We start from the raw sequence: 57,671 nt of genomic DNA on the forward strand, positions 1-57,671 counted from the left end.
AAGTTAACCGCACGTGCGACATGCGTTTGCTGGGCGATGTCAATCCCAACGACGAGATGCTGAGCAGTAATTTTTTCAATGAGTTGATTTTGTCTTGCTTGCGATTTAAACTTCATAGTAGAGCGTCCTCCTGGATGATGGAATTTTTAGGGCTATGACCCGTTGCGTAGTTCCATCGTACCGAGGCGCTCATTTTTTTGCAAAGCTGATAATTAACGCTCTACAGGAATGCTAACGGGCAGGATAACGTAATCGCTCGACGAATATCCTTAGATTCATTGTTAAAAATAAAACAATGTCACAATCAAATCTCAAAGGGGAATTATTATGATCGTTAGGAAATTCATAGAGGCCGATATGGGCCAGATCATCACTTTATTTTACGAAACGGTACATTCCATAAATAAAAAAGATTACACGCAGGAGCAAATTGAATCTTGGGCAAACAAAATATCTCTTGTAAAGATTGACACCGATGCTAACATAACTGCGAGACCGTTATTTGAGAAAAGAGGATTCAAGGTTGTAAAATCACAAATTGTTGAACGTAACGGTACAAAAACCTGGAATTTTAAAATGAAGAAATCTTTAAGCAACGGGGTGAAGATATGACGTACGATCCGTCTATAGAGCAGTTGTGGAAGCGGTTTTCATCTAATTTTAAGGATAAGGATGACTTACCTGTATCCTATCAATTTGTATTTCGCTTTGGGGATACAAAAGAGTTGTGCGAAGAGTTGATGCGCTTAGTATTGGAGAGAAAAAAAACTGCGACAGCGTATTCACCCTGGTTTTTTGAGCATGACAGACTTCCGATACCACAAGCAGGGGATTACAGCATTGTTACAGATTGGGAAGGAACGGCAAGATTTATAATCCGGTCACTTCAGACCCATATTATGCCTTTCGTTGAGGTGAATGAAGAGTTTGTAAGAAAGGAAGGAGAAGGCGACTTAAGTTTGGCTTACTGGAGAAAGGCGCATGAAGCCTACTTTACAAGGGAATGCCTCCGCACCGGACATATATTTTCATATCAAATGCCTGTTTTCTGTGAAGTGTTTCAGGTCGTTTACGAGTAGCGCTGGCTTTATAAGCCGAACGGTCTAAAGGAGATAAAATGAAAATCAAAGTATTTAGGTCAAAAGAAAATTATCCAATGGAATTGTTGTTATCAGCAGACCCTTCTCTAAAACTTGTTGAGGAATATGTAAAACGAGGGGAATGTTTTATAGCTGAAAATGACAATCAAATTGTTGGGACTTATGTACTTTTACGAAACGATTGAATTGGTGAATGTTGCGGTAAAGGAAAAAGTGCAAGGCAGAGGGTTGGTTGGTGTTGCATGCAATGAGAACAGCGGCGTCAAAAGGATATAAAATCATTGAAAATCGGGACAGGAAATTCAAGCATTGGACAGTTAGCCTTATATCGAAAATGTGGTTTTAGAATCGTTGGCGTTGATATAGACTTTTTTGTCAGACATTACTCAGAGGAGATTTTTGAGAACGGCGTACAATGTAGGGATATGATTCGACTATCTCAGGATTTGGACCCCTATGATGGGGACAGCTCATTATCGTTCTAAACCTATAAGCATCGACATTACGTTCCTAACGGGAAACGATAGTTCAATTAAGACACAGCGGCACTGGCCATTTCGATGGCCGCCGCTCGTCGTCGAGCTATTGGGTAGAATAATTCCAAAGTTGGCGTCCCTACTATGCCCTAGAAAAACGGCAGAGCAGTGCTGAAGAAGCGGACGGCTTTTGATTATCCGTATGCGATTCATCCAGGTATCCGCGGATCTTGTGACAAGCCTGCTCCGCGCACGCCCGGTAGCCTCTGATATTGTTAATTAATGATAACAGTGATAAGCTAATAACATCTAATTTTAGGAGAGATGAAATATGGTGTATGGAGCCGATTACTTAGTCGCTAACTAAGTATCCTCCATTTAGGAGAATTCAGTGGAGGATACCTCAACAAAATAAATCTCGGGGGAATCCACGTTGAAAATTAAACTCCAAGCGATTAACATGGTTGAAACATCCGCAGCTCTAGGTCTCGGCGATGACCCGAAATATTCAATGGTTTTACAAAGTCAAATCGAGTATTACAACAAGGTAGGCTTTAATCCGCCATGGATTGGCTACTTGGCCTTATCGCATTCAAACGTTGTCGGCGTATGTTCCTTTAAAGGAAGTCCAACGAAAGATAAAGTTGAAATCGGGTACTTCACCTTCCCTGAACATGAGAGAAATGGTTACGGTACGCTCATGTGCGCCGGTCTAGTGGAAATCGCATTGGCAACTGATCCGAAGGTTATTGTCACCGCCCGTACGCTGCCTCAACATAATCCTTCTACGGCCATCCTGAACAAGAATGGATTTGTACGGCAAGGTACGGTCTTGGATGATGAGGATGGCGAAGTCTGGGAGTGGGTATTTGTAAAGTAATCAACGCATTAGCGAGGGGCGGTTGTTATCGCTCCTCGTTTTTTAGTCAACCAAAACGATAAGCAGGAAAAGCCAAACCATTGGGGAGATAATCCGAGAGACAGCCTTCACCGTTTCACCACGTCCGCCGACCAATAATAACGATCGAGTGTAGTTTCCAAGCTAACGGGGAACGATAGCTCAATAAAAACACGGAAGCAGCTGACTACAATAATCGGCTGCTTCATTACGCTAACTGGCAGTTTAGCGTGGATATAGGGAAGTTTATTTCCTGTATATGGCACAATAAATAAAATCAAGATTTGAAGGAAAGGAATAAATGGGGACGGATATTCACATTTTTTTGAACAAGAAGTGTATCGCAGCGGCATTCATGAAACTAACCGAACTGGAGAATGGATATCAATAGATAAATGGACTAAAAGCGACTGGGCTATTCTCTATCCCGAAAAAAATATCCAATTTGGGATGTAGATCGGAGCGATATGGTTTTTAAGGATAACGATTGCAAATCAGAAATAGTGAATATCATACGACAACGTGGTTTACGGCTGAAGAATTGCTTGCATTTAATTGGAACCAGGTGTTTCATTACGAGGATGAGACCATGAACGGTGAGAAAATCATGGAGTTCGTCGATTATGCAGAGTGTGGTAAAACGTTTATGGAGGTCGTTAATCGTCTATATAGCAGAAAAAATCCATCAGATATAAGACTGATTATCGCCTTCGATAACTAAAGCTGATCTCCTAGTGGCAAAAGTAAGTGAAGGCATGCTAATAGAACTTTTACCGAAGATGGAAGGATATAACCGAGTTCCTTTTATTCGAACCGATCTTTCAAAAGCAAAAACGAATTAGCCTTGGCGATAATTGAAGCCTTCCCGACAGACGAAGCTAATCGCATCTATGTGCTTGCAGACAGCTGGTATACGAGTCGCGATTTACTTAATGCTTGCAACGCTCGAGGTTTCCATGTCATTGCTGCGGTCCAATCGAATCGAACCATCTGCCCTGCAGGCATTCACAAAAGAAAACGCTGTTCGCATATTGCGAGATCTGAAGATGATCTCATAGCGCCCATTCGACTGCTAACACAACCAGTGTGTCTGTTTTCTGGTCTGATTGGCTAGTTTGCAAGAGTCAAGTAAATAAGCTGACGCCGGTAGAGTACCGATGTCAGCTTTCAGTCTAGGGCTTTTTTCAATGTCTACAAAAATGGGGCTTGACCAAAAAAATGGTGGGTTTTTTTTAGCCTGAGCCGTCCGATCAGCGATCGGACGGCTTTTTGCTCGCGGGCTGCTTGCTTTGGCCGAGGTTCAAAGTCTAGCTGTTGATCGTCTGCCCCTATTGGGCCAAGACTTTGTTCACGAAGACGACGCCTTGCCCGGCGAGACGCTCATGGAGCGCCGTGGTGGAAATGTCCGATACGGGTACATTCGACTCGATGGCAATGGCGGCGGCGACGCCCGCCGCCTGGCCGAGAGCGTAGCAAGTCGCCTGCACGCGCATTGAAGACATGGCGACGTGCGTGGCCGAGATGCTGCGACCGGCGACGATCAAGCCTTCTACGTTCTGAGGCAACATGCAGCGGTACGGTATATCGTAGCCGTCCAGCTTCCGCTCGTCGGTGTTCGTTCCTCCGGTCGGATTGTGGATGTCGATCTCGTAGTTGGTCTGAGCGACTACGTCCTCGAAGCGGCGACCGCTCGTCAGATCGTCTTCTGTCAGCGTGTAGCGGCCTTCGATCTGGTTCGTTTCCCTGACGCCGACCTGACCCGGAACATGGGACAGAATATGGTTTGGATGGTTCGTCCGCTGCAAGTAATTGGCGACGGACAGCGCTTGCCGGAGCGATTCCTTTTCCGCGTAGTTAATGTCTTTGATCTTGGCCCCGTTGCCCTTTACGCGCGTCATGTTGACGAGCAGCGTGCCGTCCCCCATGCCTCCCCAGTACAGATGGCGGCCTTGCGGAAGGTCGGGGATGGAGTCGTATTTGTAACAGTCTTCCGGTAGCTTTTGGCGGACCGGCTTGCCAGTGTCCTGCATCATGAACATGAGCGTCATCGGCTGGGTCAGTCCGTCATCGTCGCGTCCGGCCCTGGTAGGCACGCCGGAATCCTGCGCGACCCTGGCATCTCCCGTGCAGTCGATCACGACACGGCCACCGAACGCGCGGAGCCCTTCCCGCGTGTTAGCCACGACGCCGACGACCCGGTTATCCTCCATAATGGAGGAAACGAAGCTGACGTGGTAATAAACTTCGACGCCTTCCTTCTCGAGCTTGCCGTTCAAATAATGGCGAAGCTCGAACGGCGAGTATTGCGGCCAGATCGACTCGTGATGAGAGCTCGGCAGCGCTTCCGGCAGAAATTCCGAGATAAACTCCCGGTAGATGCCCGTCACGTTGCCGACGCCCATGAATACGCTTACGTTGCCTAGCGTTCCCATGCCTCCGAGTTGTCCCGACTGCTCCAGCAAAATCGTTTTCTGCCCGCTGCGCGCGGCGCTAATCGCCGCCGCCGTTCCCGCAGGCCCTCCTCCGACTATAATGACGTCGGCATCGTCGAATACGGGGATGTTGCGCTCCAGCTTTATTTCGCGATTTGACATAATGATCGTCTCCCATCCTCAATTTGTTCTTCTTGGTTTTAATTGTAGGTGAAATAAAACCTGTTTTATAGTTTCATTTTTGTTACAATTAGTACAGGTTAAATGTGCAAGGAGGAGCAATCATGTCTATGAGGAAAAAAGTGACCCTGCAGACGATTGCGGACGAGCTAGGTTTGACGATTCATACCGTATCCAAGGCGCTGCGGGGTTTGCCCGGCATGTCCGAGACGACGCGCAAGGCGGTCGCGGATCTTGCGCGCGAGCTGGGGTACCGGACGAAGGAACAGGAGGCGGGCGTCGCAGCGGAACGTATTCCTTGGGCGGGGGCGAAGCCCAGGAGGTTCGCGATGCTGATCGTCGGCGACTCCGATTTTCACCAGATGCAGCTCGAGGGGGTGCGCGTCCGCCTGAACGAACTGGGGCATTCGCTCTATCCGCTGCTAGTGCCCGCCGAGATCGACGGCGTGGACGAGCTCCGGCATTGGCTGGACAACAACGGACTGTCCTTCGCGGACGGGCTTTTCCTGACGGCGGTCGTCCCGGAGTGGATGGAGGCCGTTCTGCTGGAGCTTCCGATGCCCAAGGTACTCATCAATTACCCGCCGGACGTTACGGCGGTCGACAGCGTCATCTGGGACGTGGAATTCGCCATCCATCTATCCATGGAAGAGCTGTACCGGGCGGGACATCGCGACATTTTGTATATAGGGGAAATCAGTCGGCTAAGAGGGTTCCGCTTGCGTTGGAGCGCGTTTGCGGCGGCAGCGGATCGTCTGGGGCTGCCGAATTTGGCGAATCCCGCCGAGCATGTGACGGGCAGCGCCTCCGATCGCTCGGCATGGATGGAGCAGCTCGGCTCCAAGCTCAGCTCCGGCCGCTATACGGCCGTTATAGCCGCCATTCCCGGCGTGGCCGAATGGGTGTACGTGGCCTCGGGATTCTTGAAACTGAGCATTCCGAAGGATATTTCCTTGGTCGGCATGGAGAACGAAGCACATCCCCGTTACGAAGGCACGTCAAGGCCGCTCCTGCTCGTTCGCGAGGCGGGCGAGCGCGCGGCGGAGCTCATGCTGCGCAGAATCGCGAATCCTCTGCTGCCATATGAGCAAGTGAGGCTGCGGGGAGTGTTTCACCCGGGGGAGACGATCCTCGCCCGGAAGCCATAGGGGGCAAAAAAGTCATGAATCTACTGATTGTGGTCATGACTGTCCTCTATCGGCCAATTAGGTAAGCGTTTACAATCAAAGGTGGACGATCGCTGGCAATGGGGCAGCGGCATCGTTCACCTTTTCTTATATGCATCCGGGTTTGAAAGGAGGGAAGGGAAATGATGGTTGGCGAAAAGCGGAAGTCGGCTGTCGTATTGGCAACGGCCTACTTTCTCGGAGGGTTGCTGATTCTGCTCGCTTGCGTCGCATGGTTCGTCGGACGCACGGACGCAAGGCCGGAGCAAGCCGTCGTTGCCGAGATAGAAGGGGAGCCAGTGACGGAGGAGGAATTCCGATGGGTGCTGGGACGGGAGCGGTCAGGCGTCATCGAGCAGTTCAAGCGCGATCATAAAGCCGTTGTCGACGAAACGTTCTGGCAGCGAGAATACGATGGCATTACGCCGTTGGAGACCGTCAAGCGGAGGGCGCTCGATTCGGTGGCGCGCATGAAGGTACAGCTTCAGCTGGCCGAGCGGCATGGCATCATTGAGGATGCTTCGTACGAGGGGCTTCTGCTGGAGATGGAGCGGGAGAACGCCAGGCGGGCAAAGGCGCTTGCGGCAGGGCTTCCGGTGTACGGTCCGACTCGATTCGATTGGAGCGATTTCGCCGACTTTTATATCGGACGGATGACGATCGAGTTGAAGGGCAAGCTCGCCGAGACGGTGCTGGCGATGACGGAGGATCGTTTGAAACGGCATTACGAGGAAATAAAGGAGGAGCTGTTCCGACTGGAAGGCGAAACGCGGTTCTATGCCATATCCGCCCCGTATCGGATAGACGGCGTAGAGGATGGGGAACGGAAGCGTGAAGCGGCATCCGCGCTCGGCGAAATACGCGCTCGTCTGGCTGCGGGCGAAGCGGCGGGCCCCCTGTTCGACGAGCTGGGCAAAGAAACCGCGAAAGCGGGAGAGACTTCCGTGCTGCATGCGGCAGAAGAGCGCTTTGATGCGGCATCGGCGCGTTATTACTACAAAACGCTTCCGCCATTGTACGAGCTGCTTGCCGATGCGCCGAAGCCCGGCACCGTCGGGTCGATTCTCGACGACGAGGCGAACGGACGATACATGCTGGCCGTCGTCATCGGCAGCGAGGCAGGCGGTTACGCGGGCTTTGAGGAAAGCAAAGACAAGGTGCGGCAGCATGCTCTGGAAACGGCGTACTCCGAATACGTCGACAAGCTGACGAAGGAAGCGCGGATCGTCACGATAGGCAGGCTTTACGAAGGAATCACATTGGAGTAACGGAGAGGATGAGAATAATGGGAATCATGAATAAGCTTCATTCAAGGCTGGCCGTGCTGGCGCTGATATGGACCATGCTGGTTGCGATGATTACGCCAATGGCGGCTTCCGCGGCGGCTGGAGAATCTTCTAACTCGACGGGCATTAGCGGCGAGGCTGTGGCGGCGACGGGAACGGTCTATTACGTCGACGATCTGGAAGGCAGCGACGAGAACGCGGGCACGAGCCCGGAAGAGGCTTGGCAAACGCTCGACAAGGTGAACGCGAATTCGTTCCAGCCTGGCGATGCCATCCTGTTCAAGGCCGGCGGCGCTTGGTCCGGCATGCTGAGCCCACAAGGCTCGGGCAGCGACGGAGAGCCCATCGTCATCGACAAATATGGCGAAGGGGAGAAGCCTCTGATCGCGGGGGACGGCGCCGACGCGGCGATTTACTTCTACAACCAGGAGTATTGGGAAGTCCGAAACCTGGAGATCACGAACTTCGCCGAGCTGCCGGGACAGCGCCGGGGCATCCACGTGTCCGGCGACAGCGGTAACGACTGGAGCAACATGAGGGAGTACAAACACTTCGTGTTCGAATATTTGGAGATCCACAGCGTGAAGGGACAGCAGGGCGGCGGATGGCATAGCGGCGGCATCATCGTCTGGGGACCGGCCTGGAATTACGCCGTATCCGACGTCGTCGTGCGCAACAACAAAATTTATTCGCTGGACAGCGTAGGCGTCTACTTAAACGGGGCGACGCGCAACTTCTCGTCGGGCAACAAGATCGAGAACAACATGATTTACGATATTTCGGCGGACGGAGCGGTATTGCTCAATACGATGGACGGCATCATCCAGAACAACGTCGTGTTTGACACGCACAAGCGGGCCGGCGGGTACCACGTGCCTCTCTGGACTTGGGGCACGCAGGATGCGGTCATTCAATACAACGAGGTATTCAACACGTATCCGGGCGGCGACGCCATGGCGTACGATTCGGATTTCAACAGCATGGGGACGATCATTCAGTACAATTACAGCCATAACAACGCGGGAGGCTTCGTGCTCGCGATCAACGACGGCACGAATAGCGCCAATTTCAACAGGGATACGATCATCCGCTATAACATCAGCCAGAACGACAAGCATACGGTCTTCACGATCGGCGGGCCGGTCGAGAATACGCTCATTCACAACAACACCGTCTACCTGCCCGAACATGCGACGACGCGCGTGGTCGGCAGCGGCGAATGGGGCGGCTATGCAACGGATACTTATTTCTACAACAACGTGCTGGTCAACCTCGGCACGGGCGGATATTCGTTCGGGCAGAGCACGAACAACGTGTTCGACAGCAACTTGTTCTACGGCAACCATCCGGCGAACGTAGTCGCGATGGACGCGAACGCAATTATGGCCGATCCGCTCCTAACGTCTCCGGGCTCGGCGACGATCGGCCGGGACACGGTTGACGGCTACCTGCTGCTGCAAGGCTCCCCTGCCATAGGCGCGGGACGGGTCATCCCGGGCAACGGAGGGCTCGATTATTGGGGTAACGCCGTGTCGGCAACGGCAAGTCCGAACATCGGCGCGTACGAAGGGCCCGGCCTTGATCCGGCCAACCTGCCTCCGCTGCCGCCGTCGCCGGAGGACGCGAACCTGCTAGCGAATGCAGGCTTCGAGAGCGGAGACTTCACGGGCTGGGGCTTCCATTACAACGGCGCGGAAATCGCGAGCTCCGGCATGCGCTCCGGCGCTTACGCGGCCAAGCTCGCGAACGCGGGCTCCGGGATGGAGCAGCAGCTATCAGGACTGGAACCGAACACGATGTACATTTTGTCGGGTTACGGGAAGGGCGTCGGCGGTGGATCCGCCGTGTTGGGCGTCAAAAACTACGGCGAGACGTTCCAGGACGTTCATGTGAATAGCACGGCTTACGGGTATAAGGACATCGTCTTCCGCACGGGGGCGACGAATACGAGCGCCACGATTTATCTGTACAAAAGCGTCGCTGCCGGCGAGGTCTACTTCGACGATCTGTCGCTCATCGAATACGGCGAAGTGCCTGGCTCCGCGCCGGCGATCGTCGTGCCGCCGCCCGTTTTCGTGGAAGGCGACAGCGACAACTTCAATGCCGCCGAGCTTGACGACCAATGGAACTTTATTCGCGAGAATAACGCCAAGTGGTCGCTGGACGATCGCGCAGGCTACATGACGATTGCCGGCGAATCCGGCGATATCGTGGACGGCCAGGCGACCGCCAAAAATATTTTGCTTACCGGCGCGCCGGAAGGCGACTGGACGATCGATACGCGGATGGTCGGCAAGCCGACGTCCCAATGGTCGCAAGGCGGCCTAATCGTCTACGAGAACGACCAATCGTACCTGCGGCTGACGCGGCTGTTCGGCAGCGGCAACCAACTGCAGTTCACGAAGCAGATCGACGCCGTCCGCCAGCATGCGGAGGTAGCCGACACGATCGATTCGGAAGTGGCTTACTTACGTATCGTAAAGCAAGGCAATAGCTATAGCGGCTATTATTCGGCTGACGGCATCTCCTATACGCAAGTATGGACGACGCAGACGGCCGATCTTGCGGAGCCGAAAATCGGATTTATCGTCTGCGCGGGAACGGGACTGACGGCATCGTTCGATTACTTCCATATCACGCCGGCGGACGCGACCAACCCGCCTTCGGTTACCGGCGTCTCTCTGGATGCGTCCGAATTGAGCGTTCATGTCGGCGAAACCGCAGTGCTGTCGGCAACGGTCGAACCGATCGAAGCGGGCAACAAAGCGGTCGCATGGAATTCAAGCAATCCAGCCGTCGCGCAAGTGGACGCGGGCGGCTACGTGACCGCCAACGAAGAAGGCACGGCCGTCATTACCGTGACGACAGAGGATGGCTCGTTGACTGATACGGTCGCCGTGGAAGTGCTGCCGCCGAAGCCGGGCAATGTCGCTCCGCTGGCGACCGCGACTGCGAGCTCCAGCCACGAGAACGGTAGTTTCCCGCCATCGCTCGTCATCGACGGCATCAAGAATCAGGATGCCAGCCGCTGGATCTCGAACACAACGGCAGCCGGTCCCCATTGGGTAGAGGTGGCTTGGGATTCTTATTACGAAATCGACCAAGTCAACGTGTATAGCGGCTTCAGAAGCTTGAACGACCGCCAAATTACCGATTTCGCCATCCAATATTGGGACGGAATGGCTTGGCAGACGGCCGCGACGGTGACGGACAATGCGCAGGACGGCAGATATGATCAATACAACGAGCTGACCTTCCCGGCGATCGTCACGAATAAGCTGCGCATGTGGATTACGACAGGCAGCGGGCACGATAACATCGCAAGGCTGTTCGAGCTCGAGGCGTACGGCGTCGCCACAGAGGTGGATCCGGTTCCGGCCGCCTCCATCGCGGTGGCTGGCGCAAACGGCGCGGCAAGCTTGCCGATTAACGGCACGCTGCAACTAACGGCTTCCGTGTTGCCGGCGAACGCCACGGACAAGACCGTGACATGGACGGTGACCGATGTTAATGGCAGCCCGACTTCGCTCGCTACCATTGATCAGAACGGCTTGCTCGCGACTCAAGCTACAATTGGTAGCGTGAAAGCGACGGCAACGGCGAACGACGGATCCGGCGTATCCGGAGACCTGATCGTCACGATTCTGTCCGCTCCGCCGACTATGAGCAATATCGCTCCGCTTGCCGCGTTGACGGCAAGCTCCACGCACCTGAGCAACGCGAAGGAGTTGGCGACGGACGGCCTCAAGACCAACGCCAGCCGGTGGATTTCGGCATCCGGCCTGACGGCCCCGCAGTGGCTTGAACTGGAGTGGGACGCTCCACAGACCATTAACGCCGTTAAGGTGTGGAGCGGCTTCCTCAGCTATGGAGGGCAGCAGCTCGCGGACTTCCAGATTCAATATTGGGACGGCTCGGCGTGGCAGACCGCGGCTAGCGTCGCCGGCAATACCAGCGATTATTTCAATGGGGGGTATAACAACTTGACGTTCCCCGCCGTGACGACCGACAAGCTGCGGTGGTATATAACCAAAGGCAGCAAGAACGACAACATGGCCCGATTGTTCGAGGTAGAGGTATGGGGGGCGGAGGCGCCTTAGGCGACGGTCTCTTGATTTAATGAAATGTATAAGTTTTCTCATACTGAGCTGTCGATGAAATCATCGACAGCTTTTCCATGCCTATAGGCGGCTTGAAAGTCATGAGATTACCGATAGAAGTAATATAAATCGCCTTATGGATTGTTATGGAATCCATTACAATTTAAAGTGTTTAATTATTTTAAATGTTGTTGATAAAGGTTGATTCTGATGACGACAGCACTAACGCGACCTTCATTTCCAACGTCACCAGTGCAAGTAGCCAAAATGCGATCTTCCTAGTTGGTGTATTCTTTGGTTTTTAAGGAAAATTGTGTCGAATATAACCAGAAATAAAAGGATTGTCTACTGCTAATTCACGTACACCTCTTCTACACTAAAACAAGATATAGAAAAATATTGAGGTGCGTCAGCCGCCCATTCGGAAGAGATAGCGCTTCTCCCGTAGGTGGCGGACGCTGCTGCAAGTCATCCCACTTAATCGTAGGAAGTAGGTCATCGATTGATGCCTGAACGCTTCGGAAATCTATTGAAAAGAATGAAACAAGTTACAATTATTGGATATCATGGTGCGAATAACTTTGGTAATGATATGATGCTGAATCCATTATTATAATTTTAGAAGAAGCTAACGTTAAGATCAATATTGTCGGGTTTGGAGAAATAAACTGGATCGACCCCGAGATAAAGGTGGGCAAGCTGCTTGGCAGAAAGTTCAAGAAAGAAAATTTGAAGTTATTCCACGAATTTTCCCGCGACACAATTTAGTCATATGGGGCGGAGGTACTTGCTTCACGGACGAAGAAGGAGACGGATTTTTTGATTTCATGATCCGTGCCATGCTAAGGGGAAAGAAAATCGGCTACTACAGCGTGGGCATAGGCGCATTAAATCAACTCAGCCGAAAGCTGAAAACGATGGCGTTGATCAATCTATCGTCATACGTTGGATTGCGGGACGATACATCGTTCAAACAGGCAAGTCAATATACCTTCTTCAATAAAAAGAAGGTAGAAAGAATGGAAGAAGCGGCCAACAAAAGCACTATGACATTAGTAGAAAGCCGCCAAAGACAGCGGTTGAATCAAGACAACAAGAAAAGTCTGCTGCTGGCTTGGAGAAATCTGAGAGCGTACAGCAAGGACACGACCTGAGATAACTTCGAAATAATTGCCCGTTATTGCTTGGAGTTTTATCGCGAGCATCAGTTGGAACAGATTACGATTATGGACATGGATTCATGGCAGGACAATAGAGTCGGAATGAAGTTCGTCGAAATACTGAACAGCCTAGAACCTTCAATCCCGGTTAACCATCACACAACCAAGGATTATCTGGAAAAATATCAGCTGATTGCGAAAGCCGACCTCATCCTCACTTCCAGATTGCATGTTGCCGTATGCGCTCATTATTTGAATATCAAATGCCTGACCTATAATTACTCTCCGAAAATTCAATACTTCGTTGATGAATGCGGGAATTCCGATATCGTACTGCTGGAAAAAAATTTAAAAGTGAGATAAACATAGCGAGGAGAAATGAAATGAGTGCGGTTTCGATCATCATGCCAACAGCCGAGGTTGCGGAAGACATTCGGCGCGAGTTGACCGAGAAACACGATTTAAGCGAGCTCCAGAGGATGTGGAGCATTCGGTTGCCGCAGTTGCGGGAGGATTTCCTGCGCGGTTGGGTGACGAACCGGTACGCGGATTGGGAGCTGCGCAGAAACTCGGCGGAATTGCGGATGGAGCTTCCGGAGCATGCGACGTATGCGGTGGCGGTTTGCGTGATCGATCCGCTGTCTGAAGACGAGACGCGTTTCGCGGCCGCGGACTTGCCTTTGCTGCAGTTTTCGCTGGAGAGTATTTCCAATGAAGCATTGCCGCCCGAAGAAGCTACGGTTTTTAACGATGCTAATGGCTCGCTCGTCCTCCTGTTCGTGAACCGAGAAGAGGAAAGCGTCAGCGACCTGACCAATCGAGTCAATGTTAGGCTAACGAGGCTCCTTAACATCGTGAAGGAATGCTTGAAGCTGACGGCGAGCGCCGGATTGGGCAGCGCGGGGGACTTCGCGAGCGTGCCGCGCTCCTATCAACAGGCTTGTCAAGCGCTTCAGGAGCGGGCTGTCTACGGCAACGGCATCGCAATCCCACATTTGGAAACTTCGAGAAACGGAGGGGCGATTCTGCTCGATACAGATTTTGAACGGCAACTGGAAATAGCCGTCCATACTGGCGAGAGGGAGAAAGCGGATGCCTTAATTGACGGCTACGCGGAGAAGGCGTACGCGAGCGCGGATTCCTCCGAGCTCATCTACGAACACCTGCTGTATTTGAGCGGCGTGTTCACCCGCATGATTCAGACGCAGGGATGGTCCGTGCAGCGAGTGCTGAAAAACGACTACAGGCATTTTCTGGCGCTGGATACGCTCGTGTCCAAGGACCAGATCGTGCAATGGGCCAAGCGGGTGAATCTGAATATCGCAGCCTATATGGCGAACGAGAAGAAGCGCTCCAGCCATAAGCTTGTGAAGCTGATTGTTGAGACGGTGGACCGGAATTTGGAAAGCGATTTGACCCTCCATACACTGGCGGAGCGCATGTACGTGAATTCTTCGTATCTGAGCCGCCTGTTCAAGCGGGAGACGGGAGAAGCGTACACGAGTTACGTTCTGGCGAGGCGTATGGAGAAAGCGAAGCAGCTGCTGCTCGCGGACGCCAAGGTGTACGACGCGTCTGCCGCCGTGGGATACCAGGACATTAGCTACTTTGCCAAAGTGTTTCGCAAATTTTGGGGCGTGGCTCCGAGCGAGCTGAAAAAATAAGCCTTAGTCAAGGTTGCAAATAGGAATGGCGGTGCTTAGGAAGGGATCCTTTGCACCGCCATTTTTCAAATCCGTTGTAATATCCTTCGCATGAATAAGATCATTTGCTAGGTTCGTCGATAAATCCGAAACGTTCGGCCATGCGGACCAGCACGGTCGCAGCCTGCGCGCGGCTAACCGCGCCTTGAGGCTCGTAGGCATTTGCCGATACGCCCTTCATGACGCCGAGCTCGTACGCGATCCGCACGTCGTCTGCATAAACGGCGCGAATGCTGGCGAAGTCGGTGAACTTGACTACCATATCCATGGTTTCCGCCGCCGGCACAACTTTCAGAGCGTTTGCCATCGCCGCGATGATGACGGCCATCTCCTCCCGCGTTATTGCTTGATCCGGGAGGAAGCGATTGCTTTCTTCCGCGATAAGCCCGCTTAGCAAGCCCGCCGCGCTCAGCTTCGAGACGGCGTCGTAATAGGCATGTCGCTTCGGCACGTCGATGTAGGAAGGCGCATTCCCATCAGCTGCCGGAAGCTGCAGCAGATTCGCGGCCATCCGCGCGAATTCCGCGCGCGTCACGGAGCGGGAAGGGGCGAAGGCGCCTGCCCCCGTGCCGATCGCGAGCCGCTTCGACGCGGCCAGCTCGATCGCATCCGCATACCACATGCCCGCGGCTACGTCTTTGAACGAAACGGGGTTTGAAGCGACGATGTACGTGCTGTTCGTCATCGAGGAGATGACAACGGAGGCCTTACCGTTCTCCAAGAGGAGTCGGTGCGGCACGAATTGCAGCTTGCCCGACGTTTCCTCCAGCTTCCATGCTCCATACAGCTCCGGCAGCTCCATTGAACCGTTAGCAGAAGTCGGGAGCGCGACCGTGCGGACGATCGGCAACTTAAATTCCGACAGCTCGGCGATACGTTCTCCGTTTACGGCATGAATCACTTCCAGCGTAAACGATACGCCAGCGAGCAGCTTGCCTTGCGTCGTCTGGAATGCGACCGCTTGCCCCGTCGCGGCGTCGCTTGCTGCGTCCGCGAGCGTCAGCCGGAAGGCGGCTTGCGCGGCGATCAGTCCTTTGGCGGCCAGCAGCTCCTCGAAGCCGGGGACGAAGCTAGCCCAATTCGTCGGCAGACGGTAACTGCCGGTTGGCGACTTCACGAGCGCGAAGGAGCCGGGATGCTCCGACGCCATGCGGGCCAGCTCCGTCGCCGAGACGGTCAAGCTCGCCGTCCCGCCGTTCTCCGGCATGACGATTTCGTACGCGTTGCCGTCATTGCGATAGACGGGAACATCAGCAGGCTTGCCGTTCACGAGGATGCCGCTTCCGCCGGCAGATGCCGAGCTCCAATCGCCGTTGCCATTGCCGCCCGTTGCCGGGGGCTCCGGCGCCTCCGCTTTCAGCACGATCTGGCCCCACTTCTCGCGGTTGGAGGAGTTGCCGTCCACGCCGTTCCAGAAGAACTGGCGTTCCCGGCCTTTCGCGCCGCCTTCGTCAAAGCCCATGTCGTACCGGATGACGGTGCCGTCCGCGGCGCTGTCGATGCCGATATCGGCGAACGCGATGCGAGCCTCGATTGTGTATCCCAGCCCGTCCGCGTCAAGCTCTGCCGCCATTTCGACAGGCGGCTGCTCTTGCTCCCTATAGCCGTACCAGTAGGACGCCGTATGCATGACGCCTTGTTCGTCCATCGCGGCGGCCAGCAGCAGCTGGGTATCGCTGAACTGCATCGAGCCGCCGTCGTTCACGTTGTCCGGGCCGAAGAACAGCTCGATCGCATCGCCCGCCCACAGATAAGCTTTGGCCGCGGGGACCGTAAGCGCCTTGACGACGTTCGGACTCGACAGCGGCGTCGGATCGTCGATATGCGCCCGCAGATAGAGGGCTTCGTCATCCCAGGTCAAATTCATCCGCGCGCCGATGCCTTGTTTCATGACGCCGAGCACCAGATCGATGTCGGAGAGATTGGCCGTGACGGCTTGATCCCACGGTTGCTCGAAATCGCCGAGAACGGGAGCCGTCGCGGACTGCGGCACGTCCAGCTTTTTGTCCGAGGTCCGTTCGGTTTGCCCGGGCTTGAAGGTGTGCTGGTAAGGCGCAATGCTGCCCAGCATGAGATCGTAGAGCTTGTCGTTCGTGTCCGATACCGACTGGAGGAACTGTCTGTAGGGCCGACCCGCGACATTAAGAAGGCCAATCGCGCCTGCCTCGCCGTCCAATCCCTGAAACCAGCGACCGGTCGGCGCCTGATCGAGGAACGCGAACCAGTTCGCGCCGACGACGTAGCCGGAAGCGGCCGCCTTCTCCACGTAGTTGCTGTACATCAGCCCTTTCTCCGTCTCGTTCTCGGCCATGCGCGCGCCGAAGGTCAGCCCCGTCGTCGGATCGCCGTAATGGAATTCGGTCATGATGAACGGCGTGCCGCCCGATAGCCCGTACAGATGCTCCAGCATGTCCAGATTGAGGTCGTAGGTGTAATAGTTGTACGTCAGGACATCCATGTATTTGCCCGCGTACTCGGCAAGATAGTCGCGCAGCTTGGAGTCGTTCATGACGTTCGCCAGCCATCGGTCGCCCATGACGAGATGGCCGGGATCGTATTTTTTCGTATAAAAGGCGATTTGTTTATAAAGTTCGTCCAGATACAGCTTCGTAAAAGCGTCCATATCCCGCGTCGCAAGCTCCGTCTTCGCGGCGAAGGATAACCCCTTCAGCGCCTCGAAGCTCGGGGCGTTGAGCGCCCACGCGGCGTTGAAGTCCGCGATGCCGCCGTATTTGCCCTCCAGCATCTCTACGAGTCGGAGCTTGCTGCCCGTGGAGGCGCCGGCCGCCGGCACGGCCGTCTTCAGCTTGTCGTAGCGCAGCTCGTTCGCGAACATGTAGCCGATCAGATTGCTGTCGCCTTCGTTGGCGGCAAGATTTTGGAAGCGCGTATCCATCTGGGAAACCATGTTCGGGTGGAAAATATCGAACAGGCCGCTGTCCCCGATCTTCAAATCCGGCATGGGCAGCCAGTCGACATACGGCATGCCTGCCGCGTTCGACCAAGCTCCAAGCCCCGTGAACCCAAGAGACTTGACGAAGTCGACGCTGTCCGCCGAATATCGCGCCTGATCGAAAGGTACTCCCGTCCGCCGAATTTCGTTCGCGATGTAGAAGGAGAAGTTGCCGCTGCCGTCGTAGGCGGTCGCGAACTCGCCGGACTTGAAAGGCAGCCATTCGTAGACGGACTCGCGTCCACCGACGACCGTGCTCGTCTCATCGACGTAGCCCGTTCCGTTTACGGCGAGATGGAAGTACAGGTTGCCCAGCGGGTTCACCATAACCGACTTCCCGTTCAGCTTCTCGATATGGAAGTAGCCGGTTTCTTCAAAGCCGTACACCCCCTTGCTGCCCGCAAGGCCGCCGTAGGCATCCCTGTCGCCCGGAGCGGTCAGGCTCTCCAGGAAAGCATGGTCGGATTCGGCCGCGGCCGCGAATTCCACGTCGCTATGAATTTTGCCCGGGAACTCGGCGGAGCGGATCTGCCCGTACGAATCGACCAGCAAGTCCTCGGCGTTTACGTACGAGAACGTCCTGACGGGGCTTTTCCGCTTGCCGTCGATCTCCGTCCAGGCCGTAATGGACGTGGTACCGTTCAGCCGGATCGGCGCCTCGTACTTCGATTTGGCTGCGCTGCCCGCGATCGTGTAATAAATGGCGCCGCCGCTCTCCGTCGTCGATAACGCGACCAATTGGCCAGGCACAATGTTGCCCGAATCCGGGTTCGCCGTTACCGGCGCGGCATCCGGCATCTCGATCTCGTCCATATTCAGAATGACGAACGCCCCGTCCGTTTCCCAATGGACGTTGCCCTGCTCGAAGTCGGGATTCGGCAGCAGATTGTTGAAGCCGTCCGTGAAGAGCAGCATATCGTCCAGATAGAGAACGCCCGTATCGTCCGCGCTGACCAAGCTCAGTTCATAGTCGCCCGTCTGCTCCGCGATGAAGGAGAACGAAACTTCGTTCCAATCGCCGGTTCCGTCTTCGAAGCTTTCCTCGGCCGGCACCTGAGACTCTTTGCCGGCTTCGCTAATCCGGACGGAGAAGGCGGCATCGCCTTTGACATAGGCCTTGAACGTATAGGGTTTGCCCGCCGCAAGAAGGAGGGGCGAGGAGAGGACGGCTGCCGTCCCCGCCTCGCCCGCGGCCGCATCCAGCTTCATCGACCAGCTGCCGCTATGGGCGTCCGTGCTGTCGCCTTGCGACGAATAATCGATTGGGGCGAAGTGGCCCGCGGGGTGCCACCACCTCGCGCCTCCGTCCTCGAAGTTCTCGTCGATGACGGGATCGCCGCCAAGCGGGGACAGCCGAACGTCGTCGACGTAGATGCGCCCCGCCGTTCCGCTGTTGTCCCTGTCGCCGACCTTGATGTTGTATTTGCCCGACGCGGCAGGGGTGTACGTCGCCGATACGAATTGCCATTCGTCCGTTGCGGCGAAAGGTTTGGCAAGCACCTCCGCCCAAGACGTCGTATTCTGAATAACGAGCGCCATGCGGCCTGAGCCTTTGATCCAGGCGCCGAACTCGTAGGTTACGCCCGCGGTCAGCGTGGGCTGCGCCGAATAACTCGAGCCGTTCGTATTGCCGGATCCCTTGACGTCCGCCGTCAGCGACCAAACGCCGCTGCGCGTGAAGGAGGTGCGGGAGGGGACGCTTACCGCGTCCGCTCCGTTGCCAATGCCGCCTCCTTCGCCCGGCTCCTCGGGCTGCTCATATTCGCCAGTCGCGCCAAGCAACAGGATATAATCGACCTTGAAGTTGTCCCAGTTGTCCATCACGTCGTCGGGGTTGATCTGCAGCTTTACGGTTGCTCCATCCGGAATCTGCACATCGTCGATGACGACGTAGCCGTAGCTGTCGGACCAGGATCGTCCGTGCTCCTCGAACAGAATATTCGGTTTCACCAGCACGTTGTTGACGTAAAGCGAAGCCTTCTGATCGGATTGCCAGCCTTGATAGACGATCGCGATGCCGTCGTCCGCCTTGTTCGCGTTCGCGAATGTCAGCGAGTTGACCGAGCGGTACATGACGGCGAACTGACCGCCGGATGCCCATGGATCGCCGTGCAGCTTGTTGACGGGACCTGCCAGAACGCCGTCCTCGCCTTCGATCTTCACATAGTCGCCGCCGATGCCGGGTATATCCGAAGGAGCGATGGCGGGCGAAGTGTTCGGCGCGCCGTCCGGATGCCACAACTCGGCGAACTTCGCCGATGATTCCGGGAAGGCGACTGTGTCGTACAGATCGTGATCGCCATCGCTGGCCGACACGTTGAAGTAAACATGCCACGCTACATTATTGTTCTCGATCCATTCATACATTTTCTGGATAAAATACGGATTGTCGCCGCCGCCCATGCCGTCTTCGGCGCGCAGCGCGAGTCCCCATTCGCAGATGCCGAGCGGAACGCCTTGATCCTCGGCGAATCGGGCGATCATGTTCAGCCCCCAGTTGCCGTCGTTTACTTGGGCGTTCCAGGCAAGCTCTTGACGTCGCAGACGTTCGGTCGCGTCGGCGTCGCGATATTCCGGACCGTACAACGGCTTCCCGCCGCTCTGCGCCCAGGTCTGGTCGTAATGGTCGATGCCGATGAAATCAACGTAGTCCCGCCCCGGAAAAGCGGCCTCGAGATCGACGCCCCAGATGGAGGTGGACGGATTCCAGACGAATTTGAAGTTCTGGCCTTCAACGTCGCGTAGCGTCGTTACGAATTGGCGGAACGCTTCCGCGAAGTTTTCGGCTTTCTGCAGATGGTTCGGATCGTTGGCGTTGCCGATCGACCAGATGTACCAGCCGCCGTTGAACTCGTGGCCGAACCGGATCATCGCGTTCTCCATGCCTGCGGCGACGAGATTCTCGCCAAGTTGGCGGTAGTGGTCGTTGTAGTCGCCATTCGCCGAAGCAGCCAGACTGCCGCCCGATTTCGGGAACGGATAGGCGGCCCAGATCATGCGATCCGCGAAAGGCGTGCCTTCCCACGCGGCGAGCCGGTTGCCGCCTTCGAGATCGGACCAGGTGTTCTGCTCGAGGAAATCTTCCGCCAGCGCTGGCATCCGTCCGATCCATTCGCCGAAGTCGGCGACGCCGTCCGGATTGCGGTCCCAGGAGTAGACGCCAAGATTATCGACGCCGTCGTATTGCTGGGCGGGCGGGTTGTCGGAGCGGTCGGGGTAGCGCGTAAAAACGTCACCCTTGTCGCCGCCCCAATATTTGAGCTGCTGCTCGAAGCCCGGATTAAGCAGCAGATTGTCGCTGCCCGCCGCGGCCGCGCCGAAGAAAGCCTCGTCCGCGTACATCGTGCCCGCCGCTTCTGCCTGCGGATAGGCCGCTCCGGCGCTGTCGACGATGGAGAACACGACGGTGCCCGTGTACGTGCCGGAGTTGAAGCTCGCCGAGGCGTATGTCCACGTGTTGGTCGCTTTCGGTCGGATGTAGTGCAGATTCTCGCCATTGCTTTTGGCCACCTTGATTGTGACCGCGCCGCTGCCCCTCAGCCACGCACCGAACTTATAGTCCGTACCTGCGGCGATGCCGCCGATTTGCTGTGTCACCGTCTTCCAGTCGTTTGGCTTGCCTTTGGTTGCGGCCTGCATAGAGCGGCTTCCCGCGTAAATGTTGGCGGGGTCGTCTGGATTGCCGGGCTCTCCCGGATCGACAGGATCAACGGGATCCGTTGGATCTACCGGATCGATGGGGCCGCCCGGCGTTTCATGTTCCGCGGCTCCTCCGGCCACGCTGAACACGAGCGGAGAGCTATTGCTTGCGACGGTCCAATTCGTCAGCGCGTCCGAAGCCTCGAAGCCCGAATTGGCCAGACGGTTGACGCCGGAGCCTTTGACACCGAAAAAAACATCGTCGATGCGCATTATGCCCTGGGCTTCCGCTTGCGTAATGCCGGATCCTGGAACGTAAGCGCTGTCATAAATGGATACATGTAAATCTTCGTTGGTAGCGGCCGTATAATCCGCCGCCCAGTACGTCCAGCTACCCGTCGCTTTCTGACGGACGAAAGCCAGCGCGCCTCCCGAGCTTGAACCTTGAGACAGCTTCAAAGTAGCCGCTCCGGCGCCCTTGACCCACATGCCAAGCTCGTATGTCATGCCCGCCGCGATGCCTGTCACCTTCTGGGTCAGATAAGCCCAGCCGCTCGATTTGGCGGCGAGTTCCGCCTTGAGCGAACGAACGCCTTTGTAGACGGTCGTGTCAACAGGCGGATCTTCCGGATCGCCCGGTTCTTCGGGCACGGAAGCGCCCTCGACGACGCTGAACACGTCTTTTACGAGCTTATTCCACAGATTCATTCCGGCTTCGAAGCCGGCGTTCTGAAGCAGATTGGCGCCTCCGCCGCTCGTTCCCAAATAAACGTCGTCCACGTACATGACGCCGGCCGCGGTGCTTTGCGGATAGGCCGTCGCGGCGCTGTCCACGATCGAGAACGTCATTTTGCCCGAACGCGATCCCGAATTGAAGTTGACGGAATGGTACGTCCATTCCCCCGTCGCGATCGGCCTCGTATACGACACCGTTGCGCCCCCCGCGGATACCTTCAGCGTGGCGATGCCGTCGCCTTTTACCCACATGCCGAACGAATAGTCGGTGTTCGCGGCGATGCCGTCGACCTCCTGCTCCATGTACGCCCAGTTGCCGGCGTCGCCTTTCAAGTCCCCCCTAAGCATCTGGGTTCCCGAGTGCGGAGCCGGAAATTCGGCCGTCTCGGCGGCCGAATTTCCGGCTGGGAATACGGAGAATAACAAGGTCGCCGCGCATAGCAGGGCGATCGCTTTGTTCCAAGCCTTTCTCTTTTTCATCATGACCTTCCTCTCTCGAATTTGCTGTGGTCTGTCGCATGACCGGTGAATCGATTTCATTCTAGGAGAGAAAGAGACTGGATTATAGTTTCATTTTTGTTACAATCAAATTAATCTCGTATGTAGGAGGGAGGGAGAGGCCATGCCAAAAAAGAAAGCGGTTACTCTGCGGACGATCGCCGATGAGCTGGGACTGACGATTCATACGGTGTCGAAGGCACTGCGCGGGCTGCCGGGCATGTCGGAGTCGACGCGCAAGGCGGTTGCCGATCGGGCGAGAAAGCTTGGTTACCTGACCAAGGAGCAGGAGGCGGGGATGTCCGCGGAGCGGATCCCTTGGACGAACGCAAGGCCGCGGCGGTTTGCGATGCTGATTATCGGGGACACGAACTTTCATCGGTTGCAGCTTGGAGGCGTCCAATATCGTTTGAACGAGCTTGGCCATTCCTTGTATCCGCTCGTCATCCCGCCAACCGTTTCCGAGGGAGCCCCCTTCGAGGCATGGCTTGCCGAACACGACCTCTTTTTCTCGGACGGTCTGTTCCTTACTGCGGCGCTGCCGGAGTGGATGGAGACCGCGCTGTTGAAGTTGCCCATGCCCAAAGTACTCATCAACTATCCGCCGGATATGGCGGAGGTGGACAGTGTCATCTGGGATGTTGAATACGCGATGCAGCGTTCGGTGGAGGAGCTATACCGCCGAGGCCATCGCCGCATCCTGTACGTGATCGACATTGAGCCGCTGCGGGGCTTCCATCTTCGCTGGAAGGCGTTCACGGCGGCAGCTGCGCGGCTGGGGCTGGAGAGCCTCGCCGAACCAGCCATTCATGTTGTCAGCCCCGCGTCGGATCGGCTATTCTGGCTGTCGCAGCTTAAAGAGCGACTAAGCACCGGGGCTTTCACGGCCGTTATCAGCGCAGTGCCGGGGATGGCGGCCTGGGTGTACGAAGCGGCCGGCGACCTTGAACTTCGCGTTCCTGAACAGATATCCCTCGTGGCTATGGAGAACGAGGAGAACCCGTCGCTGCCGGGATTGTCGAGGCCGCTGCTGTTGGTCAGGGAAGCGGGAGAGAGAGCCGCGGAGCTCATGCTGCGCCGAATCGCCAACCCGCTGCTTCCCTACGAGCAAGTCAGGCTGCGCGGCGGTTTCCATGCAGGAGCAAGCATGAGGGAACGCTTCTGATTTTATATACCAGCAAACGCAGGGTCGATAGGAGGCTTTGCGTTTTTTTTCGTTCCCTGGTCCGGTAGCAAACTGTGTCGAATAAGACCAGAAATAAAAGGATCGACCGCTACTCCCCATTCGCCGCCTCCCCTACAATGAGAGACAAGACAGAGAAAAGTAGGTGGAGAACGTGAGCAAACGTAACGAAGGAGAAGGCGCTCTCCTCGGAACCGGCGGACGGCGCTGGAAGCTGATTCGAGGCAACCTGGATATGTATTTGCTGCTTATACCGGGCCTTATATTCTTGTTATTGTTCAAATACACGCCGATGTACGGAATCATCATCGCCTTCCAGGACTTTAACATCTTCGGCGGCATATCCGGCAGCGAGTGGGTAGGCACAGCGCAGTTCGAGCGACTATGGCATTCGGACGAATTCCTGCAAGTGCTGATTAATACGCTGCTCATCAGCTTGTACAAAATAACGATTTTATTCCCGATCCCGATCGTCATCGCGCTTATGCTCAACGAAGTGCGGCGCATGTTCTTCAAGCGCACAATCCAGACGATCATCTATTTGCCCCATTTCCTCTCATGGGTCATCATCTCAGGCTTGTTCCTTAACATCCTATCGCCAAGCGGCGGCATCGTGAACGAAATCATTCGTTCGTTCGGCGGAGAGCCGATCTCGTTCTTTACCGACAACGGCTTGTTTCGAAGTTTGGTCGTCTTCACGGCCGGGTGGAAGGAAATCGGTTGGAACGCCATCGTCTTTATCGCTGCGATCGCGGGCATCGAGCAGGAGCAATACGAAGCCGCGGCCATCGACGGGGCGGGGCGGATCAGACAGATGTGGTCCATCTCGCTGCCGGGTATGTTGCCCACCATCGTCCTGATGTTCATCCTGCGGATCGGCAGTCTGCTGGAGGCGGGGACGGAACAAATTCTTACGATGTACAATCCGCTCGTGTACGAAAGCGGGGACGTCATCGGCACCTTCGTGTACCGAATGGGTCTCGGCCAGCAGGATTACAGCTTCAGTACGGCGGTTGGCCTATTTAATTCCGCGGTCGGCTTCCTGCTTATCGTTATTGGCAACATGCTCAGCCGCAAATTCCTGAATCGCAGCATCTGGTAAGGAGGAACGTTCATGTATAGAAGAACTGCCAAAGATTTTGCGCTCGACGGCTTGATTTATGTCGTGCTTGTTATGATGGGACTTATCACGCTGCTCCCGTTCGTCAACGTCTTCTCCAAGTCGATCAGCGAAGAATGGGCGATTCTGGCCGGACAAGTAGGGATATTCCCGGTCGGCTTCCAACTCGACACGATGAAGTTTGTCGTCACGAACAGCCAGTTTCTGAACTCGCTGTGGATATCGGTGCTCATAACGGTCATCGGCACCTTGGCGTCGCTGCTCATTACGGCGCTGACCGCTTACCCGCTGTCGAAGCGCGAGCTTCCGGGCATGGGCATCGTCATCGTGTTGTTCATTTTCACTATGATGTTTAACGGGGGCATCATCCCTAACTATTTATTGATCCGCGAGCTAGGCCTCATCAACAATTTGGGTTCGCTCATTTATCCGGCGCTCATCAGCGTATTCAACTTGCTGGTCATTAAAAGTTATTTCGAAAGCTTGCCGACGAGCCTTGAAGAATCGGCCAAGCTCGAAGGCGCGAACAATTTCACGATTTTGTTCCGCATCATCTTGCCGCTAAGTGGTCCCGTGCTTGCGACGATCGGCCTGTTCTACGCCGTTCAATTCTGGAACGACTACTTCCACCCGATGCTGTACATTAACAGTTCGTCGCTCAAGCCGCTGCAACTGTACCTTCAGGACATCGTCATGAACGCGGATACGTCTTCGGCACTCGACAAGTCTGCCGACGATCTCATGAACGTGCCGGCGGAAGGCGTTCGGTCGGCAACGGTCATCGCATCCACGATTCCGATCTTGCTAGTGTATCCTTTCTTGCAGAAATATTTTATCAAAGGCGTGCTGATCGGCTCCGTCAAAGGTTGATTTGTTGATCGCAGACGGGCAAAACACATTCCGAGGGCATTAACTTTTCCAGCAGCTTCCTGCGCGATGAGCGTCAGGGCATGACTTCAGGTACCGGAGAATCGCCCGCCATCCGGAACGTTGATGGAAACTTAATGATATAGATTATACTAATTGCAGGAGGGTCTCATTATGCAAAAAGCTTACAAACTGATGTCCGTCATGGCTATGTCCGCGCTTCTGGTTACGACAATGGCCGCTTGTGCCGGCAACAACGGCAAGAACAACGAAGGATCCGGCAACGGAACGAACGGGGGAACCGAAGCGACGGCCAAGCCGGACGCGGAGAAGCCAGGCCTGAAAAGATTGAACGTATGGCAGAACGACGATTACAATGCATACCCGGTAGCCAAGCTGCTCGAAGAAAAAACGGGCTATAAAGTGCAATACGATATGCTGCCCCAAGACAAATGGGCGGAGAAGCTGAACCTGATCATGTCCTCGGGCGAAGCGTACGACATCGTCACTTCCTACAGCGACATGGCATTGTATTCGGATTACGCGCAGAAAGGCGCCCTTGTCGACCTGACGCCGCTTATCGAAGAATTCGGTCCAAACATCAAAGCGGCCATCAAGCCGGAATCGATGGAAGCGCTAAAGGTGAACGGTAAGCTGTATGCGATCCCGACAACCGTCACGTACGAAATCAACAGCTCCATCTTGATTCGCACGGATTGGCTCGACAAGCTGGGTCTGTCCATGCCGACGACGACCGATGAGCTGACGAACGTGCTGAAGCAATTCAAGGAGCAGGATCCGGGCGGCAACGGTGACCGTAACGTACCGCTTACGATCAAAGGCGACCAATCGATGATCGACAACCTCGTCGGCGCTTTCGGCATCGCCAATACATGGAACGACGTGGATGGCAAGCTGGTGTCGCGCGTTATGGATCCGGCTTACAAGGACTATGTCGCTTACGTAGGCAGCCTGTACGAGCAAGGGCTGATCGACCGCGAATTTGTAGCCAACAAAGACGCTACGGCGAAAGAGAAATTCGCGAGCGGCGTGGCCGGCGCCATCGTCGTTCACTGGGCGGACATTCCGGCCATCTCGGATTCTCTTACGAAGACAAAGCCGGAAGCTAAATTCGCTTTCATACCGGCGCTTAAAGGTCCGAACGGCGAAGCAGGCTTCGCGGCTAACGCGGGCTTCGACCGCCTGACGTACGTCCCGAAAGCATCGAATAATCCGGAAGAAGCCATCAAGTGGATCAACGCGAGTCTGGAGACGGAAACGTTCAAAAACATGGCGATCGGCGTCGAGGGCACGCACTATAATGTAGTAGACGGCGCTTACGAGCCAATCCAGCCGATCTTTACCGACGAGCGCAACCTGGCGAACAACTACATGGCTGGCACGGACGAAGAAAACTATCCGCAATACTGGCAGGCGCGCGTTCGCAAAAATCCGGTGATGTTCGAAGCGTTCAGCTTCCTGAACAACGAGACGGCGGCCGAAGCGAAAATCAAAAACGTGCTGGGTCTTGCTCCTTACATGCAGCAATACTCCAAAACGAATCAGCAACTGGGCACGATGGTTGGCGACTACACGGTTAAATTGATCGCGGGCGCCGAGTCCATCGAAGGACTTGCCGATTTCCAATCCAAGTTCATGTCCTCCGGCGGGGAAGCCGTATCGAAGGAAATTAACGACTGGTACGCGACGACCAAATAACGACAACAGGATAAGCGGCGGCGATCACTTGTGGCGCTCGCTGCTTTCTTGTACGATCTGCCCGCCGGTCATGACAAAACGATCGCGCCGCAATATTCCCCATTCTTGCTTCGCCCATAATTAAATGACAAAATGAAATGAAGAAGGAAGGCGTATCGGTCTACTTCCATTGCGAGATGGCGTATCCGTTCGCGATGCGGCAATCGACAAGGTGCATGCCGAGCTTGCGAAGCAAGACGCTAGACAAGAAGAAGGGAGATGGCGGGCGATGTATAAACTGCTTATCGTGGATGACGAGCCAACGGTTCGGGCGGGATTGCGTTCCTATTTCGATTGGGCTGCTTACGGGATCGATGTTGGGGGCGAAGCGGATGACGGGGATGTCGCGCTCGAGATGATCGCCCGCGATCGGCCCGATCTGATTCTGACGGATGTCCGGATGCCGAGCATGGACGGCATTACGATGTCGCAACGCATCTCGGAGGAATATCCGTCCATCAAGATCATTTTCGTCAGCGGGCACGACGACGCCGATTATCTCAAGTCGGCGATGAAGGTCAGCGCGGTCGACTATATATTCAAACCGGTTAATTTGCAGGAGCTGAGCACGGTCATTAAGCGCGTCGTCGCCGATCTGGACGCGGAGAGTTCCGAGCGGATTCATAAGCAGGAGCTGCTTGTTAAGCTGAAGGAAGGCATGCCGCTGCTGCGCGAGAAGTTTCTGCTCTCGATGATCGGTGAGGGGGCGCCGAAATCGGAGTTGGCCGAGCGGGTGTCGTTTCTGGGTTTGAATTTGCCCGTGAACGCCTCCTACTGGGTCATGGTCGTTTCCGTTGACGATCTTGCCGATGTCATGGCGAGCCGTTCCGAGCGCGACCGCCAGCTGTTATGGTATTCGGTGCTTAACATTTATCAGGAGCTGCTCGACGCCCATATGCGAGGTTACGTCTTCGAGCACCGGATCGGCGAATTCGTAGGCGTGCTGCAGGTGGCGGAGCCGGGCGGAGATTCCGCGACCGAAGCGGCGGAGGCGTTGTTCGCGCTCGCCGGCGATCTCAGGTCCAATTTGGAGCGTTGGCTCAAGATCGGCGCGACGATCGGCATTAGCGATTTGGCCGGCGGGTTGTCCGGACTGGCGCGGGCTTACAAGCAAGCTCGCGAGGCGGCCGATTATAAGTGGTATTTGGGCAAAAACCGCATCATCACGATGGATAGTCTCGAGGGCGCCGAGCCTGAGGACGGCGCCCTGCGACGATACGATTACGAGTTCAACGAAAAGCTGATTTCCGCGCTTAAGGCGGACGACGAAGTCAAAGTTGGCGAGGCCGTGGAGTCGATTTTCGCCAGCTTGTCTTACAGCAGGCCGGATGGCTTAAAGTACGGTCGCAATCTATGCTTGCAGTTGGTCCTTGCGATCGGTCAGCTTCTCATGGAGCTTGGCACGGGGGATCCCGAGCTGGAAGCCATGGAAGCGGAACTGACGGAAGCGTTGTACGAGAAGGAGACGCTAAGGGATATGCGAAGGTTGATCGAATCGTATTTGGCCACCGTCGGCGAACGCATCCGGGAGAAACGGACGGGCAAGGTCGCCAACGTCGTGGAGCGAGTGCGCGCGTATATCGAGCTGAACTACGCCAATGGCGGACTCACTGTAGCCGATATCGGCAAAGCGGTGTATTTGTCCTCCACGTACGTTAGTCTATTGTTCAAGCAGGAGACGGGGCAGACGGTCGGCGAATATTTGACCCAAGTGCGCGTGGACAAGGCCAAAGTGCTGCTGCTCGATCCGCAATACAAGTTCTACGATATTTGTTACGCGATCGGCTATACCGATCCCAGCTACTTTACGAAGCTGTTCAAAAAAGTGACTGGCGCCACGCCTAGTGCATACAGGGACTCCCATGGGTAAAGTCCGGGAAACCGCTCTGCGCTTATTATCGCCGCTGCGCCAGACAGCGGCGATTCGTCGTTTCTCGATCCCGCGGGCTTGGCTGATCGCATATCTGCTGCTCATCGTGCTTCCGGCGGGCATTTTTTTGTACGGTTATTACTCGCGTTCCGCGGATATTCTGAGGAACGAGGTCGTCCGGACGATGCAGCAAGCGCTCAAGCAAGCCGGGAGCAATCTCTCCTACCGGCTCGAGCGCATCGAAGATATAAGCGACGCCGCGTTCATGAACGCCAACCTGCATTCGTACTTATCGATTAATTCGAGCGATCAATCCATTGGCACGCAGATCAAGGTCATCGAAGATTTGCGTTATTTGGTGGAGACGGTGCAGTCGAATTCCGACGTGTACCACATGCGGCTGTTTGTGGATAAATCCAAGCTGTACGCGGAAGAACGAATCAATTTCTTCACGCTGGATAGCTTGATGGTCAGGCCGTGGTTCCATTCCATCATCGAGGGCAACGGCGGTATCGTATGGACGGGCGTCTATAAGGAATCTTATCTCGGAGGGAACGACGAGACGATCATGTCCGCCGCGCGCATGCTGAGAGATCCGGGTGATTACGACAAAGTGTCGGGCGTGCTCATGATCGACGTCCGGCAGGACATCGTTTCCAAGATTCTCTCCGAGCTGCAGTTCTCTCCGGGTATGGCGGTTTATCTTGTTGCGCAGGACGGTACAATCGTGTATCATCCCGACGCCTCGCTGATCGGCAAGGCAGTTGATCCGCATCTTCGGGATGCTCTGAATGGCGAGGCCGAAGGGACGAAGTCGTTAACGCTAAACGACGAGAAAAGCGACGTGCTGTTTACGACGCTTGCGCCTACGGGTTGGAAGCTGGTCGCCCAGGGACCGGAATCCCAGCTGTCGCCCGCTACGCAGCGGTTGACGAAACGGTCGGAGTGGCGCTCGCTGATTGAGTATATCGCGTTGTTCCTGATTTTGCCGTTTGTCCTGTTAGCGATTATCGTGCGGGGGATGAACAGGCGCGTCAACCATGTCATCACCGTCATTCGCAAGGAAGGCAAGGAGGGGAGGGATGCGATTGACGGCCTGCAAGAGCTGCCGGCAGTTAATGGAGACTTCCATATGTTGGAGCGAAGCGTCGACCATCTCATCCTAAGGGTGCGAACGCTCGTCGAAGAGAATTACACCGCCGAGATTCGCGAGCGCGAAGCTCAGCTGTCGGCGTTGCAGGCGCAGATCAATCCGCATTTCCTGTATAACACGCTGGATACGATTAACTGGATCGCGATCGGCAAGGGCGCGACCGACATTAGCATGATGATCGATAGTTTAGCGAAGTATTTCCGCCTGAGTCTCAATAAAGGCAACACGATCGTCAGCGTGACGGACGAGCTGCGTCTTGCCGAGGTGTATCTCGAAATTCAGCAGAGCCGTTTCCTCGGCTCGTTCGAATTCAAGGTGGAGGTTGGCGAGGAATTGGAGGCGTATCGGATGCCTAAGCTCATTCTGCAGCCGATTGTCGAGAATGCTTTGCTGCACGGCATCCGCAAGGCGAAGGATCGTAAGGGACTGATCGATATTGCGGTGGAGCTGGACCAAGGCGATCTCGTATTCGTGATATCGGACAACGGCATCGGCATGGAAGAGGAGCTGTCTCGTCGTCTGCTGACGGAGGAGCGGGTCGGTCCCGGCGATCATACAGGCAACGGAAGCTCCTACGGATTGTTTAACGTAAACGAGCGGATCAAGCTATATTCCGGCGAAGGGTATGGCCTTAGCATCTCTTCTCGGCTCGGCGTGGGCACTTCCGTCACGGTCCGGATGAAAGCGGTGCTTGCGGCCTCCCGGAATTCAGCCGATAATGAGGCTGAATAGCTCGCTATTATTGGGAATCGCAGGCATCGCGGGAAGACGATTGCCGAGACGGCTTCGTTGAACGGGACGCGATATCGGAGCTTGATCGGGAGAGGTAAGTAATACGACGATGCAAAGAAACAAGTCACCGCTTTGCAGTTACAATAGGACATAACAAAAGAGAGCTGCAGTTACAACTCTCTCCTCCAAGCCCTCCTCATTCTCCACTTTTCTCCATCGGGCGTTTCGACCCTTTGTAACTGGCAAGCACTTTCCTTTGCGTACGCGCTTTGGTTAATAGCGATTAAATATGCCAATACTGCAGATACCGGTGTTCTATTGGTTAAAGGGGAAGTGCGACAGCATTTCCTCTTATTTTACCAGGAAGACTGACAAGAATATGGTCCAAACGGGGGGAATTAGTATTTTATGACGCAGTTTGCTTGGAGGAACATAAAACCGCCCCTGAAAGAGGACAGTGAAATTGGTGATAACACCTGAACCGATAGAGTTGCAATACATAAAACGACTAAGTGACGAAGAGAATACTCTGATCGAAGCGCTACGAACAATCCATATGCCTCCTGTAGCTGCTTTGCTGCTGGTTAGAAACGAACTGAAAGGACCGTTGGAAAACGGGACGATGGCAGAGATTCTGGACGGGTTCTTGGCGAGGCATACAGAAGGAGATGTCAGGTGACATGACAAGAATATATACGCTTAAGAAGCCGTAGATGGAGTACAAAGACGCAATCTACATAATGAAAGAAACGCCTCTCTAGGGAGGCGTTTCTTATTTCCATGTCTAATTGTCTTCCGGATATCGTTATTATTCAACGGGCAGCATCCCTATTATGAAGATATACGAGGTGTAATTGTAATGGAAGATATAAGTATCCAGAGAATTACTTTGAACACTACGTAGCTAGTTTTTCTAGCACAGGACAAACACCAGATAAAATTGGATTCGAGAATTTAGCAAGGTTGTACATAGATATTGAAGGCTCAGACACGTTTTCAGAATTGATAAAAGAAATTCAGTTAATTAAGGAAAATAATGATTGGTCTTACTTTGATGAAATAGCTAGAGATTTTGAAGTTAAAGATTTATCTACTAATAAACTAAAGGAAATGGCCGATGTAGCAATAACATATGAAAATGACTAAGTTGGGATTTAGTATAACTGGACGTTAGCTGCATTAATCTGGTTGCTAAACAAAAGTTAAAGCTATTGGAAACATAGAACTGCTAATAGTTCAAGTAGAAGTGTTTTAGTCCTTTAGAAGAAGCCTCTTTATACTGAGAACGTACTGAGAAAAAATTCTGTATATAAAGGGGGCGAGACCCCTCGCCTCCACCATGTAAATCCACAACCGCAAGAGGTTGTGGATTTTTGCTATTTCCTCGACTCTACACTGTGATTGAAGCATATGTCTAATGTATGATTAATTTACCATTCATGAGATTTCGATGCACTCATGACTAGTATAATCCGATATGATCACTGCAAATCACTATGCGAAGGGGGGGTGCTGTTGGATTACTTTCAAGCCATTCAGAGATTTGTTGATTATATGGAAGATCATCTTGATGAGGAAGTAGATATGGATGAAGCGGTGAGAAGATCCCATATATCCAAGTTTCACTTTTACCGATTGTTTAAAGCGATTATTGGTATAACCGTTCACGAATACATAAAAAGAAGAAAACTTAGTAAGTCAGCAGAGCATCTTCGTAACACCAACGATGACATCTTAATGACAGCAGTAAAGTATGGCTTTAATTCTCAAGAAGTATTTACACGCAATTTCAAGAAGCTATTTCACTATCCCCCTGGTAAGTTCCGAAGCATGAATGAGTTTAACTGGCAATCAAGCAGGACGAACAAAATTAATATAGATGCTCTTAAGCTGCGAATAAAGAATTTTAGCGGAAAAATCGTAGTTCATGAAGAGGTTGAGATCATAAAAGATTTAAGGCTGGTGGGCATTGAAAGAGTAACCAACGATAATAACAGCTTCACAGTGATTGATGCAATGGAGCATTTTATACGAGATGCTGAGCGAATACTAAACATTGTGAATGAAACCGTATATCGCGTTTGCTATGATATTGATCAGTCAGAAGAGATTGCTCAATATAAAGAGTTAATTGCTGTGGAGGTTACGGATCACTCTGACGTGCCGTTAGGAATGACAGCGAAGTGTATTGAATACGCAAAGGTGGTTACCTATACCCATAAAGGTATGCTATTTACAGGTACAGAAGAGAAAATTATTAATACTTATCAGTTCCTATATAGTTATCGGATCCCTTATTTAGAGTACGAACTAACCAATGAGTTATTGCTTGAAAGGTATGGCGCAGATTTTAAGGGGCCGTATCAAGAAGACTCAAAAATGGAGATTTCATTTTCAATTCGATAATAAAAATAAAAGTAGCAATAAGAATCAAAAGATAAGATGAGCGTTCTGGTATTTTTAAGTTAACGAGAAGTTAGCTTAGTAATCTAGGGAGCTTATTTTATTGGAGGGATTGTTTATGTGTACTACTTTTGCGCTTCAAAATAAGGTATCCATTCTGCTGGGACAAAACTATGATTTTTATTATGGGCATGGCTTAATTGTAGTAAGTAAGAGAGACCTGCTGAAGGATTCTCTTAAGGAAGAAGGAAAAAAAGGAGTAACGTGGACATCTAAATACGGAAGTGTTACCTTCACGCAGTTTGGGCGTGAGTTACCGATGAGTGGATTGAACGAAAAAGGCTTGGCTATTGCTATGATGTATCATGAAGATGGGCAATACCCGGGAGAAGACAACAGACCTGTTCTAAACGAGCTGCAATGGATTCAATATCAGTTAGACCAGTATGCTTCGGTAGAAGAAGTGGTCAATCATCTAGATAACATACGATTAGAAAAATCAATGTATGAGCTGCACTATATGGTCTCAGATGCTTCAGGACATACCGTCATCATTGAATTTGTAGCTGGAAAGCTACAGGTGATCAAGGATGCACAGTACTTTACGGTAACGAATACCAGCTTTGATAAGTCACTACAACATGCAAATCAATTCAAAGAAACCTCTGTATCTAAGCTGTCGAAGCGAGTAAATTCTTTGGACCGGTTCACACTTGCCTATCGCTTAGTGGAGAATAAGAGTCTAAGGTATGCATCTTCGCAAATTCCGATCGAGGAGGCATTTGCTGTATTAGGAGAAGTTTCGGTAAAACCCTCTCTCGGAAGCATCTGGAGATGGGTTGGGAACAAGATTCCGCCTACCTTTACGTATTGGAGTATTGTGTTTGATATGAAGAACTTAACGATTCATTATCGTGATTATCGGAATAAGGCCATACGCTCAATTGAACTGAAAAACTTTAACTTCTCTAAAGTTGAACCCGTATTATCCTTGCAACTGGATAATCAACTAAGGGGTGGAATAGAATCTAATTTCAAACCTTATACCGCTCAAGATAATGAACGAATTATCCGATTAAGCTATAAACCGATTACCGAAATTTTTCCGATAGAAGATCAGTTAGAGCTAGCTAAATATCCCGATACATTCAAGTAAGAGCGTATAAACATTGGTAGTACAAACGGGAATAGAGAGTGAAGAGATGTGGATTTACCAAGCCGCGTCTCGCCTCCACCAAACCATGAAAAACCCGACCTCGTGTGAACTGCACCCTAATTGTTAGACACCATCTAACATTGGAGGTGCAGTTCAACGCGGTCAGGCTTTTGTTATGTCTTGAGAAAGTAGACATTTTCTAGACATCTTTATATAAGCATGAAACCTGAGAGTGAAATTAGTAGACAAAATGTCTAGCGGTGATAAGTGAATTGAATGGTACGAAGAAGTAAAAATGCAGACAGACAAGTCAGTTGTAATAGTTACACCCTGTTAGTGACCATAAAAATAGTTGATAATAGTCATACGATATAATGAGCCAGGAAAAATAAAAGGAATAAGGGGCGATGCTGATAAGCGGAATTTTAGCGGTGAGATATAATTAATTTTTGCCGAATAGCTTTGAATAGTTAACAAAATTATAAAGATATTATGAAGATCGATTATATATGATTTAGTTTTATAAGGAGCGAAATTATGGAGATGAACATGCCTTTAATATCCCCACTATCAAGGAAATATTATCTTTATGCGGGTGAAACAAAAGAAAGAATACATCATAGAGCAATAGATATCAGAATGTGTTTAGAATATATATGCGACGAGATAGTCATTCAGTTTGTATCACCTGAAACTAACAATAAGTGGAATAAGTATAAGTTGCATAACAAAATTGAAGCTACTAAAGAGTTTATGGACAGTGTAGTAGTTGATAAAGTTTTGAAAGCAAAAGGAATAGGTAATAAAGGAGCACATGAAGGTGAAGAAGGAGCTTACACATCTCAAGATATTGATGATTCTCTTGAAGCTATAAAGCAATTCTCTTTAGAGATATTTTATTCCTATTTTTTGAAAAATGGGTTTGGAGATAATGAAAAGAGATCGTGGGTTCCTACTGTGTTTAGCACACTTCCGCCTATTTATAGAGTTACAATTTTATGCAAGTATTATAAATATAATCAGTCTCCGTTTGTTATTGATAAATTGTCTAAAGCATATTTAAAAAGTGGAATGAAAAAGGAAGCTATCGACTTTTTAGAAAATTGTTTTAAGAAAAAAGAAATTGTTGAAAATCAATTTGTAATTCTAAAGTATGATTTGGATTTGTTAGAACAAAGTTTTGATAGATTGCCTATAGCTGACACTTTAGAAGTTTCAAAGGATAATTTTAATAGATTAATACTGTCTATTAATGAAGACGAAAGGGATGTTTTCGTTTGCTTAGTGTCTACGATACTAAATGGAGAATCTTAAATCCCAAGTTGCTACTCGTATTGCGCATTGGATAGAGCGCATACCGCATCTCCATGGGTACATGAAAGAGATCTGCACAGCTTCTGAATTAATAGTCCTGGGGTCGCACCCTAAGATTCAAGATTACTGGAGTGAAATTAAGCACCGGAATGGACAGCTAGGATATGGGATATTTTCGCTGAAGTGAGGAAAGAAATACACGAGAATCGGATACTCTCCTCTTGCAGAGGACGGCACAGCCGTTTCTTCTTGTAGAAGGTCCAAGGAAAGTTGCGAGAGCAGAAATTATTAAAGTTTTAGGTTTTCATTTAAATGCGAAGTTATTACGCTAACGGTGGACGTTAGCTGAAACAAAGAATTCTGTTAATGAGCAGGAAAGAATGATGTGGTTGGTTCAGAAACCAGCTGATTTGGAAAAATTAGTCGGCGAGATTGAAATTGATTTAGATGACACGTTTACACATATAGATGTTTCAACAGGTGAGGTGATTACATTAACAAGAGAAGAAGTTCGAGCTGCTGAAGATAAGCTGCCGCTTGGACACTTCCACAAATGCCAAAAAGAGAACATTGAAAGGGCTATTTGCATACTCGAGGATGAGCACGGGTTATGAAAAATAAGCAGTAGACGGACTCCAATATAAGACCTGCCGCAGCCTTAGACCGAAAAGACAGGTCCTCGACTGCCGCAGGTATATTGAACTATCGTTCCCGTTTCAAGCACATAATATGCGAAAAAATTCCATGCACCTCCTGTCGATTGGAGAATGCACTAACATGTGGGTTCAGTCAGGACCCTTAAACAACCGGGAACCATCCAGATACGTTAAGAAGCATGTTCCACAATGCATCCGGTATGACCAGATCTTTTTGAGCCGTTCTTGGCAGGGTTGTTCTGATCTCGTTTTCTTGATCGTTCAGAACCTTTTCAATCCATTTCGGTTCCATAATGATGGCATGCGCTAGAGCTAATAAAGGTACCCCAGTGTTTAGAGCCTCATTAACATCTTCCGGTGAAGATAATCCGCCAACCCCGATAACGGGTACACGGTGGCCTGCCCGTTCTTGGATGAGCAGAACACGTGATTTCGTATCCGTCTCATCCCGCATTGATCCATCCCAAAAACCTCTTACGGAAACATGGATGTAGTCCAGCTTCTGCTGAGCCAAAACGTCTACCAATTCAAGCGTGTCCTCCATGGTTATACCCGAGTTTTCTCTTTCTTCAGGCGAAACTCTATATCCGACAATGAACGGATCTCTCGCATGCTCAGCAACTGCCTGTTTTACGCTGTCGATTATGGCGAGAGGAAATGTCATTCTTTTTTCTAACGTACCTCCCCACTGATCAGATCGGCGGTTAGAATGAGGGGAAAAGAATTGCTGAACCAGGTACGTATTTGAGCCTTGAATCTCCACACCATCAAAGCCTGCTTCGATTGCTCTGCGGGTTGCTTCTCCAAAGGCTTTAATCACATCCTTGATATCTTCTTCCGTCATTTCTCTTGGAACAACTGAACCCGGGCGTTCTGAGGCCACAGCACTTGGACTTATCGGCTGCTTGCCACCTGTTAGCTCAGGCGAAGCCATTCTCCCCGCATGGTAAATCTGTAAAATTGCTTTAGCCCCTTGTCTTTGAATCGTACCTGACAGTTTGTTCAGTCCAGGTATTAAAGAGTCATCATATACGCCAATTTCGTTAACAAAAGACTTCCCTTCTGGCGAAACATGACTGCTCGCTGTAATAACCGCACCTACTCCGCCTGACCGCGCACGATAGTAATCTAATTCTTGCTCTGACACGCCACCATCCTCATGAGAGGAAGAGTTGGTCATCGGCGCCATCAACACGCGGTTCTTAAGCTGTACTCCCGAAGGGAAAGTAAATGGTTCAACTATGGGTTTATAAGCAGGATTCATGTTTTGTTGTCTCCTTTAAATTAGTTTGGTACCTCTCCATTAGATGCCTCTGTTTCACAATTCAAGTTAAATCTTGCAAACTCCGTCCCCGCAGAGGCCGCCCTCAGAATCGCCAGTTGAACCTAAGTCAATCATCTGCAAAGGATGTTCTTCTCTCCACACTTGTTCAAGCAGTTCCAGGAACACGCCGCTTGGCCTTACCCCGGATACAGCGTACTTATCATTGAAGATATAGAAAGGAGTGCCTGTTATCCCTAGTCTGGACCCAAGATGCCGCTCTTTCTTTACTGTATCCTTGTATTTATCACTGGATAGCATATCAAGAACCTCTTGTGCATGAAGGCCGCTCTCGCCCGCAAGCCTGGCAAGTGTTTCATGATCGCCTATATCCGTCGAATCGGTAAAATAAGCTTTATAAACCTGAGTCATCCACTCTCCTGCTTTATTATGTTCTTGCGCATAAACGGCCACACGGAGAGCATCTGACGTATTTGATGGAATCATTGTGTCGAGATTATAGGTAAGGCCAATATCTTTGGCCATCTTGACTACTGATTTATTTCCTTCCCTCACATACTCAGTGGACATCCCTCCGCCATGAACTTCGGCTGTCCAGCTGTAATAATCTTTGCCGGTGTTGCTCGGAGCATTCGGGAATAGCTGGAACGGTCTGTAGACGAGTTCTACTTCAGCCTTATGTTCAAACTGTTCAAGGGCTATTTCCAAATTTGTTTTGCCTATATAGCACAACGGGCACATGACATCTGACCAGACCTCTATTTTCATCATTCCTTCGCCTCTTTCTCTGATTGGAAATAACTCTACATGTATGAATGCTTCCAATCCATTTAATCAACAATGTTTGAATAGTTAACAACAGTTGATTAATTAACATGTATTGATTTATATTATAAAGACTCGCAACAGAATCTCAATCGCTAAAAAACCGACTTTTGTCAACTAATCAACATATGATTTAAATTTGTTCATAATCATCCGAGGACGGACGGTGAGCCACCATCATGCCTAAAGTAGACAGAAGAATAATGAAGACGAGGGAAGCAATCAATAACGCTCTAATTGAGTTAATGTCTGAGAAGAGCTTTGAAAACATTACGATCAACGACATCTCGGAAAAAGCAAATCTTAACAGGGGGACGCTTTATCTCCACTATACGGACAAATATGACTTACTCGACAAATGCATAAAGAATCATTTGAGTCATATGCTGGAGTTTTGCACGTTATCAAAGCCTGGGGAGGAAAGATTGGATGTTATTAATTCACCGCTGCTGATGTTTCAGTATTTTGAACAACACTATTTGTTTTATTTCTCCATGCTAAGCAATAAAGGCATAACTTGTTTCCAGGAGCAGTTGATTCTAATGGTCAAAAATGGAATTATTGAGCGATTGAAGACCGAAGAAGATAACCATGGGGATAACAAAGAGGTTGTCGTTCAATATATGGCATCTGCCTTCGTCGGAGTCGTGGAATGGTGGATTAAAAATAAAATGCCCCTTTCTCCACAAATGATGGCGCAACAATTACGGGACATCTTTGAAAAAATAATGCCCTCGTCAGTGATTACTGGATCCCGGGGGGAATAATACGAGAATTGAACAACTAGTAGACAAAAACTTGATATCATTCGCGATAGCGCGGATCGATTACTCAACCATCGCCACATGTGAACGATGGTTTTTTATGCGACGGATTGTAATATGAAGTGCGACACCTAGAAAAACAAAAGGCCCATGAAGGCTTTGTCTAACAACTCGCGGATGCCGACTATGCGAACCAGAGCGGCGTTCCGTTCCGAACGTCCGTCCGGGACACCCTATTGCAGGTCCTCTTACATGGGCAATATCACCGAGGACAGATCAACCGGGCACTTCGGATCGAATCGACAGAGCCTGTCCAAGTCGATTACATTATATTCACGAGGCTCTAACGGGGCTTAATAATCACCATTACTCGGAATGGGAGTTGCATTTTTAAAAGCAGCTCCTCTTTGATTTATTCCGGTTATTTGAATAAACTGTTTTGTAGAAGGAATTTAGATGAAAGGACTAATGCGAAATGAAGAGAAAAGCAACGGTAAAATTAGATGATCTAATTACTGAGATTGAAATTCAAATGGATGAGACCCATACATATATAAACACCCAGACAGGAGAAGTTATAACATTATCGAGAGAAGAGATGAGAGCGGCAGAAGATGAAGAGCTACTTGAAAATTATCCGGATTGGCAACGAGAGAACATTGAACAAGCAATAAAGATTATAGAGGATGAAGACGAGACATACCTCGATTTCACATTAAGAAACGAGTTCCATGAGTATGAAATAGTAGAAGCATTTATCGAGACATTAGATAAAGCAGAGGTTCGAGAAAAATTGTTTGGAGCTATTCAAGGAAGAGGGGCATTTAGAAGATTTAAAGATGGAATCATTGAGCATGACGCCGAAAAACAATGGTATCAGTTCAAAGAAAAAAAGGTGAAGGAATTAGTTATTGAATGGTGTAAAGAGAAGAATCTTGTAGTAGAGGAATGAAGTGTTATTTGTTGGGAGGACCTGATGGTTTTCACTCCCATGTCATAATGGGTCAGTGCCTCTCATTCCTTCGTTACGCCAATCGAAGGGGTGGAGGCCGGTCTTGCTAACGGTTAGGGTCGGTACCCTTTGGTTTAATGAATCCGGTACTCCGTGCTTTCTTGAAATCCTGAGAATAAGCCAATACTCGTACAACCGCGAGGTTGAGTCCGGCATGCCGCAGCAACGTATTTCCGTGAACAAATCCGCTTAAATCCCCAGCCCCACCTAAAATACCGCCTCTGACCGACATGTTCCGCAAAAGCATTATTTTAATGCCATTCAAAAGTTGACCGTTCAGCTAACGTGCAAAGCTCCTGCATGAGGTGGAATGTACGGTTAAATGTTGAATGACCCAGTCAGTCGATCCTCTTTTCAATATCTTTACTTGTTCATGATGTTCCCTTAATAAACAGCAGGTAGTATAAGGCTAGTAGATTTAAAGGTCGCGTTTGCCTCCTCATTAAACCGGTTTAATGAATGAACGCTGATCGTGAAGAGGCTGGACTCCGAGTAAGGAATTTAGCACGAATCTAAGTTTCATAAATAAACGCCTATTTATCAAAACATCATCGGGAGGTTTTTAGCTGTGAATAAAAAGGGTTTATCTACACTCGTCTTCGGGTTGTTGACACTTAGTCTCGTCCTTTCAGCATGTGGAACTAATCAAACCAATAATGCTGCAACACCTGCATCAGACAACGGAGCTAAGGGAGATGAGGCTCCGGTGAAGGAGCTTCGCATTATGGCCGGAGTAGTCGGCGGCAAAACGCCGGAGGAAACAGAGCTCTTCGAGAAAGAAATTGAACGGCTTACTGGAATTAAAGTGGATATCAATAAGCCAGCTTCCGACTATGATACAAAGCTGACCGCAGCTATTTCCTCGGGTGAGAAATATGATTTGCTGCAAATTAGCAAAGAAAAGATGAACATTTTTATTGAACAAGGCATTTTGACGCCTCTAACAGATTTTGTAGAAGGCTCTGAGGTGTTGTCCGATATTCCATCGAATGAATGGGAGCAAGTAAAAACGAAGGATGGACAAATTTACGGTGTGTTCAGCAAGTTTCAAGGCGGCACAATGCCCATTGTCAGACAAGACTGGCTGGACAAGCTGAAGCTCAAAGCACCAACGACACTTGATGAATTTTACACTGTGCTGAAAGCATTTAAAGAACAGGACCCTGATGGCAATGGAAAAGCCGATACCTATGGTCTTTCTACCGCGGGGCTATATGAGATTCAGGGATTTATGAGCGCTGCGGGCCTTAAGCAAAGATACGTGATGGAAGGCGATAAACGTGTAATCCCTTATGCTACGGAAGCTGCGGTACCGGTATATGAGTGGTTTGCAAAGATTTATAAAGAGGGTATTCTAGATCCGAACTTTGCAACCAATGATTCAGGTAAAATGCGGGATTTGTTCCTTACCGACCGTGTAGGGATGGTCACTTATTGGGATGCGTGGGTAGGGCTGTTTAACAATACAAGGCTGCAAGAGGATCCGAATACGACCTTCCAAGCAAAAGGCATTCCAGGACCTGCTGGTCCGGATGGCACTATCCTGCTCCGTCGCGGCGATCCAGACGTATGGGTAATTCCAGTGAATGCGGAGCATCCCGAGACAGCTAAACAATTTATGGATTGGTGGCATACAGAACCCGGAATTATTCTTGGAAGCCTTGGTATTGAAGGCGAAGATTATAGCGTTAACGACGGCAAGTATGAGCTGACTGAAACAGGTAAAGATCATGGCATGGATCACGGCGTACCATTCTGGTACAACCAAAATGTGAAGCCTCCTTTCGGTAATCTTCCTGGCGTTGATGATGCCCAAAAAATTATAGTCGAGCATGCCACAGTGGAATTAACCCCTCCGGGCTGGACCGATGCAGAGAAAATATTAAACAATTATGCGATCAAAGCCATGACAGGCGAAATGCCTGCGGCAGAAGCCGTACAGAAGATGCATAATGAGCTGAAAGCAGCCAATTTAATCGACTGATAAATGATAGGAGTATGGTTAAGTTGACATGCTCCTGTTTCATTCAGGTATACAGCAAAGGCGGTGCATGACAGCATGAACGTAATCAAACGGTACTCGACCCTTTATCTAATGATGCTGCCGATCCTTCTTTATTTCATTATTTTCACTTATTACCCGCTGCTTCGCGGTTTAATTATGAGTTTCCAACAGTTTCGTTTAATTGGAGACACACCCTTTATCGGGTTAGACAACTACTTGAAAGTGTTGAGAGACCCCTTCTTCTATGATGTTCTCAAGAACACGCTCCAAATTGGCGGCGGCATCTTAATCGTTGGATTTGTTGCGCCCATAGTAATGGCTCTTCTGCTGAACGAGATTGCTCAGAGAAAATTTAAAAAAATTATTCAAATGGTTATTTATTTGCCTCATCTTTTCTCATGGGTCGTCATCGGCGGTATTTGGATCTTTATGCTATCTCCGGATGGCGGGGTAGTGAACGAGATTTTACTGGCTCTGGGCAACGACCGTCCCATTCACTTTCTATCCTCGGAGGCCTATGCCAAATGGGTCATGATTTTCTCGGCATCGTGGAAGGAAATGGGCTATATTTGTATTTTGTTTCTAGCCTCCATCGTCTCGATCAATCCATCTTTATTTGAAGCGGCGCGCATTGACGGTGCCAACCGTTGGCAGCTTGTTCGTCGTATTACGCTGCCAGCCTTGTATTCAACGATGAAGGTTGTCTTATTGCTGAATATGATGAGTATCCTTCGTATGTTTGACCAAATCTTTATTATGAGAAACCCGGCTATCGCCAAATATGTGGATGTGATTATGGTTTATACCTATGAGAAGGGGATCATGGAATTTAATATGGGTGTGGCTACTGCCGCAAGCTTTATCGTGATTGGGATGACCTTTATCCTCACCTTGCTGACTAGAATAGTAATTCGATATGACAATTAGAGAGGTGGACCTGTAGGCATGCATAAAAGCATATCGAGTAAAATATTCGACGTTGTCAATATCGTGTTTCTATTGCTCATCGTCGTCTCGATGATTATCCCTTTTCTTAATGTAGCAGCGCTGTCGTTCTCTTCCAACTTAGCTTCTATGTCTTCTTCGATCATCCTTTGGCCGAAGGAATTCAGCATAGAGGGCTATAAAACGGTTTGGGATCGATTAGATTTATGGCTGCCCTTTTTGAATAGCAGCATCGTTACGGTTGTGGGTACTGTTATGCACGTGTTGCTTAGTGCAACTGCTGCATATGTGCTCATTCAGCCGGGCTTGCCAGGCAAAAGGTTCCTTGTATCCTCTATTCTTTTGACGATGATGGTTCCGCATGAAGCAATCATGATCCCTTTGTATATTGTGAATAAGGATTTAGGTTTGATAAACAGTTTGTACGCGCTCATTATTTCGGGTGTTGTTTCTGGATTCAGCATCTTATTGCTGCGGAATTTCTTTCAGCAGGTTCCCTATGAAATGTCGGAGTCGGCGAAAATTGACGGTGCTGGGGAGCTGAGAATTTTTCTAACGATGTATCTGCCTCTTGCTAAGGCAGGGCTTGCTACAGTCACTTTGTTTGAATTCGTAAGCCGCTGGAATCAATTCATGGCTGCTCTATTATTTATCAACGACCAAAGCAAATATACGCTGCAGCTTGCGCTGAAAGCATTGATTATCGATACGGACTCGACGTCCAGCAATTTCCTAATGACAACCAACGTTAGAATGGCGGGCGTGGTAATTGCCCTTATTCCGCTGCTGCTCATCTATCCTTATGTGCAAAAGTATTTTGTCAAAGGAATCATGGTTGGCGCAAACAAAGAATAGCTAGAAGGGACTGTGAGACAATGGCCAAAGAAGAAGTGGTTATCCAGTACGCCATAGATCGCCTTGTTACACATGGAGAGGAAAAGCAGTACATTGAAATTCCTTTCGATATGCCTGAGCATGCCATGGAGATTTATGTGAAGCTGGAAGTAACCCCCTTAGGCGAGGCAGGCGCAACAATTGATTTGGGACTTAAAGGACCGATAAGAATGCGGGGCTGGAGCGGCGGAGCAAGAACGGAGTTTTTTGTGAGCAGGAGAGAGGCAACGCCTGGCTATCTTCCAGGAGAGCTGGATGCTGGTCAGTGGGCGGTACTAATCGGTGCATATCGAATTCCTCAAGAGGGCTGCCAAGTTAGCATTCACATCCAAATCAAAGTGGATCAACCTCGATGGCTTAAGGGAGACCTGCATACGCATACGGTGCATAGTGATGGCAGCTACACGCTGGAAGAAGCTGTTCACATTATGGAAGATTTGGGCTGTGATTTTATCGCAACCACGGATCACAACACGGTGAGTCAAAATTTCGCGCACCCCAACAATACGGAAGTCGTTCTCATTCCAGGTGTTGAGCTTACGACCAACTTCGGCCATGCCAATTTCCTTGGGGCAGTTGATCCAATCGCTGATTTCCGAGCTACACGCTTGGAGCATGTTTATCAATATTTTCATGAGGCGAGAGGCAACGGTGCAAACATCGTTTTAAACCATACGCACTGCGATTATTGTCCGTGGGAATGGGGTTTCAATGTCGATTATGATTGGATTGAGGTGTGGAATGGGCCTTGGACTTCAAGAAACCGTCGAGCCTTGGATTGGTGGCATGAACAGCTTACGCTGGGTAGACGTATCGTAGCCATTGGCGGCAGTGACACGCATCGCCCGGACCCTTGGGTCAAACATGCTATGCCGGCTACCTCGGTTTTTGCCGCCTCTCGGACTGTGAGCGGGATATTGGAGGGGATCGATAAAGGCCATGTCTTTATAAGCTGTTCTCCGCAAGGTCCAACGATCGAGATGCATATTGGATCATCAATGATAGGCGATATTGTAACGATAGATGAAGAAACTCTACTCAACACGTCAATAAAGGCAGTAAGCACGTTAAGGCAATTGAAAAAAGGCGACAGGATAAAAATCATTTCGAGCTTGGGTGTCGAGGAAGAGATCATTGCTGAGGAATCTGGACAACTGTCTCACGACTGGCCGGTTTTGAACCGAATATTCTATCGTATTGAGATATGGCGTTATTCTGAAGAGATGGACAGCATGTTATTGGCTGCAATGAGCAATCCAATCTATCTAAAAATGAATGGAATGCGAAAGGAATAAGTCATGAGCAAAATAGATGATGTGGCTAAGTTGGCCAACGTCTCCAAAGGAACGGTGTCTAATGTATTTAGCCGTAAACGCCCCATTAGCGCAGCAGTAGCCGAGAGAGTGCTGGAAGCATCCAAACAATTGAACTATATTCCGAATCATATTGCCCGAAGCTTGGCAACGAAACAAACAATGACCATCGGATTGCATATCCCGTTTGTTAATCATATCTTTTTTAATAGCTTCCAGACTCACATAATTAGTGGAATAACCTCTCATGCGGCAACGAGAAACTATCGCATTTTACTGGATACGATTTCTCAGCAGGACTTGGACCTTCCGAATCATTCCAGTCTGCCGATGGATGGCGCAGTTATTATTGATCCTACGAAGGAGGATGAGCGAATTAAACTGCTTCATGGGGTTAATATGCCTTTTGTTGTGATTGGGAAGCCGTCCAATTCGGACATAGAAGAATTCACATATGTCGATAACGACAATGTGCAGATCGGATATGATACATGTAAATATTTGATTGAAAAAGGGCATAAGCATATTATGTTCCTCAACGCGCCTGAGGCGATGACTGTTTCTGTAGATCGGAAAAAGGGCTTTGAAAAGGCATTTGAGGAACATCATGTTGAGCAGCAGAGTTACTTCCACCATTTTAAACCGAGCTTAAAACAAGAATCCGTTGATTTTGGCTATAATAAGACGCTGGAGATGCTAGGGGATCTCCAATTAAAGGTGACGGCGATTATTGCGGATGATGATCAATTAGCAATGGGGGTGCTTCGGGCACTATCTGCTTTAAAGCTGGCGGTTCCTGAAGAAATGTCTTTAATTGTTATTAGCGGCGATCCGTCTATAGCACAGAAAACAGAGCCGTTATTGACGACGATGGACTTGCGGCCGTTCTACTTGGGGGAAATGGCTGTTAATATGCTGTTCAGAAAGTTGAATATTGCGAAAGGCACCGTTTCGAATGAGACTATCGTACAAGCCAGCATTATTGAAAAGGGCTCTTGCCGCAGTATAATTGCGAATTAGAAAGAAATGGGTGCGAGATGCCCCATGGAACGGTACAATCTAAGTGGTCTTTTCGTATCCCGATCATGGATTAGGCTTAAAGCGGGAATGACCGAGAACGACCGACAGGCAGCCGGCTTCTCGCCAGCTGCCTGTCGTCGTGCTATTACGGTTCCGGCGGCGAGGCGCTCATTGCGGCGCAGTCCCGACGAACTCCTGCATCAGCTGATTGAACTTGTCGCGTTCGTCGTAGAACGAGCCGTGGCCGCTGTACATGAACGGCACGAGCCGCGAATGGGTAATTTTTCGATGCATCTCCTCCGCCTGGCTGAACGGAATGACCTTGTCATGAATGCCATGCACGATCAGCGTCGGCACCTGGATGCGAGACAGGTCCGCATTCAAATCAAAGTCCCGTAGCATGACGATGATCGCTGCCGTCGACCAGCCGGCGGCTTGCATGCCCATCTGATTGAACCAGTCCGAGAATGGCTTTGTAATGTACCGGAAGAAGAAAATGTTCGTCACGCCGAGCATCATGTTCGCCCGGTCGTTCAACGTTTGCTTCAGCAAATCTGCGGCCGTCTCCTTGGTGAAGCCGCGCGGCGCCGCCGCATCGATCAGTACGAGCTGGGATACGCCGCCGCCATTGTACCGCACGATGTATTTGATCGCAATCGCGCCTCCGGTCGAATGTCCGGCGAGCACGAAATCTTTCAACTGCAGTGTATCGACGACGGCGCGGATATCGTCCGCAAGCCGCTCTAAATTATAGCCGTCGTAGGGTCGGTCTGACTTGCCGAAGCCACGCCAGTCGATGCCAATGCAGCGGTAGCCCATACCCGGCAGCACGTCGTACTGATATTCGAACTGGTCATGGCTGAGCGGCCAGCCATGAAGAAACACGATCGTCTTGCTTCCTGCCGGGTTGATATCCTCTACATAGAGATTTACCCCCGGCTCTACTGTTACATAGTATCCCACCGTCATTGCCTCCGCGAATCAAAATCCTATCCCGATAAGATACGCGCTCAGCGCCTAAACGTGAATGTGACCGTCGTGTCGAAACGGTAGGATGCTTTTATCTATTTCGACGAGACGCACGCTCTTGCTCCGTTGTCTCTTGAAACCTCCCACACCTACTAAAAAATAGCTGAAGAAGTGGTCCACTGCTTTCGCAACCGTTGTCAGCAGCAAATAAAGTATTAGACTGGATGGCTTATTCCACACGGCTTTTCGAATTGTACTATCGTCAGACTTCACAACATATGTGTTAAACTGAGACTGGAAATCGAAACAGCGACAGCCAAGGACGAGAAAATAAAGTCCTAGATGGCCAAACCACCAAACCAATACCGGAAGCGGGAGCTTCGCGAACGGATAAATGTGCAATCCAAACATGATAATTAATGGTTTATGAAGACGAGCGCTTTTTACGGCTCGTCTCTTTTTACGTTATAGGGTGAGGCTAGGCTGGATATCTATCATGGTCAAAAAAGTACCAATGGAAAGTCATACCTCTCATCTATGAATCCAATCTGGCTTCGCAGATAATAAAGTAAGCAAATGAATGATATTAACATTCGGAAGGTGATGAAAGGTGAAAAAAACTTTAATCTCAGTACTAGCCGGGCTAAGCATATTGACTGCAGCCTGCTCGGGGAATGGCACTTCGACAGAATCGAACGTGCCGGCAGCAAATGTCGATCCGACGCAGGAGACAGAATCCAACGAGACGCAGAAACTCAGCCTGCGATTTATGATTCCGGTCGGCCCTGCATTTGCCAATTCCACATTTCCGGCAGCCGACAAGGACTTCGTTAAACAAACCATCGAAGAAAAATTCAACGTGGATCTGAAGCTGGATTATATGGTGGTCGGCGAGGATTACAAGAATAAGATGAACGTGCAGCTGGCAGGCGGGGATATACCGGATATCTTCATCGGTGACGGTGCCGCTTCGCAAAAGTATGCGACCGACGGACTGCTGGCCGACTTGACGACATATTTGAACGAAGAAACGATGCCGAATTATTTCAAGTGGGTCAAACAGCAAGAGTTGGACTCGTACCAATTGGAAGGGACGGGCTTTAACCGGGGAATCCTCCCCTTCATGCGTAATCAGTTCCCGGCATGGTACGTGCGCAAGGACTGGTTAGACAAACTGAATTTGGAGGTCCCGGCATCCTATGACGAGATGCTCGAGGCCATGCGTCAATTCACCAATAACGATCCTGACGGAAATAACAAGAAGGATACGTACGGGTTCTCGACATCAGGCAACGGAGCCAGCATTCCTCTGGAATTCCCGCAATGGCTGGCGAACGGTTTTGTGGCTGACTTCCAAATCGCCAATGGATCGTTTGTGGACAATCGGACCGACCTAGGCGTTCAGAAGGTGATCGAGGATATTATCGCCATAAGCAACGAAGGCATCCTTGATCCGGACTGGTTCTTGAGTAAAACTCCGGGACATCTGGATAAAGCGGCACAAGGCAAAATCGGCATGTTCTTTAGCGGAGATCAGAATGCTGCATTAGAAGGTGTCCCTAACAGCATTCAAGCGCGTACGAAGGCAATTAATCCCGAAGCGGACTGGCAGCCTTTTAATCCGTTCCCGGACAAACCAGCGATCTGGAAATACGGAGTCCCCGAAGCCTCCATTATGGTCGGCAAATCCGTAGCGGAGCAAAAACCGGAGAACGTGATTCGATCGTTCGAGATCCTGAACTGGCTGACCGGCGAGGAAGGGTATCTGCTGACTCATTACGGCCAAGAGGGCAAACACTACACGAAAAACGGCAATTCGATCACGCTCATCCCGGAGGCGTACGATGCCGATATCGCCAACGCGGGCAATTGGCTTGGCATCTATCGTTTCTTTACGCCGGAAGAGCCATCCGTGCTCGGATATGAAGTGATCGACCCGCGCATATCCCCGCGCGACCAGGCTATCGCGAAGACAGTGGCCTCGTTCCCGAAACATGACGCGCTTCCGCCGATCACGCTTGCCCCGCCAGAGGGTATGAACATCGGCGACCTTCGCAAGGAAATGAACAAGCTGCACATCAAGATGATCTTTGAAGATAAAAGTGCCGCAAAATGGCCAGCGTACCGCGAGGAATTAATGACCACCTTTAAAGGAAGAGATATCTTCCAAGGGTATACCGACCAAATCAACGCGGCGCTCAAAGATAATAAATTAAGCGAATTCAAATAAGGACAACCGAAGAAAACCCTGGTGGCACAGGGTTTTCTTCCTATCGGCAGCCAGACTGGCGGCAAGGAGGAAACAGGATGAACAAAACAATTGTGAGCGAGCCAATGAACACTGCTAAACCTATGGAATACCGAAAGTCGCTTCGGAGATTGTACCGGAGCAAATGGATGATGATCATGATGATTCCCGGACTGCTCTATTATTTATTGTTTCACTATGTTCCCATGGCGGGCATCCTGATCGCCTTTCAAGATTACAACCTTTTGAAGGGCATAGGGGGAAGCCCATGGGTAGGATTGGATAATTTCCGAATTATCTTTCAATCCCCCGATTTTCCTCTTATTATGAAAAATACGTTGGTTATTAGCGTCTATCGGATCGTGTTTAATATGCTTCCGGATGTGATGTTGGCGCTTATGCTGAACGAAATTCGTTCGCAATGGTTTAAGCGGGTCGTGCAGACGATTACCTACGGCCCTCATTTTTTATCTTGGATAATCGTGTATGGAATCGTTTTTTCCTTATTCGCGCCAGGCTCGGGATTGTTTACGACGTTCGTGCGAGACATGGGGTGGGGTGAGCTGAATCTGCTGACCGACGCCGACTATTTCCGTCCACTCTTGATCGGCTCCGATTTATGGAAAAACGTAGGATTCGGCGCCATTATCTATTTGGCCGCTCTTGCCGGCATTAATCAGGAGCTGTACGAGGCCGCTGTAGTGGACGGAGCGGGAAGATGGCGACAGATGTGGCATATTACGCTGCCCGGCATCCGCTCTGTCTTCGTGCTCCTGCTTATTCTAAGGCTTGGCAGCATTCTCGACGCGGGTTTCGATCAGGTTTATATTTTCCTGAATGCCAGGGTATATGATGTCGGCGACATTATCGACACGTGGGTGTTCCGGCAAGGTCTCGAACAGCTGAATTTCAGCATCGCCGCCGCAACCGGGGTATTCAAATCGGTGATCGGTTTAGTCTTTATTCTAAGCGCAAACAAACTGGCCAAGAAGGTTGGAGGTTCAGGCATATGGTAACCAAATCAGACCGACTCGTCGACGCCCTGATCTATATCGTTTTGGCTCTGTTCGCGTTATCGACGTTATTTCCGCTCTATTTCGTATTCGTAATGTCGGTAACGCCTTATACCGAGGTGCTTCGCAACGGTGGCTTTGTTCTTTGGCCAAGTTCCTTTACCTTTCAAGCTTACAAAGAAATATTCGCGAGCAGCCGCATACCAGATGCCTTGCAAATTACCGTTTTCATCACGGTTGTAGGCACTTTTTTGAATCTGCTCGTCACCTCGCTGCTTGCCTATCCGCTGTCGAAGAAATCGACGCCATGGCGCAACGGGATTTTGCTCGCGATCGTTTTCACCTTGCTGTTTAATGGAGGACTGATACCGACCTACCTGGTCGTCAGGGAGCTTGGCCTGTACAACACGATCTGGGCCTTGTTTGTGCCGGGAATGGTATCCACCTTTAACTTCCTGATTATGAAAACGTATTTCGAGAGTCTGCCCCAGGAGGTTGAAGAAGCGGCGCGTGTCGACGGCTGCGGCGATATCGCGACACTTGTGCGAATTGTGCTCCCGCTCTCGGCTCCCATTATGGCAACCGTCGGCCTATTCTATGGAATCGGTCATTGGAACGAATATTTTAAAGGAATTATGTACGTGACGGAAAGGAATCTTGCACCAATCCAGGTCGTCCTGCGCAACATGATTCAGACGCCGAGTATAAGCCAAGAGCTGGCGGTCAACTCGACGAATCTGGCAATGCTGCCTCCGGAGACAATCAAGATGGCGACGGTCGCCGTCGCCATTCTGCCAATCGTGCTTGTTTATCCTTTTCTGCAAAAGTATTTCATCAAAGGTGTCATGATCGGTGCGGTTAAGGGATAGAAGAGCGGCAGGCGGGAGCTTTTTTGGCAGCAGCACCCATTATTCCAATTCTATGTTAAGATAGGCACATTACATAGGATTAAAAGCCCTATGAACCGTTCTAACCGGAGGTGTTTCAAGATTGCCCGCCATTCTCCGCAAAATAACGAGTGCCTATAAACGATCCGTTCAAATTCGTTTAACGAGCTACTTTCTGATCATCCTCGTCCCACTTGTTGCTGTCAGCATCTTTGCCAGCCTCCGCTCCGAACAGATCCTGGAGCGAAAGGTGAATGAACAAACCAGAATCGCTTTATCATCAGCCATGGAAGCAATCGATATGACAATGAATAACATCGAAAATATGTCCATGGCATTGGCAACGGATACGAATCTGAATGAGCTGCTGAGCCGTGAAAATTCTCACTTGACGGCTGATATGACAATGGATTTTAACAAAGTGCTTAACCAGCTTTCCAATATGAATTCGGTCAACAATTATTTAACGCAATTTTCTATTTTTCATGCCTATTCCGAAACTGTTCTCTCCTCCAGATACGGGGGGAGAAGAATGGATGGGCTGCGGAACCAACCCTGGTATGACGAATTGCTGAATTCCGGTGGTAAACGACTACTCTTAATTCCGCGCGCGGACGAATTCGATTCCTATCAACAATTGGACCAAACCTTTCAGCCCGGATACGTGACGTTGATGCTGGCGATGGATCCGTTCAAGCCTGATGTCCGTAAACATGTATTAATGATTACGCTTTCGTCCAGCCATCTTCAGAAACATCTTGATACACTTGTGCACGCCAATAACGCGAGCGTTTATCTAATGAACTCAGATAACCGCTTGATTGCGGGAACAAACCCCGATGTAACGCCACCGCAATGGACAACGGGATCTGACTATACGGTGAATCGCCAATCGGGGCAGAGCGGCGATCCTGAAATGCTGGTGCGTTACCGATCCGCAGTGTCAGGCTGGACGATTATGATGGTGAAACCAGCTTCTGCGATGTATGCCGAGATCAACCAATTACGGACATTTATGTACGTTATCATCAGCATGAGCTTTCTATTGTCACTCGTTATCTCTTGGGTCGTCTACCAAGGCATTGCTTCGCCTCTACGCACGCTTGCATACGGCATGAAGCAGGTGCGAATCGGTCAATTGAATACGAATCTGCCGCATAGGCGGGAGGACGAGTTCGGCTATTTAATGCAGTCATTTAACGAAATGGCATTGGAGCAAAAACATTTGATTAAAAACAATTATGAGCAGCAGCTGCTGCGGCTGAATGCCGAGCTACGCGTCATGCAGTCGCAGATTAATCCGCATTTTCTGTATAATACGCTGGATTCCATTTATAGCATGGCGGAAAATTACGAAGCGGAAGAGATCACGGAGATGGTTCTGAATCTATCAAAATTTTTCAGATTAAGCCTTAGCAAAGGACAAGACGAGTTTACGGTTGCAGAAACGATCGAGCATCTTCAGTATTATCTGACCGTCCAGCGCATACGGTTCATCGACAAGCTGTCCGTGTCTGTTCAAATAGACGAAGCCAGCAAGTCGTGTCTCGTTTTAAAGCTGCTGCTTCAGCCAATTGTAGAGAATGCCATTCTGCATGGTTTGGAGCAAAAGAAAAAGGATGGCCATGTCAAAATCGACTGCCGCGTGGAGCAGGGAAAGCTGCGCCTGGAGGTTTCCGATAACGGAAAAGGCATCAGCTTGGAGAGGCTTGGCTATATTAGGGATGAGCTCTCCAGGCTCTCGCTTCATGCGGACAAGGTTTGGGAGCATGAAATACGCAGACATGATTTATACGGATTATGGAACGTGAAAGCAAGACTTAAGCTGTATTACGGTGACCCTGCCGAATTGACCATTGATAGTATCGAGAACGAAGGAACGACCGTCGTATTATGGATCCCCATTGGGGGTGCCTATGAATCCCGTGATCGTGGAAGACGAGCTTCGGCTGCTGAATAACCTCGCGTGCCGCGTCAAAAACAACCGAAATCGTTCTTAATTAAAAAGGATCCAGCAGCAATCGATGCTGCTGGATCCTTTTTATGCTGTCGTCCGCAGCGATTGTCAAAAAAGTACCGATTGAAAGTCAAATCCCTCCTCTATGATTCAAAGGAGTATAGGTTAATAATGGATACCAATAGAGAGATGGAGTTTGCAAGATATCATCGGCTACGGGTCTAATGATAGGCCAATATATAATTAGGAAGAAAGGTGTGAAGGAATGAAAAAATTCGTAAGTTTATTAATGGTCTTGGCATTGTTCATCGGCAATATCCCCTTGCTGTCGCCAAGCCGCGTATCGGCGGCCGAGGCGGGGCTCATTAATGGCGGCTTCGAGAACGGCCTGACCGGTTGGAAGCAGAATATCGGCACGACCGGCGTCTCTGCCAGTACGGAGCAGAAGGTATCCGGAAACGAGAGTCTGAAGGTTGTGGATGCCAGCGCGGGCACGACGATCGCTGTAGAGAGCGACAAACAAGCTGCAGCCGGGGGGCATCTCTACTCGGTGACGGGCGCCGTCTACCTGGAATCGGGCACGACGAACGTCCAGCTTCGCTTTTATGACGAATCGAACACGCTCGTCGGGACGCCTCCGTCCTCCTACGTAGCCACGCCGCTGAATGCCTGGACGAGCTTCAACGTAACTTCCGAAGCGCCGGAGAATGCCGCTAAGTGGAGCGTGTATGTGAATACCGGAAATTCGAACACCGGAACGAGTTATTACGACGATCTTCAGGTTTCTGAAAGCGCATTCTCCGCGCTGCCGATCGAGGATTCTTTCGACGGCGATGCCATCGGTTCGTCGCCGAGCGCCTACACGGTTGGCGGCCTTGGACTTGTCTCGGTGACGGATACGCCAGGGGAAGGCAACAAGAGCTTGACGCTGCGGGATCAGCAAGCGTCAACAGCGGGCGTCTCCGCAATCCGACCGATTCACTCGTTTACAAGCGGCAGGTATGAGCTGGAGACGCGGTTTCTGTACGTTCCCGATGGTTCGGGAGCGGGCAACCAGCTTGCCTTTAATATAAATCTGTTGGGGAAAAACGAAAGCGGGGCGTTGCTGCCCGGGGCTCAAATCAAAATTCTGAACAATGGCGGCGCCAAGGTCATAAGCGGCGCGGGCAACGCCGACCTGCCGAACGGCAACGGCTCGCTGGCAACAAACAAATGGTATACGATTCGAATTGCGGTCAACATGGACAGCAAAACGTACGACGTGTATATGACAAGCGACGCGATCGAACCCGGTACTTATATCAAGCCGCCGGCCATCCGCGTCGACGAGCATACAGCCGTTCTACTGAATCGCCCCTTTGTCACAAGCGGGCTCGTCAGCCTGAATCGGATTCAACTGGAAACGCTGGATAAAGCGGGTGCGGTTCACTTTGACCGCATGGATCTCTTTCGGATGCATGGCGTGAGCGGCATGGTCCGAGATGCGGAGGGTGAGGGGCTGGCCGGCGCCACCGTAAAAGTGTACGCCGCGAGCGATGCCGACTTTATTTACGCGCTCGATAGCGCGGCAACGGGTGCGGACGGTTTCTATACGTTCCAAAAGGCGGTCAATGACGGCAACTACGTGCTGCGGGCGTCCATGCCGGGATATGCGACCGTCTCTCAACCGCTGACGGCGTCGGAGGCCGGACTTACCGACACCGATCTGGTTCTAGGTGAATCGGAAGCGGCTCTTCGCGCGGTCGGCGGAAAGGTGGTCGCGGCAGGCACCGGTCAACCTGTTGCTGGCGCAGAGATTCGGTTATACGATGACACTTTGTCCTCTCAATACGGTATCGCCACGACTGGGGCTGACGGAACGTTTGCCATCGATGCGGAAGTATACGACGGCAGGTACATGCTCAAAGCCGAACACGACGGGTACGTAACGACGACCTGGCCTGTCGCGGTATGGGAATCGGACATGACGGATGAGACGGTCGCGATGCCGGCGAAGTCGGCCGCGGTCACTGCTGACACGGTCGTCAAGCCACCGCAGGGCGTACATCCCCGGCTGTACGTCAGGGCAGCCGATATCCCGCAGCTAAAGGCCAAACTGGCGGATCCCACGATGCAAACGGTATGGAATGCCGTGCTCGCCAACAGCGATAACGCCTCGTTTACGGTTAGCAGCGGCACGACCTTGGAGCTTGAAACATATCCGTTTCCCGACGCGCAGCAGGCGCGATATGTCCGGATCATAGGCAAAGGGAACAACGGCGGCTCTTCGGCCCCCTGGAACTCGATCACGGAAGCGAAAATATTCGGCGAGCCGCAAGGCGGCGGATATGCCGACCTGCCCGTGCAGTCGTCGACATGGAGCGCCGCGCAGGACAGCGACCACGAAGGCCCGAAGACGCTGGACGGGGACTTCAATACGTACTGGACGTCTGAAGGCGCGGGGCAATGGATCAAGTACGACTTGGGCTCCGTACAGCAGGTGCATGCGGTAGCACTGGCATTCTTCAAGGGCAACGTCCGCAATACGTTTTTTGACGTAGACGTATCGACGGACGGTCAAGCATGGACGCGTCTCGATCTGGAGACGGGAGACCGTCCAGAAGGCTGGCTGCCCCCAATTAAAGGCGACTCGAAGACGAACTACATTCGAGGCGTACGCCAGGCGATCGAAGCTGCGGCGCTGCGTTATCTCGTGCAAGAAGATGAGGCGCAGGGCGAGCGCGCCGTGTCGATGGTCAAAAACTTCCTGGGAACCGTCGACTTCACGCCGGTCGAACAATACCATCAGGTCGGAGATACGCTCAACGCGGCTGCCATCGTCTACGATTGGTGCTTCCCGCTCATGGACGATCAGGAGCGGACGTATATCATCGCCAAGATGAAGCTGCTTGCGGAGGATTTGGAGATGGGCTATCCGCCGCAGCCGAAGGTGCCTGCAATTGAGAGTCATTACAGCGAAGACCAATTATTGAAAAACCTGCTCGCAGCCGGCGTCGCCGTATACGACGAGGATCCGGAGCACGAAATCTACAACTACGCTGCTGTTATGCTCATGAACCAATTCGTGCCCGTTCGTAATTTTTGGTACGAATCCAGCATGCATCATCAGGGCGACTCTTACGGCATGCAAGGTCGATACGAACCGGAGCTGTGGGCGCAGATTATCATGCGGAAGATGGGAGCCGGAGATATTTTCACCGAAGCCCAGGGCGACGTCCTGATGCGCGCGATATATACCCGCAGGCCGGACGGACAGCTCCTCCGCGACGGCGATTCCTATCAGGATGTTTACACGCCCGTAAACCAGACATGGAAATACGTGAAGGAGTCCATGCTCGCTTCTTATTTGTATGACAATCCTTATGTTCGCGATATGTTCCAAGGCGAATACGTGCCGGGATCAATTGATCCGGTCGCCGAGATGCTGTTCGTCAATCCGGATTTGGCTTCCAGTCCAGTCGATGAACTGCCGCTGACCAAGTACTTTGGCTCGCCGATGGGCTCGATGATCGCGCGCACGGGCTGGGACAATCCGACTGCCATCAACAAAAATTCGTCATCCGTCGTCGCGGAGATGAAAATCGGCGGCTATTGGTTCGGCAACCATCAGCACTTGGATATGGGCAGCTTTCAGCTGTATTATCAAGGCTCGCTCGCGCTGGACAGCGGTATGTACGAGGGTCTGCCTGCCCCGGGAGCCAAGTCCGAGTCCTATATGAGCGGCCATGACCGGAACTACTACAAGCGAACAATCGCGCATAATTCCATGCTCATCTACGATCCGGCAGAGGTCCCTGTCTATCGCGGCCAATCGCTGTTGAACGACGGCGGACAGCTATGGGCCAATGGCTCGGGCTCTTATGCCGAAGCCTGGTCGCTCGAGGAACTGGCGGGCAAAGACTACGCCCGCGCCAAGGTCGTCGGGCAGGCATACGGCGGCGGATCGGATCCGCTTGCGCCAGAATACAGCTATATCAAAGGCGATCTGACACATGCTTA

Annotated in this window: 38 protein-coding genes and 4 pseudogenes (1 of these 42 running past the window's edge); 37 read left to right on the forward strand and 5 right to left on the reverse strand. The window is 51.0% G+C overall.

Annotated elements, in window-relative coordinates; translation table 11 throughout:
* The first annotated feature begins 327 nt into the window (after window positions 1-327).
* From FHS16_RS27580 to FHS16_RS32730, 6 genes and pseudogenes are all read left to right on the forward strand, one after another.
* The gene (locus tag FHS16_RS27580) at window positions 328-612 is read left to right on the forward strand and encodes a GNAT family protein (RefSeq protein ID WP_183570317.1); all 285 of its coding nucleotides are present in this window, start codon (window positions 328-330) and stop codon (window positions 610-612) included.
* Window positions 609-1,079 carry an ASCH domain-containing protein gene (locus tag FHS16_RS27585; protein WP_183570319.1) on the forward strand — a complete coding sequence of 157 codons (471 nt, stop codon included), beginning with the start codon at window positions 609-611 and terminating at the stop codon, window positions 1,077-1,079. Before FHS16_RS27580 ends, FHS16_RS27585 begins: the two co-directional genes overlap by 4 nt.
* Before the next feature lie 38 nt (window positions 1,080-1,117).
* Window positions 1,118-1,585, forward strand: a pseudogene (locus FHS16_RS27590) (GNAT family N-acetyltransferase).
* Window positions 1,586-2,009: 424 nt separating this feature from the next.
* Window positions 2,010-2,456, forward strand: a complete 447-nt coding sequence (locus FHS16_RS27595; protein WP_183570321.1) for a GNAT family N-acetyltransferase — start codon at window positions 2,010-2,012, stop codon at window positions 2,454-2,456.
* Window positions 2,457-2,961: 505 nt separating this feature from the next.
* On the forward strand, window positions 2,962-3,195 hold the full coding sequence (locus FHS16_RS27600) for a hypothetical protein (protein ID WP_183570323.1): 234 nt from the start codon (window positions 2,962-2,964) through the stop codon (window positions 3,193-3,195).
* A gap of 108 nt (window positions 3,196-3,303) precedes the next feature.
* Window positions 3,304-3,588, forward strand: a pseudogene (locus FHS16_RS32730) (transposase); the annotation flags it as partial.
* A gap of 214 nt (window positions 3,589-3,802) precedes the next feature.
* Here FHS16_RS32730 and FHS16_RS27610 read toward each other — a convergent pair.
* Window positions 3,803-5,068 (reverse strand): FAD-dependent oxidoreductase, encoded by a 1,266-nt coding sequence (locus tag FHS16_RS27610; RefSeq protein WP_183570327.1) that lies wholly within the window; start codon window positions 5,066-5,068, stop codon window positions 3,803-3,805.
* A gap of 128 nt (window positions 5,069-5,196) precedes the next feature.
* On the opposite strand from FHS16_RS27610, the pseudogene FHS16_RS32735 reads away from it, so the two are divergent.
* The 7 genes and pseudogenes from FHS16_RS32735 to FHS16_RS27640 all read left to right on the forward strand — a co-directional run.
* A pseudogene (locus tag FHS16_RS32735) lies at window positions 5,197-5,334 on the forward strand (LacI family transcriptional regulator); the annotation flags it as partial.
* Between the two features lie 198 nt (window positions 5,335-5,532).
* Complete coding sequence (locus FHS16_RS32040; RefSeq protein WP_312891104.1) at window positions 5,533-6,234, forward strand: substrate-binding domain-containing protein; 702 nt, start codon at window positions 5,533-5,535, stop codon at window positions 6,232-6,234.
* 161 nt (window positions 6,235-6,395) lie between these two features.
* The gene (locus FHS16_RS27620; RefSeq protein WP_183570331.1) at window positions 6,396-7,520 is read left to right on the forward strand and encodes a hypothetical protein; all 1,125 of its coding nucleotides are present in this window, start codon (window positions 6,396-6,398) and stop codon (window positions 7,518-7,520) included.
* A 17-nt stretch (window positions 7,521-7,537) separates the two neighbouring features.
* Window positions 7,538-11,638, forward strand: coding sequence for an Ig-like domain-containing protein (locus tag FHS16_RS27625; RefSeq protein WP_183570333.1), 4,101 nt, complete (start codon window positions 7,538-7,540; stop codon window positions 11,636-11,638).
* Window positions 11,639-12,384: 746 nt separating this feature from the next.
* Window positions 12,385-12,792, forward strand: a complete 408-nt coding sequence (locus FHS16_RS27630; protein WP_376769709.1) for a polysaccharide pyruvyl transferase family protein — start codon at window positions 12,385-12,387, stop codon at window positions 12,790-12,792.
* 54 nt (window positions 12,793-12,846) lie between these two features.
* A complete protein-coding gene (locus FHS16_RS27635) occupies window positions 12,847-13,161 on the forward strand; it encodes a polysaccharide pyruvyl transferase family protein (RefSeq protein WP_183570337.1) in 315 nt (104 codons plus the stop codon).
* Between the two features lie 20 nt (window positions 13,162-13,181).
* Entirely contained in the window at window positions 13,182-14,462 is a 1,281-nt protein-coding gene (locus FHS16_RS27640; RefSeq protein WP_183570339.1) for a helix-turn-helix domain-containing protein, read from the forward strand.
* Between the two features lie 100 nt (window positions 14,463-14,562).
* Here the strand turns inward: FHS16_RS27640 and FHS16_RS27645 are convergent, their stop codons facing one another.
* A complete protein-coding gene (locus FHS16_RS27645) occupies window positions 14,563-22,311 on the reverse strand; it encodes a carbohydrate binding domain-containing protein (protein ID WP_183570341.1) in 7,749 nt (2,582 codons plus the stop codon).
* Window positions 22,312-22,450: 139 nt separating this feature from the next.
* Here FHS16_RS27645 and FHS16_RS27650 point away from each other — a divergent pair, with 139 nt between their 5' ends.
* From FHS16_RS27650 to FHS16_RS27700, 11 genes are all read left to right on the forward strand, one after another.
* Complete coding sequence (locus FHS16_RS27650) at window positions 22,451-23,491, forward strand: LacI family DNA-binding transcriptional regulator (RefSeq protein WP_183570344.1); 1,041 nt, start codon at window positions 22,451-22,453, stop codon at window positions 23,489-23,491.
* 172 nt (window positions 23,492-23,663) lie between these two features.
* Complete coding sequence (locus FHS16_RS27655) at window positions 23,664-24,611, forward strand: ABC transporter permease (RefSeq protein WP_183570345.1); 948 nt, start codon at window positions 23,664-23,666, stop codon at window positions 24,609-24,611.
* A 12-nt stretch (window positions 24,612-24,623) separates the two neighbouring features.
* Complete coding sequence (locus tag FHS16_RS27660) at window positions 24,624-25,499, forward strand: carbohydrate ABC transporter permease (protein ID WP_183570347.1); 876 nt, start codon at window positions 24,624-24,626, stop codon at window positions 25,497-25,499.
* A gap of 171 nt (window positions 25,500-25,670) precedes the next feature.
* A complete protein-coding gene (locus tag FHS16_RS27665) occupies window positions 25,671-27,215 on the forward strand; it encodes an extracellular solute-binding protein (protein ID WP_183570349.1) in 1,545 nt (514 codons plus the stop codon).
* A gap of 169 nt (window positions 27,216-27,384) precedes the next feature.
* Window positions 27,385-29,124, forward strand: coding sequence for a response regulator (locus FHS16_RS27670; protein ID WP_246431998.1), 1,740 nt, complete (start codon window positions 27,385-27,387; stop codon window positions 29,122-29,124).
* On the forward strand, window positions 29,117-31,009 hold the full coding sequence (locus tag FHS16_RS27675; protein WP_183570351.1) for a sensor histidine kinase: 1,893 nt from the start codon (window positions 29,117-29,119) through the stop codon (window positions 31,007-31,009). Before FHS16_RS27670 ends, FHS16_RS27675 begins: the two co-directional genes overlap by 8 nt.
* Window positions 31,010-31,972: 963 nt before the next feature.
* Window positions 31,973-32,155, forward strand: a complete 183-nt coding sequence (locus FHS16_RS27680; protein ID WP_183570353.1) for a hypothetical protein — start codon at window positions 31,973-31,975, stop codon at window positions 32,153-32,155.
* A gap of 369 nt (window positions 32,156-32,524) precedes the next feature.
* Entirely contained in the window at window positions 32,525-33,415 is an 891-nt protein-coding gene (locus FHS16_RS27685) for an AraC family transcriptional regulator (protein WP_183570355.1), read from the forward strand.
* Window positions 33,416-33,515: 100 nt separating this feature from the next.
* Window positions 33,516-34,568, forward strand: coding sequence for a linear amide C-N hydrolase (locus tag FHS16_RS27690; RefSeq protein WP_183570357.1), 1,053 nt, complete (start codon window positions 33,516-33,518; stop codon window positions 34,566-34,568).
* Window positions 34,569-35,105: 537 nt separating this feature from the next.
* Window positions 35,106-35,882 (forward strand): DUF4145 domain-containing protein, encoded by a 777-nt coding sequence (locus FHS16_RS27695; RefSeq protein WP_183570359.1) that lies wholly within the window; start codon window positions 35,106-35,108, stop codon window positions 35,880-35,882.
* 380 nt (window positions 35,883-36,262) lie between these two features.
* Complete coding sequence (locus tag FHS16_RS27700) at window positions 36,263-36,496, forward strand: hypothetical protein (RefSeq protein ID WP_183570361.1); 234 nt, start codon at window positions 36,263-36,265, stop codon at window positions 36,494-36,496.
* 184 nt (window positions 36,497-36,680) lie between these two features.
* Here FHS16_RS27700 and FHS16_RS27705 read toward each other — a convergent pair whose 3' ends face one another.
* Together FHS16_RS27705 and FHS16_RS27710 are read right to left on the reverse strand one after the other, a co-directional pair.
* Entirely contained in the window at window positions 36,681-37,802 is a 1,122-nt protein-coding gene (locus tag FHS16_RS27705; protein ID WP_183570363.1) for an NADH-dependent flavin oxidoreductase, read from the reverse strand.
* Between the two features lie 66 nt (window positions 37,803-37,868).
* Entirely contained in the window at window positions 37,869-38,591 is a 723-nt protein-coding gene (locus FHS16_RS27710) for a DsbA family oxidoreductase (RefSeq protein ID WP_246431999.1), read from the reverse strand.
* Window positions 38,592-38,824: 233 nt separating this feature from the next.
* Between FHS16_RS27710 and FHS16_RS27715 the strand changes: the two genes are divergently transcribed.
* The 8 genes and pseudogenes from FHS16_RS27715 (at window position 38,825) to FHS16_RS27750 (ending at window position 46,598) form a co-directional block, all read left to right on the forward strand.
* Window positions 38,825-39,412, forward strand: coding sequence for a TetR/AcrR family transcriptional regulator (locus FHS16_RS27715; RefSeq protein ID WP_183570365.1), 588 nt, complete (start codon window positions 38,825-38,827; stop codon window positions 39,410-39,412).
* A 179-nt stretch (window positions 39,413-39,591) separates the two neighbouring features.
* Window positions 39,592-39,756 (forward strand): annotated as a pseudogene (locus tag FHS16_RS32050) (DinB family protein); the annotation flags it as partial.
* 128 nt (window positions 39,757-39,884) lie between these two features.
* The gene (locus FHS16_RS27725) at window positions 39,885-40,361 is read left to right on the forward strand and encodes a UPF0158 family protein (RefSeq protein WP_183570367.1); all 477 of its coding nucleotides are present in this window, start codon (window positions 39,885-39,887) and stop codon (window positions 40,359-40,361) included.
* Between the two features lie 628 nt (window positions 40,362-40,989).
* Entirely contained in the window at window positions 40,990-42,405 is a 1,416-nt protein-coding gene (locus tag FHS16_RS27730; protein WP_312891105.1) for an extracellular solute-binding protein, read from the forward strand.
* A 75-nt stretch (window positions 42,406-42,480) separates the two neighbouring features.
* Complete coding sequence (locus FHS16_RS27735) at window positions 42,481-43,353, forward strand: ABC transporter permease subunit (protein WP_183570369.1); 873 nt, start codon at window positions 42,481-42,483, stop codon at window positions 43,351-43,353.
* 18 nt (window positions 43,354-43,371) lie between these two features.
* Window positions 43,372-44,226, forward strand: coding sequence for a carbohydrate ABC transporter permease (locus tag FHS16_RS27740; RefSeq protein ID WP_183570371.1), 855 nt, complete (start codon window positions 43,372-43,374; stop codon window positions 44,224-44,226).
* Between the two features lie 20 nt (window positions 44,227-44,246).
* The gene (locus tag FHS16_RS27745; RefSeq protein WP_183570373.1) at window positions 44,247-45,560 is read left to right on the forward strand and encodes a CehA/McbA family metallohydrolase; all 1,314 of its coding nucleotides are present in this window, start codon (window positions 44,247-44,249) and stop codon (window positions 45,558-45,560) included.
* A gap of 3 nt (window positions 45,561-45,563) precedes the next feature.
* On the forward strand, window positions 45,564-46,598 hold the full coding sequence (locus tag FHS16_RS27750; protein ID WP_183570375.1) for a LacI family DNA-binding transcriptional regulator: 1,035 nt from the start codon (window positions 45,564-45,566) through the stop codon (window positions 46,596-46,598).
* A 168-nt stretch (window positions 46,599-46,766) separates the two neighbouring features.
* On the opposite strand, the gene FHS16_RS27755 is transcribed toward FHS16_RS27750, so the two are convergent.
* Window positions 46,767-47,561, reverse strand: a complete 795-nt coding sequence (locus tag FHS16_RS27755; RefSeq protein WP_183570377.1) for an alpha/beta fold hydrolase — start codon at window positions 47,559-47,561, stop codon at window positions 46,767-46,769.
* A gap of 616 nt (window positions 47,562-48,177) precedes the next feature.
* On the opposite strand from FHS16_RS27755, the gene FHS16_RS27760 reads away from it, so the two are divergent.
* The 5 genes from FHS16_RS27760 to hepB all read left to right on the forward strand — a co-directional run.
* Entirely contained in the window at window positions 48,178-49,797 is a 1,620-nt protein-coding gene (locus FHS16_RS27760; RefSeq protein WP_183570379.1) for an extracellular solute-binding protein, read from the forward strand.
* 77 nt (window positions 49,798-49,874) lie between these two features.
* Window positions 49,875-50,831: an ABC transporter permease gene (locus FHS16_RS27765; RefSeq protein ID WP_246432000.1), complete on the forward strand. Its 957-nt coding sequence runs from the start codon at window positions 49,875-49,877 to the stop codon at window positions 50,829-50,831.
* Entirely contained in the window at window positions 50,825-51,697 is an 873-nt protein-coding gene (locus FHS16_RS27770) for a carbohydrate ABC transporter permease (protein WP_183570381.1), read from the forward strand. The genes FHS16_RS27765 and FHS16_RS27770 overlap by 7 nt, the downstream gene beginning before the upstream one ends.
* 121 nt (window positions 51,698-51,818) lie before the next feature.
* The gene (locus FHS16_RS27775; RefSeq protein WP_183570383.1) at window positions 51,819-53,675 is read left to right on the forward strand and encodes a cache domain-containing sensor histidine kinase; all 1,857 of its coding nucleotides are present in this window, start codon (window positions 51,819-51,821) and stop codon (window positions 53,673-53,675) included.
* Between the two features lie 262 nt (window positions 53,676-53,937).
* On the forward strand, window positions 53,938-57,671 hold the 5' portion of the coding sequence (gene hepB, locus FHS16_RS27780) for a heparin/heparin-sulfate lyase HepB (RefSeq protein WP_183570385.1). 1,630 nt of this gene lie beyond the right edge of the window; only the first 3,734 of its 5,364 coding nucleotides appear in the window; its start codon is at window positions 53,938-53,940; its stop codon lies off the right edge, out of view.

It is taken from the genome of Paenibacillus endophyticus, from assembly GCF_014192395.1.
GTDB classification, from domain to species: Bacteria; Bacillota; Bacilli; order Paenibacillales; family Paenibacillaceae; genus Pristimantibacillus; species Pristimantibacillus endophyticus.

Coding starts and splice junctions, on each gene's coding strand:
- FHS16_RS27580 (WP_183570317.1), top strand. CDS start 328: ATGATCGTTAGGAAATTCATAGAGGCCGATATGGGCCAGATCATCACT.
- FHS16_RS27585 (WP_183570319.1), top strand. CDS start 609: ATGACGTACGATCCGTCTATAGAGCAGTTGTGGAAGCGGTTTTCATCT.
- FHS16_RS27610 (WP_183570327.1), bottom strand. CDS start 5,068: ATGTCAAATCGCGAAATAAAGCTGGAGCGCAACATCCCCGTATTCGAC.
- FHS16_RS27620 (WP_183570331.1), top strand. CDS start 6,396: ATGATGGTTGGCGAAAAGCGGAAGTCGGCTGTCGTATTGGCAACGGCC.
- FHS16_RS27625 (WP_183570333.1), top strand. CDS start 7,538: ATGGGAATCATGAATAAGCTTCATTCAAGGCTGGCCGTGCTGGCGCTG.
- FHS16_RS27640 (WP_183570339.1), top strand. CDS start 13,182: ATGAGTGCGGTTTCGATCATCATGCCAACAGCCGAGGTTGCGGAAGAC.
- FHS16_RS27645 (WP_183570341.1), bottom strand. CDS start 22,311: ATGATGAAAAAGAGAAAGGCTTGGAACAAAGCGATCGCCCTGCTATGC.
- FHS16_RS27650 (WP_183570344.1), top strand. CDS start 22,451: ATGCCAAAAAAGAAAGCGGTTACTCTGCGGACGATCGCCGATGAGCTG.
- FHS16_RS27660 (WP_183570347.1), top strand. CDS start 24,624: ATGTATAGAAGAACTGCCAAAGATTTTGCGCTCGACGGCTTGATTTAT.
- FHS16_RS27665 (WP_183570349.1), top strand. CDS start 25,671: ATGCAAAAAGCTTACAAACTGATGTCCGTCATGGCTATGTCCGCGCTT.
- FHS16_RS27675 (WP_183570351.1), top strand. CDS start 29,117: ATGGGTAAAGTCCGGGAAACCGCTCTGCGCTTATTATCGCCGCTGCGC.
- FHS16_RS27695 (WP_183570359.1), top strand. CDS start 35,106: ATGGAGATGAACATGCCTTTAATATCCCCACTATCAAGGAAATATTAT.
- FHS16_RS27700 (WP_183570361.1), top strand. CDS start 36,263: ATGATGTGGTTGGTTCAGAAACCAGCTGATTTGGAAAAATTAGTCGGC.
- FHS16_RS27705 (WP_183570363.1), bottom strand. CDS start 37,802: ATGAATCCTGCTTATAAACCCATAGTTGAACCATTTACTTTCCCTTCG.
- FHS16_RS27710 (WP_246431999.1), bottom strand. CDS start 38,591: ATGATGAAAATAGAGGTCTGGTCAGATGTCATGTGCCCGTTGTGCTAT.
- FHS16_RS27715 (WP_183570365.1), top strand. CDS start 38,825: ATGCCTAAAGTAGACAGAAGAATAATGAAGACGAGGGAAGCAATCAAT.
- FHS16_RS27725 (WP_183570367.1), top strand. CDS start 39,885: ATGAAGAGAAAAGCAACGGTAAAATTAGATGATCTAATTACTGAGATT.
- FHS16_RS27735 (WP_183570369.1), top strand. CDS start 42,481: ATGAACGTAATCAAACGGTACTCGACCCTTTATCTAATGATGCTGCCG.
- FHS16_RS27740 (WP_183570371.1), top strand. CDS start 43,372: ATGCATAAAAGCATATCGAGTAAAATATTCGACGTTGTCAATATCGTG.
- FHS16_RS27745 (WP_183570373.1), top strand. CDS start 44,247: ATGGCCAAAGAAGAAGTGGTTATCCAGTACGCCATAGATCGCCTTGTT.
- FHS16_RS27750 (WP_183570375.1), top strand. CDS start 45,564: ATGAGCAAAATAGATGATGTGGCTAAGTTGGCCAACGTCTCCAAAGGA.
- FHS16_RS27765 (WP_246432000.1), top strand. CDS start 49,875: ATGAACAAAACAATTGTGAGCGAGCCAATGAACACTGCTAAACCTATG.
- FHS16_RS27770 (WP_183570381.1), top strand. CDS start 50,825: ATGGTAACCAAATCAGACCGACTCGTCGACGCCCTGATCTATATCGTT.